52 protein-coding genes and 1 tRNA gene (2 of these 53 running past the window's edge) are annotated in these 57,671 nt (G+C 54.6%); 38 read left to right on the top strand and 15 right to left on the bottom strand.

Going from position 1 to position 57,671, the window contains the following annotated elements:
* The 4 genes from HED22_RS04570 to HED22_RS04555 all read right to left on the bottom strand — a co-directional run.
* A protein-coding gene (locus HED22_RS04570; RefSeq protein ID WP_167719620.1) for an adenylate/guanylate cyclase domain-containing protein crosses the window boundary here: on the bottom strand, positions 1 to 886 show its 5' portion. It extends 785 nt beyond the left edge of the window; only the first 886 of its 1,671 coding nucleotides appear in the window; it begins with the start codon at positions 884 to 886; the stop codon falls past the left edge of the window.
* Positions 887 to 1,098: 212 nt separating this feature from the next.
* Positions 1,099 to 1,824, bottom strand: coding sequence for a gamma-glutamyl-gamma-aminobutyrate hydrolase family protein (locus tag HED22_RS04565; protein WP_167719618.1), 726 nt, complete (start codon positions 1,822 to 1,824; stop codon positions 1,099 to 1,101).
* Positions 1,825 to 2,024: 200 nt separating this feature from the next.
* Entirely contained in the window at positions 2,025 to 2,450 is a 426-nt protein-coding gene (locus HED22_RS04560; RefSeq protein WP_167719617.1) for a DUF6691 family protein, read from the bottom strand.
* Positions 2,450 to 2,884, bottom strand: a complete 435-nt coding sequence (locus tag HED22_RS04555; RefSeq protein WP_167719615.1) for a YeeE/YedE family protein — start codon at positions 2,882 to 2,884, stop codon at positions 2,450 to 2,452. Before HED22_RS04555 ends, HED22_RS04560 begins: the two co-directional genes overlap by 1 nt.
* Positions 2,885 to 3,203: 319 nt before the next feature.
* Here HED22_RS04555 and HED22_RS04550 point away from each other — a divergent pair, with 319 nt between their 5' ends.
* Entirely contained in the window at positions 3,204 to 4,196 is a 993-nt protein-coding gene (locus HED22_RS04550) for a methyltransferase domain-containing protein (RefSeq protein WP_167719613.1), read from the top strand.
* Positions 4,197 to 4,278: 82 nt separating this feature from the next.
* Here the strand turns inward: HED22_RS04550 and HED22_RS04545 are convergent, their stop codons facing one another.
* The 3 genes from HED22_RS04545 to HED22_RS04535 form a co-directional block, all read right to left on the bottom strand.
* Positions 4,279 to 5,196 carry a methyltransferase domain-containing protein gene (locus HED22_RS04545; RefSeq protein ID WP_167719611.1) on the bottom strand — a complete coding sequence of 306 codons (918 nt, stop codon included), beginning with the start codon at positions 5,194 to 5,196 and terminating at the stop codon, positions 4,279 to 4,281.
* A 286-nt stretch (positions 5,197 to 5,482) separates the two neighbouring features.
* A complete protein-coding gene (locus HED22_RS04540) occupies positions 5,483 to 5,701 on the bottom strand; it encodes a hypothetical protein (RefSeq protein WP_167719609.1) in 219 nt (72 codons plus the stop codon).
* Positions 5,702 to 6,312: 611 nt separating this feature from the next.
* Positions 6,313 to 7,101, bottom strand: coding sequence for a class II aldolase/adducin family protein (locus HED22_RS04535; protein ID WP_254869771.1), 789 nt, complete (start codon positions 7,099 to 7,101; stop codon positions 6,313 to 6,315).
* 163 nt (positions 7,102 to 7,264) lie between these two features.
* On the opposite strand from HED22_RS04535, the gene HED22_RS04530 reads away from it, so the two are divergent.
* The 3 genes from HED22_RS04530 to HED22_RS04520 all read left to right on the top strand — a co-directional run bounded on the left by HED22_RS04530 (position 7,265) and on the right by HED22_RS04520 (position 10,212).
* A complete protein-coding gene (locus HED22_RS04530) occupies positions 7,265 to 8,221 on the top strand; it encodes an NAD(P)-dependent oxidoreductase (protein WP_167719607.1) in 957 nt (318 codons plus the stop codon).
* A gap of 126 nt (positions 8,222 to 8,347) precedes the next feature.
* On the top strand, positions 8,348 to 9,046 hold the full coding sequence (locus HED22_RS04525) for a TetR/AcrR family transcriptional regulator (RefSeq protein WP_167719605.1): 699 nt from the start codon (positions 8,348 to 8,350) through the stop codon (positions 9,044 to 9,046).
* Positions 9,043 to 10,212, top strand: coding sequence for a pyridoxal phosphate-dependent aminotransferase (locus HED22_RS04520; RefSeq protein WP_167719602.1), 1,170 nt, complete (start codon positions 9,043 to 9,045; stop codon positions 10,210 to 10,212). Before HED22_RS04525 ends, HED22_RS04520 begins: the two co-directional genes overlap by 4 nt.
* A gap of 24 nt (positions 10,213 to 10,236) precedes the next feature.
* Here the strand turns inward: HED22_RS04520 and HED22_RS04515 are convergent, their stop codons facing one another.
* From HED22_RS04515 to HED22_RS04505, 3 genes are all read right to left on the bottom strand, one after another.
* Positions 10,237 to 10,701, bottom strand: coding sequence for a YtoQ family protein (locus tag HED22_RS04515; RefSeq protein WP_167719600.1), 465 nt, complete (start codon positions 10,699 to 10,701; stop codon positions 10,237 to 10,239).
* A 111-nt stretch (positions 10,702 to 10,812) separates the two neighbouring features.
* Positions 10,813 to 10,888, bottom strand: a tRNA-Ala gene (locus tag HED22_RS04510).
* Positions 10,889 to 10,984: 96 nt separating this feature from the next.
* Complete coding sequence (locus HED22_RS04505) at positions 10,985 to 11,302, bottom strand: FYDLN acid domain-containing protein (RefSeq protein ID WP_167719598.1); 318 nt, start codon at positions 11,300 to 11,302, stop codon at positions 10,985 to 10,987.
* 625 nt (positions 11,303 to 11,927) lie between these two features.
* Here HED22_RS04505 and aroA point away from each other — a divergent pair.
* The 8 genes from aroA (at position 11,928) to HED22_RS04465 (ending at position 20,460) form a co-directional block, all read left to right on the top strand.
* On the top strand, positions 11,928 to 13,271 hold the full coding sequence (gene aroA / locus HED22_RS04500; protein WP_167719596.1) for a 3-phosphoshikimate 1-carboxyvinyltransferase: 1,344 nt from the start codon (positions 11,928 to 11,930) through the stop codon (positions 13,269 to 13,271).
* Positions 13,272 to 13,346: 75 nt separating this feature from the next.
* Positions 13,347 to 13,991, top strand: a complete 645-nt coding sequence (gene cmk, locus HED22_RS04495; RefSeq protein ID WP_167719594.1) for a (d)CMP kinase — start codon at positions 13,347 to 13,349, stop codon at positions 13,989 to 13,991.
* A gap of 232 nt (positions 13,992 to 14,223) precedes the next feature.
* Entirely contained in the window at positions 14,224 to 15,927 is a 1,704-nt protein-coding gene (gene rpsA / locus HED22_RS04490; RefSeq protein ID WP_167719592.1) for a 30S ribosomal protein S1, read from the top strand.
* A 359-nt stretch (positions 15,928 to 16,286) separates the two neighbouring features.
* Positions 16,287 to 17,210 carry a signal peptide peptidase SppA gene (gene sppA, locus HED22_RS04485; protein ID WP_167719590.1) on the top strand — a complete coding sequence of 308 codons (924 nt, stop codon included), beginning with the start codon at positions 16,287 to 16,289 and terminating at the stop codon, positions 17,208 to 17,210.
* 72 nt (positions 17,211 to 17,282) lie between these two features.
* The gene (gene ihfB / locus HED22_RS04480; RefSeq protein ID WP_044830114.1) at positions 17,283 to 17,558 is read left to right on the top strand and encodes an integration host factor subunit beta; all 276 of its coding nucleotides are present in this window, start codon (positions 17,283 to 17,285) and stop codon (positions 17,556 to 17,558) included.
* 229 nt (positions 17,559 to 17,787) lie between these two features.
* Positions 17,788 to 18,087 carry a lipopolysaccharide assembly LapA domain-containing protein gene (locus HED22_RS04475; protein ID WP_167719589.1) on the top strand — a complete coding sequence of 100 codons (300 nt, stop codon included), beginning with the start codon at positions 17,788 to 17,790 and terminating at the stop codon, positions 18,085 to 18,087.
* 216 nt (positions 18,088 to 18,303) lie between these two features.
* The gene (gene pyrF, locus HED22_RS04470) at positions 18,304 to 19,026 is read left to right on the top strand and encodes an orotidine-5'-phosphate decarboxylase (RefSeq protein ID WP_167719587.1); all 723 of its coding nucleotides are present in this window, start codon (positions 18,304 to 18,306) and stop codon (positions 19,024 to 19,026) included.
* A gap of 225 nt (positions 19,027 to 19,251) precedes the next feature.
* Positions 19,252 to 20,460: an MFS transporter gene (locus HED22_RS04465; protein WP_167719585.1), complete on the top strand. Its 1,209-nt coding sequence runs from the start codon at positions 19,252 to 19,254 to the stop codon at positions 20,458 to 20,460.
* Between the two features lie 67 nt (positions 20,461 to 20,527).
* Here the strand turns inward: HED22_RS04465 and HED22_RS04460 are convergent, their stop codons facing one another.
* On the bottom strand, positions 20,528 to 21,331 hold the full coding sequence (locus HED22_RS04460) for a TSUP family transporter (RefSeq protein WP_167719583.1): 804 nt from the start codon (positions 21,329 to 21,331) through the stop codon (positions 20,528 to 20,530).
* Between the two features lie 174 nt (positions 21,332 to 21,505).
* Here HED22_RS04460 and mutM point away from each other — a divergent pair, with 174 nt between their 5' ends.
* The 11 genes from mutM to HED22_RS04405 all read left to right on the top strand — a co-directional run bounded on the left by mutM (position 21,506) and on the right by HED22_RS04405 (position 38,292).
* A complete protein-coding gene (gene mutM / locus HED22_RS04455; RefSeq protein ID WP_167719580.1) occupies positions 21,506 to 22,345 on the top strand; it encodes a bifunctional DNA-formamidopyrimidine glycosylase/DNA-(apurinic or apyrimidinic site) lyase in 840 nt (279 codons plus the stop codon).
* Between the two features lie 183 nt (positions 22,346 to 22,528).
* Positions 22,529 to 23,305: an enoyl-CoA hydratase gene (locus HED22_RS04450; RefSeq protein WP_167719577.1), complete on the top strand. Its 777-nt coding sequence runs from the start codon at positions 22,529 to 22,531 to the stop codon at positions 23,303 to 23,305.
* A 186-nt stretch (positions 23,306 to 23,491) separates the two neighbouring features.
* Positions 23,492 to 23,752: a 30S ribosomal protein S20 gene (rpsT, locus tag HED22_RS04445; protein WP_167719574.1), complete on the top strand. Its 261-nt coding sequence runs from the start codon at positions 23,492 to 23,494 to the stop codon at positions 23,750 to 23,752.
* A 446-nt stretch (positions 23,753 to 24,198) separates the two neighbouring features.
* Positions 24,199 to 25,680 carry a chromosomal replication initiator protein DnaA gene (gene dnaA / locus HED22_RS04440; protein ID WP_368484479.1) on the top strand — a complete coding sequence of 494 codons (1,482 nt, stop codon included), beginning with the start codon at positions 24,199 to 24,201 and terminating at the stop codon, positions 25,678 to 25,680.
* A gap of 331 nt (positions 25,681 to 26,011) precedes the next feature.
* Positions 26,012 to 27,130 carry a DNA polymerase III subunit beta gene (gene dnaN / locus HED22_RS04435; protein ID WP_167719566.1) on the top strand — a complete coding sequence of 373 codons (1,119 nt, stop codon included), beginning with the start codon at positions 26,012 to 26,014 and terminating at the stop codon, positions 27,128 to 27,130.
* 63 nt (positions 27,131 to 27,193) lie between these two features.
* A complete protein-coding gene (gene recF, locus HED22_RS04430; RefSeq protein WP_167720368.1) occupies positions 27,194 to 28,354 on the top strand; it encodes a DNA replication/repair protein RecF in 1,161 nt (386 codons plus the stop codon).
* 19 nt (positions 28,355 to 28,373) lie between these two features.
* Positions 28,374 to 30,830, top strand: coding sequence for a DNA topoisomerase (ATP-hydrolyzing) subunit B (gene gyrB / locus HED22_RS04425; RefSeq protein WP_167719563.1), 2,457 nt, complete (start codon positions 28,374 to 28,376; stop codon positions 30,828 to 30,830).
* 220 nt (positions 30,831 to 31,050) lie between these two features.
* Positions 31,051 to 32,529 carry an ATP-binding protein gene (locus tag HED22_RS04420; protein ID WP_167719560.1) on the top strand — a complete coding sequence of 493 codons (1,479 nt, stop codon included), beginning with the start codon at positions 31,051 to 31,053 and terminating at the stop codon, positions 32,527 to 32,529.
* Positions 32,519 to 35,242: a Z1 domain-containing protein gene (locus tag HED22_RS04415; protein ID WP_167719557.1), complete on the top strand. Its 2,724-nt coding sequence runs from the start codon at positions 32,519 to 32,521 to the stop codon at positions 35,240 to 35,242. The genes HED22_RS04420 and HED22_RS04415 overlap by 11 nt, the downstream gene beginning before the upstream one ends.
* A complete protein-coding gene (locus HED22_RS04410; RefSeq protein WP_167719553.1) occupies positions 35,235 to 36,221 on the top strand; it encodes a PD-(D/E)XK motif protein in 987 nt (328 codons plus the stop codon). The genes HED22_RS04415 and HED22_RS04410 overlap by 8 nt, the downstream gene beginning before the upstream one ends.
* Positions 36,214 to 38,292: an AIPR family protein gene (locus HED22_RS04405; RefSeq protein WP_167719550.1), complete on the top strand. Its 2,079-nt coding sequence runs from the start codon at positions 36,214 to 36,216 to the stop codon at positions 38,290 to 38,292. The genes HED22_RS04410 and HED22_RS04405 overlap by 8 nt, the downstream gene beginning before the upstream one ends.
* Positions 38,293 to 38,337: 45 nt before the next feature.
* Here HED22_RS04405 and HED22_RS04400 read toward each other — a convergent pair whose 3' ends face one another.
* The gene (locus HED22_RS04400) at positions 38,338 to 39,831 is read right to left on the bottom strand and encodes a DNA cytosine methyltransferase (RefSeq protein WP_167719546.1); all 1,494 of its coding nucleotides are present in this window, start codon (positions 39,829 to 39,831) and stop codon (positions 38,338 to 38,340) included.
* A 91-nt stretch (positions 39,832 to 39,922) separates the two neighbouring features.
* On the opposite strand from HED22_RS04400, the gene HED22_RS04395 reads away from it, so the two are divergent.
* The 13 genes from HED22_RS04395 (at position 39,923) to HED22_RS04335 (ending at position 52,493) form a co-directional block, all read left to right on the top strand.
* A complete protein-coding gene (locus tag HED22_RS04395; protein ID WP_167719543.1) occupies positions 39,923 to 40,390 on the top strand; it encodes a very short patch repair endonuclease in 468 nt (155 codons plus the stop codon).
* A 653-nt stretch (positions 40,391 to 41,043) separates the two neighbouring features.
* The gene (gene argE / locus HED22_RS04390; protein WP_167719540.1) at positions 41,044 to 42,198 is read left to right on the top strand and encodes an acetylornithine deacetylase; all 1,155 of its coding nucleotides are present in this window, start codon (positions 41,044 to 41,046) and stop codon (positions 42,196 to 42,198) included.
* Positions 42,199 to 42,257: 59 nt separating this feature from the next.
* Positions 42,258 to 43,505: an NAD(P)/FAD-dependent oxidoreductase gene (locus HED22_RS04385; RefSeq protein ID WP_167719537.1), complete on the top strand. Its 1,248-nt coding sequence runs from the start codon at positions 42,258 to 42,260 to the stop codon at positions 43,503 to 43,505.
* A gap of 51 nt (positions 43,506 to 43,556) precedes the next feature.
* Positions 43,557 to 43,976, top strand: a complete 420-nt coding sequence (locus HED22_RS04380) for a RidA family protein (RefSeq protein WP_167719534.1) — start codon at positions 43,557 to 43,559, stop codon at positions 43,974 to 43,976.
* Positions 43,977 to 44,003: 27 nt separating this feature from the next.
* Positions 44,004 to 44,678: a DUF1028 domain-containing protein gene (locus HED22_RS04375; RefSeq protein WP_167719531.1), complete on the top strand. Its 675-nt coding sequence runs from the start codon at positions 44,004 to 44,006 to the stop codon at positions 44,676 to 44,678.
* 299 nt (positions 44,679 to 44,977) lie between these two features.
* Positions 44,978 to 45,457: an NUDIX domain-containing protein gene (locus tag HED22_RS04370; protein ID WP_167719528.1), complete on the top strand. Its 480-nt coding sequence runs from the start codon at positions 44,978 to 44,980 to the stop codon at positions 45,455 to 45,457.
* On the top strand, positions 45,454 to 47,100 hold the full coding sequence (locus HED22_RS04365) for a PhoU domain-containing protein (RefSeq protein WP_167719524.1): 1,647 nt from the start codon (positions 45,454 to 45,456) through the stop codon (positions 47,098 to 47,100). The genes HED22_RS04370 and HED22_RS04365 overlap by 4 nt, the downstream gene beginning before the upstream one ends.
* Positions 47,093 to 47,980, top strand: coding sequence for a GAK system ATP-grasp enzyme (locus HED22_RS04360; RefSeq protein ID WP_167719521.1), 888 nt, complete (start codon positions 47,093 to 47,095; stop codon positions 47,978 to 47,980). The genes HED22_RS04365 and HED22_RS04360 overlap by 8 nt, the downstream gene beginning before the upstream one ends.
* Positions 47,977 to 49,134 carry an HprK-related kinase B gene (locus HED22_RS04355; RefSeq protein WP_167719518.1) on the top strand — a complete coding sequence of 386 codons (1,158 nt, stop codon included), beginning with the start codon at positions 47,977 to 47,979 and terminating at the stop codon, positions 49,132 to 49,134. The genes HED22_RS04360 and HED22_RS04355 overlap by 4 nt, the downstream gene beginning before the upstream one ends.
* Positions 49,131 to 50,105, top strand: coding sequence for a histidine phosphatase family protein (locus tag HED22_RS04350; protein ID WP_167719515.1), 975 nt, complete (start codon positions 49,131 to 49,133; stop codon positions 50,103 to 50,105). Before HED22_RS04355 ends, HED22_RS04350 begins: the two co-directional genes overlap by 4 nt.
* 2 nt (positions 50,106 to 50,107) lie before the next feature.
* Entirely contained in the window at positions 50,108 to 50,791 is a 684-nt protein-coding gene (locus tag HED22_RS04345) for a histidine phosphatase family protein (protein ID WP_167719512.1), read from the top strand.
* A gap of 11 nt (positions 50,792 to 50,802) precedes the next feature.
* Positions 50,803 to 52,221, top strand: coding sequence for a metallophosphoesterase (locus HED22_RS04340; RefSeq protein WP_167719509.1), 1,419 nt, complete (start codon positions 50,803 to 50,805; stop codon positions 52,219 to 52,221).
* Positions 52,218 to 52,493 carry an amphi-Trp domain-containing protein gene (locus HED22_RS04335; RefSeq protein ID WP_167719507.1) on the top strand — a complete coding sequence of 92 codons (276 nt, stop codon included), beginning with the start codon at positions 52,218 to 52,220 and terminating at the stop codon, positions 52,491 to 52,493. Before HED22_RS04340 ends, HED22_RS04335 begins: the two co-directional genes overlap by 4 nt.
* A 129-nt stretch (positions 52,494 to 52,622) precedes the next feature.
* On the opposite strand, the gene HED22_RS04330 is transcribed toward HED22_RS04335, so the two are convergent.
* From HED22_RS04330 to HED22_RS04320, 3 genes are all read right to left on the bottom strand, one after another.
* Positions 52,623 to 54,002, bottom strand: coding sequence for an aspartate aminotransferase family protein (locus HED22_RS04330; protein ID WP_167719504.1), 1,380 nt, complete (start codon positions 54,000 to 54,002; stop codon positions 52,623 to 52,625).
* A 98-nt stretch (positions 54,003 to 54,100) separates the two neighbouring features.
* Complete coding sequence (locus tag HED22_RS04325; RefSeq protein ID WP_167719501.1) at positions 54,101 to 55,147, bottom strand: histone deacetylase family protein; 1,047 nt, start codon at positions 55,145 to 55,147, stop codon at positions 54,101 to 54,103.
* Positions 55,144 to 55,848 (bottom strand): GntR family transcriptional regulator, encoded by a 705-nt coding sequence (locus tag HED22_RS04320; RefSeq protein ID WP_167719498.1) that lies wholly within the window; start codon positions 55,846 to 55,848, stop codon positions 55,144 to 55,146. Before HED22_RS04320 ends, HED22_RS04325 begins: the two co-directional genes overlap by 4 nt.
* A gap of 199 nt (positions 55,849 to 56,047) precedes the next feature.
* On the opposite strand from HED22_RS04320, the gene HED22_RS04315 reads away from it, so the two are divergent.
* Complete coding sequence (locus HED22_RS04315; protein WP_167719495.1) at positions 56,048 to 56,806, top strand: class II aldolase/adducin family protein; 759 nt, start codon at positions 56,048 to 56,050, stop codon at positions 56,804 to 56,806.
* A 101-nt stretch (positions 56,807 to 56,907) separates the two neighbouring features.
* Positions 56,908 to 57,671 carry the start of an ABC transporter substrate-binding protein gene (locus HED22_RS04310; protein ID WP_167719492.1) on the top strand. It continues 790 nt past the right edge of the window, so only the first 764 of its 1,554 coding nucleotides appear in the window; its start codon is at positions 56,908 to 56,910; its stop codon lies beyond the right edge, outside the window.

Genomic DNA, 57,671 nt, shown 5'->3' with positions numbered 1-57,671 from the left:
GAATGCGACATGTAGTGCAGCGCCCGTGTCCACCACAGACGGATGCCATTGGCACCCCGGCATCACGCAGTGCTTCAAGCGCCGTGGCACCCGGTGGCACGCGGACAAAACGCCCATTCGGCAGGCTTAGCATCGGGCCGCGTTTAACCCGGTCAAAGGTCTGGCGAACCTGACGGACGCCAAAGGGTGCGAGGGCAAGCGCGATGCTGAGAATCGTGAAAGGCAGAAGGGCATTTTCATAAAACGTAATCGCCGCCTGATTGACATTGGCGGCATCAATCACACCAAACACATATTTGCGCCCACCTTCTTCGGCACGGCGGATCACTTCGGCGGCAGCCGCGCCATAACCGGCAAGGGCCAGTGTCGGGATCAGGATCGACAGGGTACCAAGCGCATTGCGCCATTTCGGATAGAACGGTTTGACCCGAAGCCAGAAATGGATGCCGATGCAGCCATGCGCCCAGACGACAATCACGGTGATCGCCTGCAAAATCCCCTGAAACGGGATAAAGACAGCCAGATCAAGCAAAACGCGCTCAAACGGTGAGTCTACGTCAAAGCCAAGATCAATGATCCGGGTGGCGATGATGTGGCGAAACAGCAGGAACGGGATGCACAGACCCAAAATCATCTGCGCCCATTCCGATTTGCGCAGGCGCAACGTACGACGGCTTGTCAGGCGTCCGGTTGCCAGCAAAAAGTGGGTGACAAGAGACACCAGCAACAGGATTTCAAGCGGCGGGAACTGCCAGATTTCGGTGGTGTATTTCCCGACAGTCTGCATCAACTCCGGTGAAACGATGCCTGCGGCATGGTTCAAAAGATGAGTCAGCACATAGGCAAACATGGTCAGGCCGGAATACAGCCGCAAATTCTGGATCATCGTTTCGGGTGCCCAATCTTCATGTGCTCGTTTCTCACAACTTGACCCGCTGGTGCCGACATTCTGCGGTCGATCATGTCATCCGGGTGCGTTCATGGTCCAAAAGGATCATGCAGCACTTTTGGTTGATAAAGTGTTTTGTGTCCTCAGGCACGAAAAAAGCCATCAGGCGGGCTGATGGCTTTGATGTGTTTTCGCGTATGATCCGATGGTCAGGCTGCTGATTTGATCCGCTTCCGGGTCATGAATTTCACAATGGAACGCGCGAAATCAACACTTGTGATCGGCGTTTCAAGCGACTTCATGGCAGCGGAGTGCACGTCATCGGGAATAAGGTCATGACGGGCCTGCAACAGGGCTTCTTCATAGGGCTTCATGAATTCCGGGTGCGGCTGGATCGAGGCGGCATTATCCCCGTATTGCAAACCGGCATACGGGCAGAAATCCGAACTTGCCCAGACGGTGGCATTCTTCGGCGGTTCAACGACCTGATCCTGATGGAAGGCATTGATGCGGATGGTGCTTGGGCTATCGGAAAGCCAGTCGCTGTTGCGGGCATCGACCGAGTATTCATGGGCACCAACGCCCCAGCCTTTGTCAGACTTGACGACCTTGCCGCCAAGGGCTGTTGCCAGAATCTGGTGACCGAAACAGATGCCAAAGACAGGCTGACCAGCCCCAACCGCGTCGCGCAGGAAGTCCTGCAGGCGGATCATCCACGGCGTGTTTTCATACACCCCGTGTTTGGAGCCCATGATCACCCAGCCATCAGCGTCATGGATTGAGGCTGGAAAGACATCTTCAAGAACGGTCCAGGTTTCGAACTCAAGGCTCGGGTCAACATCGCCAAGCAGCTTTTCGAGCATGCCGGGGTAGGAAGCGAAATCTTTGTGAAGTTCTTCCGGGGCGAACCCGGTTTCAAGAATGCCGATCTTCATGCAGAAACCTTTACGGACATCAATGTGGCGCTATTGCTGAGTTATGGGATTCTAACGCCAAAGACAAGCCCGATGCTGCGAGATTTTGCGCAAATTTTCACCGGAAATGCGAAACCGCCCGGCGGGACGCACGGGCGGTTGCAAAACCTGCAGCCATCCGGTCGGGGGAACCGGACCGGCCGCAGATTATAAGTTCGGGTTTATTTGTTCAGGCCAGCCAAACGGGCCCCACCCATGCCAACGATCATCGCGATGACGAAAATGATCGTGTCGGTATGTCCGAAGGCCAGGGCACTCAATGCCGGGCCGGGGCAATACCCGACCAGACCCCAACCGGTGCCAAACAGCACGCCACCAACAATCAGTTTGGTGGTAATTGCACGGTTGGTCGGCAGGCTCATTTCGCCACCACAGACAGCCTCGGTCCGGCTTTTGGCAAACTGGAAAATGGGAATGGCAACCGCAAGGCCGCCACCCATGACAAAGGCAAGGCTCGGATCCCAGCCACCGTCGGCAATCGCCCAGATATCAAGGAAGCCCAGAACCTTCTGCGGATCAATCATGCCCGAGATATAAAGACCAAAGCCAAAGATCGTGCCACAAATCAGGGAAACAACTGTGCGCATCACATGCCCCCCATCAGATGGCGGGTCACCAGGACGGTGACAAAGCCCGCGGCCATAAAGGACAGGGTCGCAACCAGCGAACGCAGCGAAAAGCGCGACAGGCCGCAAATACCATGGCCACTGGTGCAGCCACTGCCGATCGTCGTGCCAAGACCGACCAGCAGACCGGCAACAATGATGACCGGAAGCGAACTTGTCACCAAACTCTGGGCTTCGATCTCTGTTGCATTCATCAGGATGAACGGACCGGCAACCAGACCAATGACAAAGGCAAGACGTTCAAAAACGGCAGAGCCCGCCTTGGTTGGGGTCAGCAAACCACCAAGAATGCCACTGATGCCCGCAATCCGGCCATTCAGCAAAAGATAAAGGCCCGACGCCAGGCCAATAAGCCCACCGCCAATCAGGGCCGTAATCGGAGTGAAGTTTTCCATCATTCAACTCATCAAAATCAAAATTTATATTCATGTATGATAATCAATTGATTTTATCAACGGGTCAGTGGAAATTTGTGCCAAATTTCTTTGCGGGACATCAATCGGCACCCTTGATCGAAACGATTATGATGCACTTACAGTCGCTTAGTTGGGCTCCCACAGACTGATTGCAGCCGCATTCATGTTCGAAGAAAGCTAAATAACTGATTCTATTTATTTTTATCTATCTTGCAAAACATCGAAAATAGGACGATACACCAGTATCTCTGGTTGTAGTTTCGGCCTGTTGCCCAAACCGCCTTTTCGGATTTCACACATGAGCAAAGATCGTCTGTCGGCCAGTCGTCGACTTGATGTCGCCTTGGCAATGGTATCGCTGGGCGACCATGTTGCCGCAATTGATGTTGCACGCGCTGCATTGGCAGCTGATCGAGATTGGGACGAAGCCCATTTTACCTTGGGTGACATCTATCAAGGCGCTGGTGAAACCGAAAACGCCATAGAAGCTTTCCGCCAGTATCTGATGCTTGATCCGACGGATCGAATGGGTGCTGAGGTGCGTCTGACATTGCTTGGGGCGGCTGCGCTTCGGGATCGGTTGCCACCGGATTATGTGCGTGCCCTGTTTGATGATTACGCGCCGCGTTTTGAAATCAGCCTGCGTGATCGCCTGGGTTATCGCGGACCGGAATTGCTGTTTGAGGCAATCCGTCCATATTTACCTGAGATGTTGCAGCCTCTTAAGGTGCTTGACCTTGGCTGTGGCACCGGTCTGGTGGCGGAGCTGTTTGCGGGCCATGTGGATTCCATCGATGGTATCGATCTGTCGCCGCGCATGATCAACCGGGCGCGCGACAAGGGGCTCTATAGCACCCTGGTGGCCGGGGATATCACCGACATGCCGGCAGAGCTCAATGCCAATTACTGCTTGATGATTGCTGCCGATGTTTTCAATTATCTGGGCGACCTTGCCCCGGCTCTGCGGGCCGCCCACGCCCGAATGAAACCCGGCGGGTTGATCGTCTTCAGTCTTGAGCACGGTGAAATCTTCCCGTTTGATCTTGGTCCCGGCCAGCGGTTTCGCCATCATCGGCGTGCCATCGGCGAATGGTTGACCGAATGCGGGTTTGCTGTGCTGTCAGACACAATGGGTGTCCTGCGTCAGGAAAAAGGCAACCCGGTCGAGGGCCGTATCATTGTTGCGCGCGCCAATGATGCGCTTGCCCTGATGGCCGATGATCTGATGACGCCGGGCGTTCCTGATCAGCCCTCGGGAGAGACCGGACAGACCGGACAAACTGTGCATTAAGGTCGCAATCCACAGCAAACCAAACGAAAAACACCCCGTAACCATCGGCTACGGGGTGTTTTTGTCTGATCTGGAACAAACCCTAGACCGGTGTCCCGCGAATGACCGCTACTTCATGATACAGTGGCACATTCGGGTCCTTATCGATCATTTCCTGTGCCTTGGTGGCTGAAAGCGGTTGTTTGCCTTCCGGGTCGCCATAGAACTTGCAAACCAGTTGTTTTTCAAAGGCTGTGCCGCTTAAGGCCTTCTCAAGCATGACGAAAAACGAAATATCCGTGCCTGCATGCTGCAGGACGATTTTAGATGCAATCTTCTCGGGCTTGTAGCCATTGGCTTCAAAGCATTCGCAAATGATCTCGGTCCCGATGCGACAGCCGAAATTCATCACCAGTTCGGCCTGCGGGGCATGTTCGCGAATACGGCGCATCAACGCTTCATTCAGGCCAAGCCCGACGGAATTGTAAGGATACTCGTCAAACAGGCTCCAGGGATAATAATGGGCGATATGGTCTTCGGCCTCGTCGCCAGCCCCTTCGGCAAGTTCGATGGATTGCGCTTCGCGAAAGGCAGTCAGGCGTTCGTCACTGGGTTCGCCCACTTGCGGGATACAGGCAATCACCACATCGGTTTTACCGACTTTTTCGCGTGCCTCGTCGGTGTCGACAAGGCTGACACTGCCATGGACCGGTTCGAAATGTTTGGCATGTTCGGGTGACAGGCTTTTGAGATTGCGCTCTGCCAGGATAACAAGGCGGGGATCAAGGTCACTGCCATAAACCTTGGCCGCACCACAGCTGCGCAAAATGAACGCGACATTGATGCCGGTCCCGACACCGACTTCATAAACGGTTTTTCCCTTCAGGTTGGACCGCGCAAGGCCTTCCTGAAAGGTTTGTGTCCATGGATCATCGGGATCAAAGGCGAAGTCTGGTCGTTCGGGGTCACTGGCGTATTGGCTGGGTGTCTCGCTGCTGTCTTCGGCGGGATCTTCTAACATATTAGTTCCTGTTATCTTGCGCATCAGCCGGTCGCGGGACACAAGCAGGCATGTCAAAAGCACCAAAACACAGGTGACAAGGCAACCAGATCCTTTGGTGTGACAGGCCCGTTTGGCGGGCAGCCGTGATCGACACCCTGTGCCGATGCGCAGTTCTTTATTTTATGACCGTCGCGCCCACTCCAAGGCGCACACCTTAACGCGACGGGATGCCATTATTGCATCATGGACGGGAAGATTGCCGGCAACGGTGTGCCAGCATGGGCAAGGGGCGGCTGAGCGCCCCTCAGTTTACGACAGCAAACTGCTTTGCATCACTTGCCAGCTGAACCTCTTTGGCCAGTGGACCAAGCGAGTCCGCCAGTCGTTCACAATTGCAATCTGATCCGACCAGAACATTAAGTCGGGATGCACCGTCTTCACGGCCGACCAGTGCCTGCATGATCCGCAGAAGGGTCGGGGCCGGGGACAAACCGTTGCAGTCAATTGTGTTCGATACTTGCATGTCGCGTTCTCCTTGTCTGGCGAGTGGAAGCTTCGGCACACCGCCGGGGACGGTAAGAAATGCCGCAGCATGACGTGTCTCCGATGCCCGCACCCAGAGGCGGGCAAACCTGCAGAAACACCTTCGACCATTGCGCGATCCCAGCATCAAACCACCCTGCGGTGGCATCTTTGGCGTGACAGGCAGCTCGGTTTGAACAACGGGCCTGTCGGCTGGGCGGTCTCAAGGGTCAATTTTGGCAATCAACCCGTTCTGGTTTTCAATTTCAATTCGCATCACGACTGTCGCGCATCAGCACAAGTCATTATTTTCAATGCGATAGGTTCAGACGTCACCCTGCGTGAGCTTTGCCAAACCCTGACCAGAACACACCGGAAAATTCTCCGGTTCGACCTTGTTGAATTCAATCGTAGCAGTCGGCGGGAGGGTGTCAAGCAGGTATTTGATTATCTTTTGCGCAATTGGTCGAACAGATTAAATTTTAATCACAATTATGTTTCGTTCCCGTCCAATGAATTGGGCAGGTTGGGTGACGGCGTCAAAAATGTGAAAATCAGCAAGCATTTACCGCGCCTGCGAACAGGCGAAATGTGCTGCTGTGGCGTGAAAGCCTATTCGCGAAATCCGGGATCCAGTCGGTCGGCAAGGCGCATTTGCGCGTCCCATTCCAATGCGACGTCCCCGTCGTCATATGCCATCTGGCTGAACTGGTCTGATACGCGTTTTATCACCGCATCATCAATAGCCCGAAGCGGCCGTCCCATCGCCAATGTGGATTCCTGAATTTCACATGCCCGGTTCAGGTAAAACATGTTGGAAAACATCTGTCCGGCGGTTTCGCCAACGGTCAAAAGACCATGATTGCGCAGGATCAGCGCGATGTTCGTGCCAAGTGCTTCAACGATTCTCTCGCGTTCTTCAAGATCAAGGGCGATGCCCTCATAATCGTGATAGCCGATCTGGCCATAATACTGCAGGGCAATCTGGTTAAGCGGCATCAGACCTTCTTCCAGGCATGAAACTGCAAATCCCGACCGCGTATGGGTATGCATCACCCAGGCGGCATCATGGCGTCCGATATGTACCGCACTGTGAATGGTAAAGCCCGCCGGATTGACGCGATAGGGACTGTCCGCAACCTTGTTGCCATCAACATCAATCTTGACCAGCGATGATGCGGTAATTTCCTCCCACATCAGCCCATAGGGATTGATCAGGAAATGTCCCGGTTCGCCCGGAACGCGTGCCGAAATATGGGTATAGATCGTATCGGTCATCTTGTAGTGCGCGGCCAGCCGGTAACAGGCGGCAAGTTCAATGCGGCACTGCTTTTCAGCATCGCTGATCTTGCTGTCGCTCATGACGCTTGCGGGCGCGTCTTTCTGTGTTGCGATATGCATCCCCGACTCCATTGATCTGATCAAACGACTTTACTCTTTGATATACACTTGTTTAACTGAGGATGAAACCAAAGCGCAAATTTTCTTGTTTTTGCAGCCGTAATTCGGATGTGAAAACGCCGATAAGGAGCGCAGAAAACTTCTGTTCAGGGGACTTTGACTGATGGCGGTGGCAGAACCGATTTACGGTGTTCTTCTCAGCGATACGATGGATCTCAAAAGCTATTATTCGCTTGATTTCGGTGACAAGGCCCCGGATGTCCGCCTGCTGAACCCTGATGAAGTCACCAACCCTGATTTGATCCGTTTCGCGGTGTGCTGGCTGCCAGGACAGGTGGCGTTTTCGCCCTATCGCAATATTGAAATGGCAATGTCGGTTGGCGCCGGGGTGGATGATTTGCTGAAACATCCGGGCTTGAAGAAAGACGTCGCGATTTGCCGCGTCCGTGACCCCAATCAGGCACATCTGATGGCGGGGTATGCGGTGCATGAAGTTGTCCATGTTGAACGCGGTTTTGCCCAGATGCAGCAAAGTCAGGCCAAGGCAGAATGGGCACCCCCGGCGATTCGACCGCCGCGTGATCTGAGGGTTGCCGTGCTTGGTCATGGCTCTATGGGAGCCTGCGTGGTGCATGCACTTGCAGCTTCCGGCTTTAGCGTTTCCGTCGCCTGTCGACGAGATCCAGGTGACCCGGTCAAAGGGGTAAAATATTTCACCGGCGCCGATTCGGTGCTGCAATCCGTGGCTGGTCAGGACATCGTGATCAATGTCCTTCCTCTGACAGCCCAGACCGAGGATGTCTTGAACGCAGAACTGTTTTCAAAGCTGGCCAAGGGTGCCTGGCTGATCCAGATCGGGCGGGGTGAACATCTGGTCGAGGATGACTTTGTTGCAGCCCTTGACAGTGGGCAGCTCAGTGGTGCGACCCTTGATGTCTTTCGCGAAGAACCGCTTCCCGCCGATCATCCCTTCTGGGTCGATCCTCGGCTGCGCATTACCCCGCATATCGCCAGTGATACAACCCCGCGCATTGTCGCCGAACAGGCGCTGCAATCGGCTCGTGAACTGCATGCGGGCAAGCCGCTCAGCCTTGCGATCAGCCGGGGTCAGGGCTACTGACCACGCTGTCCGGCATGTCTGCCATCGATTGTGACCTTGAAACCGAATTAAAATTATTCAATTGTATAACAGTGCGATGATTTGATCAGATCTGCATGCGAGCTGTCTGCTGTTCGGGAACCGGGAATGAGCCGAAAAACATTTCAACGTCTGTCACTTGATGACCGCCGCCGTTCCTTGATGGAGGCGACCTTGACCTGTGTTGCCCGCCACGGTCTGCACGGGGCATCGGTGCGCCGGATAACCGAGGAAGCCGGGGTGACGGTCGGGCTTGTGCGCCACTATTTCGGCAGCAAGGATGAATTGATCCGAAATGCCTATGCCTACCTCGTCGGCCAGTTGACGGCACAGGCCAGTGAAAGTGCGCGCGCGACCGAAGGCAAGTCCGAGGCGCAACTGGCAAGCTTCCTGCGCGCCAACCTGACCAAACCCAACATGGACGAAGAAACCGTCTCGCTTTGGGCGACGTTCATCGGCCGGGTGCGCCATGATCCGGGCTTTGCCGAAATTCACCGTGATGGTTATCGCGAGTTCCTCAATGTTCTCGAATCCCTGATTGAACCGGTCCTGATCGCTCACGGTTGCCCCTATAGCATAGCGATTTGCCGCAATCACGCGATTGCATTGAATGGCCTGATTGATGGTCTTTGGATGGAAGGGGCGATCAATTCCGGCCTTTATGCCCAGGATATCCTGCCCGATCTGATCACCAGCGCGGCTGAGCGCCTGCTGGATCTGCCGGCTGGCACCTTGTCCGCCCCCGACATTCCCCATCACACCTCGAATGCGCCGACACATCCCAAGCAACAAAGTAAGCCGTCATGAGATATGCCAAGATTACCGAACGCCTTGCCGAACTGGGCGGGGCGAAATGGGCCGTTCATAACACCGCACGCGACCGCGAGGCCGAAGGGGCGAAGATCATCGAACTGACAATTGGCGAGCCGGATATTCCCGTCGATCCGGCCCTGATTGATGCTTGCGAGGCCTCCATGCGCCGCGGTCGCACCCATTATTCAAATGGCCGCGGCGAGGTCGGCTTGCTGGACGCGCTGGTGGAAAAATACAAACCCGTCTGGCCCGATGTCACACCGGAAAACATCCTGTGTTTCCCGGGCACGCAAACCGCGCTTTATACCGTCATGACGGCTCTTGTCGATGCGGGCGAAGGGGTGCTGGTCGGTGATCCTTACTATGCAACCTATGCCGGGGTGATCCGCGCATCGGGGGCGGAGCTGCAATCTGTTCCGCTGTCGATTGAGCACGGCTTTATCATGCAGCCGGGTGACCTGCGCGCTGCGATCACCAAGGACAGCCGCGTGTTGTTGCTCAACACGCCGCACAATCCGTCGGGCGCTTTGCTGGATCGTGAAACCTTGGCCCAGCTTGGCAAAATCGCCATCGAACATGATCTGTGGATTGTTTGTGACGAGGTCTATGAGGATCTGGTGTTTGAAGGAACATTTGCCTCCCCGCTTGAGATCGCAGAGCTGCGTGATCGCACCATCGTCACCTCCTCGATCTCGAAAACCTATGCCGCCACCGGGTTCAGGAGCGGTTGGGCCGTAGGGCCAGAGGAACTCTGCACCAAGGTGCTGCCAATTTCCGAAACCATCCTGTTTGGCAATCAGCCCTTCATTGCCGATGCGACCGAGGTGGCACTACGCGGCAATTTCGATACCGCCAAACGCATGTGCAAAAGCTACGCCGCCCGTGTCGATATGATCGAGACGGAGCTCGCCGGGTGCGATGTGCTCAAACCCGGCAAGGTCTCAGGCGGCATGTTTGCCATGATCGATGTCGGGGCGACGGGAATGAATGGCGAAGAATTTGCCTGGGGGCTTTTGGATGATCAAAACGTCGCGGTCATGCCCGGCGCATCCTTTGGCGAAAACGCCAAAAACCTGATCCGCGTGGCACTCACCGTGCCGGATGACGAACTCTGCGAAGCCATCAAACGCATCCGGGCCTTTGCCGAAAAATCGGTCTAAGGCCCGGCTTTGCGCATTTTGGGCTTATGCCTTGGGCATATCACCCCGGATGATATAGGCCAGTGCCGCAACCACCTGTTCGGGTTCGCGCGCCACACCATTGGCCGCACCATCGACTTCCTTAAGCGCATGATCATGCTCAGTCGGATGGAGCGTAATATAAGGAATGCCAAGGGCGGCTGCCTGACCGGCATCAAAGGCCGCGTTCCACTGCTTGTATTTTTCGCCAAAGCGGATGACGGCAAGATCGGACTGTGACAGCAGGGTTTGCGTGCGCATGGCGTTAAGCTGCGCGCCCTTGCGGTCGTGCCAGAACTTGTTTTCTTCCGCGCCAAAAACAGCAACGCCGCAATCATCAGAATCTTCATGCACGGTGATCGGGGCGACCAGCTCGACGGGAAGGCCCGCTTCTTTCACGCCGGTTTCAATGCGCTCGCGCCAATCGCTGTGAATTTCACCCGACAAATAGACGGTCCAAACCTTGCTCATGGTCTTCTCCCTTTTGGATTTGCTGGGCGGCAGTCTTCGGGGAAGGGTGGTATTCTGTCAAGCAAGACCCTGAAACGACAAAACCCGTCGCCAAAGGCAACGGGTTTTGAATGGTGGAGCCGATCAGGATCGAACTGACGACCTCTACAATGCCATTGTAGCGCTCTCCCAACTGAGCTACGGCCCCACTTTGTCCGCGACGCAGTCTGCAAGGCAGGCTCTGCGGCGCGGCGCATATTTAGAAGGTTCGCCAAATATTGGCAAGACCCTTTTTCAAAATTTCTTAGCGATCGTCGTCGTCTGTTTCGACGTGCTCATAGACTTCGTTCAGATCGTCGTCGTCTTCGCCAAGATCAGATGCATCTTCAAGGATATCCTCGTCGATATTGCTATCAACGTCATCATCAAGATCATCGTCAAGGTCGTTGACGTCATCGACGTCTTCGTCTTCTTCCGGTGCCGGTTTGGCAACAGCGGATTTCTTGACCTTGGTCAGTCCGTCGGGTGTTTTGCATTTCGGGCAAACAACCGGGGTCCGGTTCAGGTCGTAATACTTAGTACCACAGGCGAGGCAGTGACGTTTCTTACCGCGTGCTGACATTACGGCAAATCCTCTTAATTACCGTTATCAATTAAGAAAAAGACTGTATGTGGCAAAACGCAGCAAGGCTGCGCACAGCGTCTTGTCTGAAAGGCCCAATTGCCATCTTGTCGGACCCTTGTCAAAAGGAAATTGCACGATTTTCCTTTTGGCAAAGCGCTAGGGTCCGGACCTATTGATTTGATTGGAATGGCAGAGCTTATATTTGTGAAGCCCAAGGAAAAGCCCGCCGAGCGGGTTGGCATCCCGCACAAGGGGTTTGACGCAGGAGTTCGCAAATATAAGCTCTGTCCTTCGGATCGTTCAGATTTGCACGGGCTACTTTGTCGCAAAGCCTTGAAAGATAAAAATCTTCCGGCTGCTTCGCTTCGCGTATCCGCACAAATCTGAGCGACCATTCAAACCAAATCAATAGGTCCGGACCCTAGGATAAATCTGCCGCACATTGATGGAAATTCCCATACCAAATTTCGGGTTCGATACTGGTGCCTGCCAACCGCTTGTGCTAGAGCATTGATCCCCTGATTGAACGGCCCGCGCGCGCCTGAAAACATGGCCGCAGCGCAGCGCTTTTTCAATCAGCCTTTTTGTTGATGATAAAACACTGACTGGCAGGTACGAGCCCATGAGTTCTTCGCACACCAAACGCCCGCTTTCCTCGGCCAAGGCCGGGCCGCTATCGGGCGATATCCGGGTTCCGGGTGACAAATCTATTTCTCATCGTTCCCTGATGTTTGGTGGTCTGGCAGTTGGTACGACCAAGGTTACCGGCCTGCTCGAAGGCGAAGACGTCTTGGCAACGGCGGACGCCATGCGCAAACTTGGCGCAACCGTCATCCGTGATGAAGATGGCACCTGGCATGTTACCGGTGTCGGCGTCGGGGCGCTGCGCGAACCCGATAGCGTGATTGATATGGGCAATGCGGGTACGGGCATTCGTCTGATGGCCGGGATCGTTGCCACCCACCCGATCACGACCTTTTTTACCGGCGACGCGTCGCTTTGCAAACGCCCGATGGGCCGTGTTGCTGATCCGTTGTCGGAATTCGGCGCGCAGTTCATCACCCGTGATCGCGGCCGTCCGCCGATGGCAGTGATTGGCACCGATGAAGCAAAGCCTGTGACCTATACCTTGCCGATGGCTTCCGCCCAGGTGAAGTCGGCGGTGATGCTGGCCGGCTTGAACACGACGGGCACCACCACGGTGATCGAACCCAAACCGTCGCGCGATCATACCGAACGCATGCTGCGTCACTTTGGCGTCGATGTGGATGTGAAGGTCAATGACGATGGTGGCCGTACCGTCAGTCTGACCGGCCCGGTCGACATGAAGGCGGCTGATATTGTCGTTCCGACCGATCCAAGCTCGGCGGCGTTTCCGATGGTTGCAGCCCTGATCAATTCTGAGAGCAACGTCACCATTCGCGATGTGTGCCTGAACCCGCTGCGCACCGGTCTGATCACAACCCTTGTTGAAATGGGCGGCGACATCACGATCACCAACGAGCGCGAAGAGGCTGGCGAAACCATCGGTGATCTGGTGGTGACCGGCAAGAACCGGCTCAAGGGCATTGTTGTTCCGGCTGAACGTGCGCCCTCGATGATTGACGAATATCCGGTTCTCGCAGTGGCCGCAGCCTATGCGGAGGGTGAAACCCGCATGTGCGATCTCGAAGAACTGCGCGTGAAGGAATCGGATCGTCTGGCGGCGGTTGCTGCCGGGCTTGAAGCCAACGGTGTGATTCACCGGATCGAAGGCGATGATTTGATTGTGACCGGGGGCGTGGTGCCGGGCGGTGGCATGGTGGAAACCCATCTTGATCATCGTATTGCGATGTCATTCCTGGTTCTGGGTCTTGGCGCAGAAAAACCGGTTGCGGTTGATGATGCCAACCCGATTGCGACAAGCTTCCCAAACTTCGAAGGTCTGATGAACGACATGGGCGCGAAGTTTGCCCTGCATTCCTGACTTGGCCGACCAATATATTAAGTCACCGATCAGACTTGTATAATCAGCAGATATAATCACGAGGGAGTGACCCATATGATCATCGCCATTGATGGGCCGGCCGCGTCCGGCAAGGGGACCTTGGCACGTCGAGTCGCGGACGCAATGGACTATGCCTATCTTGATACCGGGCTTCTGTATCGTGCGACCGGTGCGAAAGTTCTGGCGGAAAATGGCGATCCGGCTGATGAGGCCGCAGCGGTTCGTGCTGCAGAAAATCTGAGTGCCGCCGATCTCGAAGGTGAAGCACTTCGTAGCGAAGAAGTTGGAACAGCTGCCTCAAAAGTTGCAGCGATTCCAAGGGTTCGCGCCGTGTTGCTTGATTTTCAGCGCACCCTTGCCAGCACCCCGCCAGGCGGTAAGCGCGGGGCTGTTTTGGATGGCCGCGATATCGGAACCGTGGTCTGTCCGGATGCCCCGATCAAGTTTTACTTAACGGCAAGTGTCGAAGAACGTGCAAACCGTCGGTTCAAACAGTTGCAGGAAAAAAATCCCGCTGCTATATACGAGCGCGTTCTTAAAGAGCTTGAAGAACGGGATGCCCGAGACAGTGCTCGCGATGTCGCACCGCTCAAGATGGCAGATGACGCAATCCATATTGATACGGACCGTCTGAATGCCAACGCAGTGTTCGATGCCGTCATGGCACATATCCATACCCATATGGGTGCGGATGACTGATCAAAAGGCGTTTTAACCGTCAGGCGTTGAACGATCCCGAGGTACCGGTCCTTTGGCCTGTCCCTAAGGTGAACGACTTGTGCGTTCACCTTTTCGTGTATGGAAGGTTCGCCTTCACATGCGTTCGGTTTTGAACAGTGAATGACAAATCGCCGCGATTTTGCGGCAAAGACCACCGGATACAACCGGTTGGCCAGAATATAGTGACGATACTCGAAAGGAAGTCTGGTTTATGACCACCGCTGAAGAAGCACAATTCTCAACTGGCGAAGATTTCGCCGCCCTGCTGGCTGAAACCCTTGGTTCTGAAGACGAAGGTTTTGTCGGCCGCGTAATGACCGGTTCGGTCGTTAAAAAAACCGACGATGATGCCATCGTCGATGTCGGCCTGAAATCCGAAGGCCGCGTTCCGCTTAAAGAATTTGGCGCAGGCGAAGTAAACATTGGCGATACCGTCGATGTTTATGTCGACCGCTATGAAAACAAGGATGGTCTGATCGTCCTGTCGCGCGAAAAAGCGCGCCGCGAAGAAGCCTGGGTTGAGCTGGAAAAACAGTTCTCCGATGGCAAACGCGTCGACGGCACCATCTTTGGTCGTGTTAAAGGCGGCTTCACCGTTGACCTGTCGGGCGCTGTTGCGTTCCTGCCGGGTTCCCAGGTGGACATCCGTCCGGTACGTGACGTCACCCCGCTGATGAACAACCCGCAGCCGTTCCAGATCCTGAAAATGGATCGTTCGCGCGGTAACATCGTGGTTTCGCGTCGTGCCGTTCTCGAAGAGACCCGTGCAGAACAGCGTGCTGAACTGATCCAGAACCTTCAGGAAGGTCAGGTTCTTGACGGCGTTGTCAAAAACATCACCGATTACGGCGCATTCGTCGATCTTGGTGGCGTTGATGGCCTGCTGCACGTTACCGACATTGCTTGGAAACGTATCAACCATCCGTCCGAAGCTCTGCAGATCGGCCAGACTGTTAAGGTCCAGGTTATCCGCTTCAACAGCGAAACCCAGCGTATCTCGCTTGGCATGAAGCAGCTTGAAGCTGATCCGTGGGAAGGTGTCGAAGCCAAATACCCGGTCGGTTCGAAATTCGAAGGTCGTGTCACCAACATCACCGATTACGGCGCATTCGTCGAACTCGAAGCTGGTGTCGAAGGCCTGGTCCACGTTTCCGAAATGTCCTGGACCAAGAAAAACATCCACCCGGGCAAAATCGTTTCGACCTCGCAGGAAGTCGAAGTCATGGTGCTCGACGTCGATGCTCAGAAACGTCGTATCTCGCTTGGCCTCAAGCAGTGCACCTCGAACCCTTGGGATGCCTTCCTTGCAGCTCACCCGGTCGAGTCCGAGATCGAAGGCGAAGTCAAGAACATCACCGAATTCGGTCTGTTCATTGGCCTCATGGGCGGTATCGACGGTATGGCTCACCTCTCGGACCTGTCATGGGACCGCGCTGGTGAAGAAGTCATCAAGGAATACAAAAAAGGTGACATCGTCAAAGCCAAGGTTCTTGACGTTGACGTCGAAAAAGAACGCATCTCGCTTGGCATCAAACAGCTTGCTGGCGATCCGTTCAAAGAAGCCGTTACCGGCATCAAACGTGGCGAAGCAGTAACCTGTGAAGTCACCGAAGTGAACGACGGTGGCATCGAGGTTTCCGTTGGCGACACCGAACTCAAAGGCTTCATCCGTAAAGCTGAACTGGCGCGCGAGCGTTCGGAACAGCGTCCGGAACGCTTTGCAGTTGGTGAAAAAGTCGACGCACGTGTTACCGCGATCGATTCCAAAACCCGCAAGGTTTCCCTCTCTGTCAAAGCTCTTGAAGTTGCTGACGAGAAGAAAGCAATGGCGGATTACGGTTCGGCAGACAGCGGCGCATCGCTCGGCGACATCCTCGGCGAAGCTCTGCGCAAGAAACAGGAAGGCGGCGAATAAGCCACCCTCCGACGAAATACGCTCTGCATCTTTGCAGAACGAAAAGACGGGTCGCGCTTTGCGCGGCCCGTTTTCTTTTGCGCCAATGGCGGCTGCTTTGGCCCGAACCAGGACGCAAGATGATATCCATTGTCACGCATGTCTGATGGGGCGCGACGTTGCACCAGATTGTATATCGTCTGCTTTATGGATGTAATTTTCCCCCGACTCTGCCGATATCGGCATTTTTCGCGAAAATTTTGATTTTAAACGCTTTTTGTTCTTGCCTTCCGGGCCGAGAAAAACCATTTGAAGAGACAGGTTTAAGGGGTCACACTCTTCTAAGTATTTGATTGAACGATTATAACTGGAACACCTCCATGGCGCTTGATGCCGATATCCTGCTGGATCGACGTCGACTGAAAAAATCCATCTTCCGCTGGCGCGTGGTGGCTGTGATTGCCGTGCTTGCGGTGATCGTGATCGGCTTGTCTGGCACCGGTGTGAAGGACAGTGTTCTGGGCGGCATTGGCCCGAAGATCGTTGAAGTCACCATCGAAGGTGTGATCACCGAAGACCCGTATCTTCTTGATGCACTCAGTGCCATCGAAGAAGACAGCGACGTTGTGGGTGTGATTGTTCATATCAACAGCCCGGGCGGTACCATGGTCGGTGGCGAAACGCTGTTTGAGGCGCTCGGCCGTATTGGTGAAACCCGGCCGATTGTTGCTGAAATGGGCACGGTTGCGGCGTCCGGCGGCTATATGACCGCAATTGCCGCAGACCATATCATTGCAAGGCGCGGCACGATTACCGGGTCGATCGGCGTGATTTTCCAGTCGATGAATTTCAATGGAACGCTTGAAAAACTTGGTGTTGAACCGCTGACGGTAAAAAGCGGTCCGCTTAAGGCTGCACCGAATCCGTTCGAACCTGTTGATGATGTTGCAAAATCGGCCATGCAGGGCCTGATTTCGGACATGTTTGACGTGTTTGTTGAGATGGTTGCAACCCGCCGCGACATGTCGGTGGACACCGTGACGGCTCTTGCCGATGGTCGCGTCTATACAGGACAGCAGGCTGTTGCCAACGGGTTGATTGACGAAATTGGAGGCCGTCGTGAAGCCTTGCGCTGGCTGCAAGAAGAAGCCGGTGTCACGACGGATGCACAGGTAGTGCCGCTTGAAATTGAATATCCGGAAGACGATTTCATGAGTGCTGTTCTTGAGGGGAACCTCGGAAAAGTACTGTCATCTGAGGGGCTTAAACTTGACGGTTTGCTGACGGTCTGGCAACCTGAGTAAGAGTTACCCAAACAGATAATTGAATCTCCGGTTGAGTGATGCTGTCAGTACCAACAGGATGGGGCCTGAAAAATGACAAAATCTGAATTGATCGCCCGACTTGCGGAGATGAATCCGCATCTCTACCAACGCGACGTTGAACGGATTGTGGCTACGATTTTTGACGAGATCACCGACGCGCTTGCACGTGGCGACCGGGTCGAGTTGCGCGGCTTTGGCGCGTTTTCCGTCAAACAGCGTGATGCCCGCGTTGGACGTAACCCGCGTACCGGGGATGCCGTCCCTGTCGGGGAAAAGAAAGTTCCCTATTTCAAAACCGGCAAACAGCTTCGCGAACGTTTGAACTGATTTCCGCCTGATCCGTTTCCGGCTTTGATCGGGCATGACTCGTATTGCGTCACCCGTACCCGCCCGATCTGGCCACATGCGACACACAAAAACTGTGTGACTGTCGCCATGGCTTTTGTCCGGATCTTGCCCCATACTGATCAGCCTGACGATCAAATGTGACCTATTGCCGGGTCCTGACCCATCCTGTGCGGGAAGGGTTAAGGGCTGCGGCACAAGGAGCTTGAGAATGCGCTTCCTCTACTGGATTATTTCCATCCCGCTTGCCGTTTTGATTGCGGTGTTTGCAGTTTCCAACCGGGCACTGGTAACGATTTCGCTTTGGCCACTACCGTTCGAAGTCGATCTGCCGTTGTTCCTGCCGATCATGGTTGCGCTGCTGATCGGGCTTGGAATCGGTTTTGCCTTTGAATGGTTGTTGCAGGGCAAGCACCGTCGCGCCGCGCGCCGCATGGACAGCGAACTCAAGCGCATCAAAACCGACGACCCAACACCACACACCGATCAAAAGGCCATCGGCCACAGCTAGGTGATTTGAAGGGCTCCGTTTCGGGGCCCTTTTGCTATCTGCGCCGATCAACAGGGATGATGTTGCCGCAAACGGACAATCCATGGCCAAGGCCCGATTTGACATTGGCCTTTGGGATCAAATCGGCTAATCCATGTCCGGTCCGCAGCCGCAGGAATTTCCAGCCATTCTGACAGATGTGGGCCTGACCCTGCTGCCAGCTCAATGGAGGACCGCATGACCCAGACCCTTGCCGCCAAAGACCGTATTTTCTGTGCGATTGATACCACCGATCTCGATCATGCGATCAATCTGGCCTCAAGCCTGTCGGGCATCATCGGCGGGGCCAAACTTGGCAAGGAATTCTTCGCGGCCCACGGGCCACAAGGGGTCAAGGCGGTCGCCAAGGCCGGGATGCCGATCTTTCTCGATGTCAAATATCACGATATTCCCAATACGGTGGCCGGTGCGGTGCGTGCCGTAACACCGCTCGGGCTCAAGATCGTCAATGTGCATGCCGCAGGCGGTCTGGACATGATGAAACGTGCAGGCGACGCCGCGCGCGAAGCTGCCGACAAGGCAGGCGTTGAAGTCCCCTGGGTCATTGCCGTGACCATCCTGACCAGCATGGACCAGGGCGATCTTGATGATGTCGGCCTGCGGGGCCCGATTGAGGACCGCGTGGTCAAACTGGCCGAACTGACCCAAAAGGCCGGTCTGGATGGTGTTGTCTGCTCGGCGCAGGAAATCACCCCGGTTCGTAAGGCCCTCGGACCCGACTTCAAACTGATCACGCCGGGTATTCGCCCAAGCTGGGCGGCAAGTGACGATCAAAAACGCATTGTCACCCCGGCTGATGCGGTCGCCATGGGCAGTGATGTTCTGGTGATTGGCCGTCCGATCACCAAGGCCGATGATCCAGTCGCTGCGGCGCAAAGGATCGTCGCCGAACTTTCCTGATTTTACCTCGATTGACCCTCTGCCGGTTTCTCGTCGCTTGGATTTGTGCCTGTTGCGACAAGCTGTCATGCAAATTTCGCGATGGATTTTCCCGCAATCCTGTCGCAAAATTGAATCGTTTCAATAATTGATGCAAAATGCGTGATCTCGCAGTTGCACAAAACTTGGCCGTGCGGTTTGCGTCACCAGCATCGCCCGCGCCAAAGTTGATCTGGAAATTCTGACATGACAGATACCGTCACCCGCCCCGGATTTTTCGGGAACCTGCCGATTCTTGCGCTTGCGCTTGCATCTTTCGGGATCGGCACCACCGAATTCGTCATCATGGGGCTTCTGCCCGATGTGGCGCTGGATCTTGGCGTCAGCATCCCTGATGCCGGGTTGCTGGTGACGGGTTATGCGCTGGGTGTGACCTTTGGCGCCCCGTTTCTGGCGATTGCCACGGCGCGCATGGACCGCAGGCGGGCTTTGTTGCTGCTGATGTCGATCTTTATTCTGGGCAATTTCCTGTGTGCGATTGCCCCGGATTACTGGCTATTGATGGCGGCCCGCGTGGTCACAGCCTTTTGCCACGGTGCCTTCTTTGGTCTGGGGGCTGTGGTGGCCTCAAACCTTGTCGCGCCGCATAAGCGGGTTCAGGCCATTGCCCTGATGTTTTCCGGATTGACGCTGGCCAATGTGCTGGGTGTGCCGTTTGGCACGGCCCTTGGTCAGGAACTTGGCTGGCGCTCGACTTTCTGGGCGGTGGTGGCAATTGGTGTCTTTGCTGCCACAGCACTTTATATCGCGCTGCCGCGCAAGATCGCCGCATCGACCGGCAGCCTCTGGCTTGAAGCCAAGTCGCTTGGCAAGCCTCAGGTTCTGCTGGCCATGCTGATCTCTGTTCTGTCGGCGGCCAGCCTGTTTAGCGTTTTCACCTATATCACGCCGATGCTCCAGGAAATCACCGGCATTACCCCGCGTCAGGTGACCTATGTCCTCTTGCTGTTTGGGGTCGGTCTGACGCTTGGCAATTATATCGGTGGGCGTCTGGGTGATTGGCGTTTGATGCCAGCAATCATTTTTGCCTTCGTCATGCTGATTGCCATCCTTGCCATCTTTACCGAAACGCTGACCTCGGTCATTCCGGCTGTCGCGACGGTGATGCTGTGGGGTGTGGTTGCCTTTGCGCTGGTGTCTCCGCTTCAGATGCGCGTGGTCAACGAGGCATCCGATGCCCCCAATCTGGCTTCCACCCTTAATCAGGGCGCCTTTAACCTTGGCAATGCGGCGGGTGCCTGGTTTGGCGGGATCGCCATTACCCAGGGCGTGTCCTATCAGCATATCCCCTGGCTTGGCGCGGCGATTGCGGTAGTGGCCCTGCTGTTCACCGTCTGGAGCCATTTGCTTGATCGACGCGATGAAGTCTTTGCCGAAAACGGTGCCAGTGCCTGAGTAAAACAAAACCCGCCAGCCTCTCGGTTGACGGGTTTTTCTTTGCTGGTGCCGGGTTGGTTGCAGATCAGCTTACCCAGTGGCGGATATGCTCCAGGCTTTGGCTGATGGTCGATCCATACTGATCAATGATCAGCTTGATCGAAATCGCAATCGAGGTCACGACAAGCAGCGGCCTTACCAGCCGCGCGCCGACCTTCATCACCATATGCGATCCGATCTGCGCACCGATCAGTGCGCCAACGGCCATCACCCCGCCGACAACCCAGACAACCTCACCGCCGGCGATAAACATCACCAGCGATGCAAAGTTCGAAGTGAAGTTCAAAACCTTGGTGTGGGCGGTCGCCTTGGTCATGTTGAAACCAAGCAAGGCAACAAAGGCGATGGAAAAGAACGATCCGGTCCCCGGGCCAAAGAAACCGTCGTAAAAGCCGATGGCAAAGCCGGCGGTAAAGGCAAAGGTGGTTTTGCCAATCATCTGATGTGCATCAATGTCACCCACCCGCGGCGAAAACAGGAAATAAAGCGCAATCAGGATCAAAAGACCGGGCAGGATAGTCATCAGAATGCCGGGATCGAGCATCTGCACCAGAACCGTCCCCAAGGCCGACCCGGCAAAGGTCAGGACAATCGCCAGGATCATATCGCGCGGATCTACATGCCCCTTGCGAATGAAATTAAGCGACGCGCTGAAACTGCCAAAACTGCCCTGAAGCTTGTTGGTTGCCAATGCCTGTGCCGGGGTCACCCCCGCCCACAAAAGGGCCGGAATGGTAATCAATCCGCCGCCGCCTGCGATGGCATCGACAAAACCGGCCAATGTGGCAACGGCAAACAGAATCACTAAAAGATCAAAACCAAATTCCATCGGCGGGCTTTCAATTGGGCCGCAACCGCGTGTTCTGGGGCGATGCGGTCTGTCAAAACAGCGCACATCATATGTCTTTCAATCCACGCGTCCAGTCGGAACGATTTCACTCGTTGAATTGCCCGCAGGCGATAGTCTAAAAGTCAGACACCATTCCTTGTATGAGTTCCAGATATGCCCGAATTGCCAGAGGTCGAAACAGTCACCCGTGGTCTGATACCTGTCATGGAAGGACGGGTCGTCGACCATGTTGTGCAGCGCCGTGCCAATCTGCGCTTTCCCTTCCCGGAAGGATTTGTTGATCGCATGGCCGGGCGCCGGATCAACCAACTGACCCGACGGGCGAAATACATCCTCGGCTATCTTGATGACGGGCAGGTGCTGCTTGTTCATCTGGGCATGTCCGGGCGCATGACCATCCATAATGATCCAGCGGTCGCCGCACCCGAACCGGGCAAGCATGACCATGTTGATTTCGTCATGGCTGACGGGGCCGTGGTGCGGTTTAACGATCCCAGGCGCTTTGGCGTCATCACCCTGATTGACGGGGCAGAGGTTGCTACCCACAAGATGCTGGCGGGCATCGGCCCGGAACCGCTCGGCAACGCGTTTAACGCCGAAATTCTCGCCGCAGGAATTGCCAAACGCGCAAGCCCGATCAAAACCGTTTTGCTTGATCAGAAACTGGTCGCCGGTCTTGGCAATATATATGTCTGCGAAGCCCTGTTTCGATCCGGCATCGCGCCTGATCGTCTGGCAAGGGATCTCAAGCCCGGCGAGATTGACCGTCTCTATCGTGAAATCCGCCTTGTGCTGGAAGATGCAATTGCCGCAGGCGGCTCAAGCCTGAAGGACTATCGCCAAAGCGATGGCGAGCTTGGCTATTTCCAGCACAATTTCCGTGTCTATGGCCGCGAAGGGGAAACCTGTATCGCTGATGGCTGTGATGCGACCATTGAACGCATCGTCCAAGCCGGTCGGTCGACTTTCTTCTGCCCAACTTGCCAGAAATAACCCAAACGCAATGCCCGATTGCGACTTCTGAAACTTGTGGGCATTGATGACAGGTTCGGTTGCGGGCCGGGATTAAAATCGGTAAAACAGTATCAAATTATGGTTTCAGCCGAATCGGCCCGACAACGCCACAGAAATCCGCCGGGTTCCCGCGGGCCGAACAGCGAATAAAGGATCACTCGCATGTCTTATGAAAACATCATCGCCGAGAAAAAGGGCAATGTTGGCCTGATCACGCTTAATCGCCCCAAGGCGCTGAATGCGCTGTGTGAAGCACTGATCAATGATATCGGTGCCGCACTTGATGATTTCGAATCCGATGAAAACATCCGTGCCATCGTGATTACCGGCTCGGAAAAGGCCTTTGCCGCCGGGGCCGACATCAAGGAAATGGCCGATTACGACTACATGGACGTTTATAAAAACGACTTTATCACCAAGGGTTGGACCCGTGTGGCGTCGTGCCGCAAGCCAACCATTGCAGCGGTCGCCGGATTCGCGTTGGGCGGTGGCTGCGAGATGGCGATGATGTGCGATATCATGATTGCTGCCGATACTGCCAAGTTCGGTCAGCCGGAAATCACCATCGGCACCATCCCCGGTGCGGGCGGGACTCAGCGTCTGACCCGTGCCGTCGGCAAGTCCAAGGCAATGGAAATGTGCCTGACCGGGCGCATGATGGATGCCGAAGAAGCTGAACGCGCTGGTCTGGTGGCGCGAATCGTCCCGGCCGACTCGCTTCTCGACGAAGCCCAGAAACTGGCGGAAAAGATCGCCTCCTTCTCGGGGCCGGTGTCGATGAAGGTCAAGGAATCGGTTAACAAGGCCTATGAGATGACGCTGACCGAGGGTCTGATGTTCGAGCGCCGCGAATTCCATTCGACCTTCGCGCTCGAAGATCGCGCCGAAGGCATGAAAGCGTTTGGCGAGAAGCGCAAACCCGATTTCAAGCACCGCTGATTGCGGGGCAATCGGGCGAACATGACCCCTGATTCCGTGCGTGCATATCTGTGTTGCAGGTCAAAAGACTCCTGACCCGCAGAAAATGAGGCGTTATGGCGGTATCGGGGGTTGACGAGGGTTTCGGACAGAGCTATAAGCCGCGCTCCGAATTACGTAACATTTGTTTGAAGAGACAGGTTCGCAATGGCTCACCATAAATCGGCCAAGAAGCGCATTCGCCGCAACGCCGCCCGTGCAGAAGTTAACGGTGCACGTATCGGCCGCATTCGTACTTTCGTTAAGAAAGTCGAAGCTGCGCTGAACACTGGCGACAAAGATGCTGCTCTGGCTGCGATGAAAATCGCCGAGCCGGAACTGGCGCGTGGCGCACAGCTTGGCGTTCTCCACAAGAACACCGCTGCTCGCAAGGTTTCGCGTCTGACCGCACGCATCAAAGCACTTTAATTTATCCCTTACGGGATGGCGAGTCGAAGGCCGCACCTCTGGTGCGGCCTTTTCGCTGCCCGGATTTCGCAGAATCACCTTTTGTTCCTTGGTTGCGCGGGTGCAAGAAACCGCAGAAAACAAGGGCCGTTTTGGTTGCGAAATCCTTTTAACGTTCTGTTAAAGATCGCCTTGCCTGATGTGGGTCACATCAGTACAGTGTTTCGACTTCGCTGGCTGCGCAAAGCGGTCGGCAACGAAGAACCAAAAAAACAAAAGGCGCGAGTACACTTCCCTGATGATGTGGAAGGCCAGCGTGTTGGTCACGGTCGTGATCAACGCGAAGCGGTACTGTTTTGTCTTTTGCAGTTTTGTGGTGATGAAATAGGGAAATTCGGGGAAAGGTTCTTACAGTGCAGCACGCCGTGAGGGACACACAATCGGCACTGGGGCAATCCAACGGGGGGATTGCGGGTGACGAGCACGCAGCACTTGACGATCATGCAGTTGCAACCTGGCAGTTGGTACGTGAAAAGCTGCGCGCTGAATTCGGCGCAACAGCCTATCGCTACTGGCTAGAACCGGTTGCCTTGATCGCTGTTGAAGCCGGTGTGGCGCGTTTGGGGGCGCCGACCCGTGCCATGCGTGACTGGGTTACCCAGCATTATCTCGATCGTATCCAGAAATTCTGGCACGCCGAAGATTCCGATGTGCACTTCGTTGAAATCAACATCGTTTCTGGCATGCAGGCCAATGGCTCTGCATCAGGCACGTCGAAATCTGCAAGCGCGTCTTCCTCGGCGACCGCACCGCGTGCCAAAGCCGGCCGCAAGTCCGAGTCTGCCGAAAATGCAAGCGTCGCAGACGCACCGCGTCAGTCCAATGGATCGGGCCGCACCGCGATTGCCAGCATGTCTGATGATGGCATTTCCGCCGCCCTTGATCCGCGCTACACATTCGATAATTTCGTTTTGGGCAAACCGAACGAATTCGCCTATGCCGCCGCACGCCGTCTGGCAGAGGCCGAATCGGTGCCGTTCAACCCGCTGTTCCTCTATGGCGGTGTCGGTCTTGGTAAAACCCACCTGATGCATGCGATTGCCTGGCATATCCGCCGCACCCAGCCGCACCGCACGGTGATCTACCTGTCGGCCGAGAAATTCATGTATCGCTTCATTCGTGCGCTGCGTGACAAGAACACGGTCGATTTCAAGGACCAGTTCCGCTCGGTCGATGTGCTGATGGTCGATGATGTTCAGTTCATCTCGGGCAAGGATTCGACTCAGGAAGAATTCTTCCACACCTTCAATGCGCTGGTTGATCAGGGCCGTCAGATCATTGTCTCGGCCGACAAGTCACCGTCTGACCTTGAAGACATCGAAGAACGCCTGCGCTCACGTCTGGGTTCGGGCCTTGTTGCCGATATCCATGCCACGACCTATGAGCTGCGTCTGGGCATCTTGGAGGCCAAGGCTGAACGTCAGGGCGTCGAACTGCCCCAGCGTGTGATGGAATTCCTTGCGCACAAGATCACGGCCAACGTCCGTGAACTTGAAGGCGCGCTTAACCGCGTGATTGCCCATGCCCAACTCGTGGGCCGTGAAATCGGTCTGGAGATGGTTCAGGACATCCTCCACGACGTCTTGCGTGCGTCTGAGCGCCGCGTGTCGATTGAGGAAATCCAGAAACGCGTGGCAGAGCATTTCAACATCAAGGTCTCTGACATGCATTCGGCCCGCCGTGCGCGTGCTGTGGCCCGTCCGCGTCAGGTGGCGATGTATCTGTCCAAACAGCTCACCACCCACTCGCTGCCGGAAATCGGCCGCAAGTTTGGCGGGCGTGACCACACCACGGTCATGCATGCCGTGCGCAAGATCGAAGAACTGCACGGGACGGATCCGTCGCTGTGTGAAGATATCGATCTTCTGCGTCGTATGCTCGAAAGCTGATCGGGCTTCTGATTGGCCCGCAAACGGGTGCGCATTTTGATGAAATCCGCCGTATTTTCCGGCGGATTTTGCTTTTGAATCTGGCCGGATTTCTCCCCGTATTTGATCAGCAAAACTGCGAGTCGCACGGTTTGCGCCGCTTTGCGCGTTTGGGGCGTAAATTCGTCCGCCGACTCCTTTTATTTGCTTGGGTTTAGGCCGTAAAAATCCTTCGATTTCCCAGTATGCATGTTATAATGCCCTTTCCGCACCCGAAAGGGTGTGGGTCAGGTAGGAAAACCGATTAAAAATCAATTTGTTAAACAAATACTGACAGACGGATAGGACGGGCATGAAGCTGACCATCGAACGCGCGGCGCTGTTGAAATCGCTGACCCATGTTCAAAGCGTTGTTGAACGACGTAACACCATTCCGATTCTGTCCAATATTTTGCTTCGGGCAGAGAATGATCGTCTGTCGCTGACCGCGACCGATATGGACCTCGAAGTCATCGAAACCACGACGGCCGAGGTGTCCGAGCCGGGCGCGACCACAACGCCTGCTCATACCCTGTATGAAATCGTTCGCAAGCTGCCGGAAGGCTCCCAGGTGCAGATCGCCCTTGAACCGGGTGCTGGTCGGCTGACGCTCTCTGCGGGTCGTTCGAAGTTCAATCTCGCCGTTCTGCCGGTTGATGATTTCCCGGTCATGTCCGGTGGCGACCTTCCGGTCAGCTTCGGTCTGGCTGCGGCTGAGCTGCGCGGTCTGATTGACCGTGCCGAGTTCGCCATCTCGACCGAGGAAACCCGCTATTACCTCAACGGGATCTATTTCCACGCCACCGACGCCGAAGGCACCAAAATCCTGCGCGCGGTTGCCACCGACGGTCACCGTCTGGCCCGTGTCGAGGCCCCGCTTCCCGATGGCGCTGAAAATATGCCGGGCGTCATCGTCCCGCGTAAAACCATTGGCGAGTTGCGCAAGCTGATTGATGAAACCGGCGAAGCGGTTGATATCGCGCTGTCGGATACCAAAATCCGTTTCGGCTTTGGCGATGCGGTTCTGACCTCCAAGCTGATCGATGGCACCTTCCCCGATTACGAGCGTGTCATTCCGTCGGGCAACGACAAGACGCTTGATATCGAATGCAAATCCTTTGCCGATGCCGTTGACCGTGTTTCGGCCATCTCGATTGAAAAATCGCGCGCGGTGAAGGTTGTTCTGTCGGGCACGACCCTGACCCTGTCGGCATCCAGCCCGGAACACGGCACCGCGTCGGAAGAACTTGAAATCAACTACGATGCCGAGGATATCGAAATCGGCTTTAACTCGCGCTATCTGCTCGACATCGCCAAGCAGGTCAAGGGCGATACGCTCAACCTGCTGATGTCGGACGGATCATCGCCGACCATCCTGCGTGACACCGACGACCTTTCGGCATTGTACGTTCTGATGCCGATGCGTGTGTGACGGTAACGCGATCAAGCTGTGGCTGCTCTTGCCAATAACCTCATGCCAAAAGACGGGGCGTCGATGACAAACCGTCTTGCCGTTTCCCGGATCCAGCTCAGCGAGTTTCGCTGTTACGAAGGCCTGCGTCTGTCGCTCGACAGTACGCCGGTCGTGCTGACCGGGCCGAACGGGGCGGGCAAGACCAATCTGCTCGAAGCTGTTTCTTTGCTGGCACCCGGTGGTGGATTGCGCCGCGCCAAATTGGGCGAGATGGCGCGCAGCACGCCGCCATCTGACACCGGGGCACCCCGGGCGTGGGCAGTGGCCGCAGATGTCGATACGCCTGACGGGGCGTTTCAACTGGGAACCGGCCTTGACCCGGCGGCCTTGGAACAGGGGCGCGAACGCCGCGCAGTTCGAATTGATGGGCAGGCCCAGCGTGGCCAGGCGGCCTTGGGCCGGGTCTGTGCCGCGGTTTGGCTGACACCGCAGATGGATCGGTTGTTTCTCGATGGTCCGTCAGCCCGCAGGCGCTTTCTCGATCGGCTGGTCTATGGCCTTGATCCCGATCACAGCAGCCGCGTTGCCGCCTACGAGCATTCTTTGCGCTCACGCGCCAAGCTGCTCAAGGAAGGCAAGGCCGATGATACGTGGCTGGCCTCGATTGAAGATTCGATGGTTCGCCACGGCATTGCGGTGGCCGTCGCACGGGCCGAGTTGCTTGAACGCCTGCGTCGCGCCGGGACCATGGCCATCGGGCCGTTTCCAGCCGCCCGTCTGGCGCTGACCGGGGATCTTGAAGACTGGCTTGAAAACCTGCCAGCGGTCGAGGTCGAAGATAAAATGCGGGCCGCATTGCGCGACGGACGGTCACGTGATGCGACCTATGGCGGGGCGGTGGTCGGCCCGCAACGCAGTGATTTGCTGGTTTGGCATGATGCAAAGGGCCAGTCGGCAGATCAATGCTCCACCGGGGAGCAAAAGGCGTTGTTGCTGTCGATCATTATGGCCAATACCCGCCTGCAAACGAAGGCGCGCGGGGCTGGCCCGCTGCTGTTACTTGACGAAGTGGTTGCGCATCTCGATGCAGAACGCCGCACCCACTTATTTGATGAAATCGTGGCGCTTGGCGTCCAGGCCTGGATGACAGGCACGGACCGGGCGCTGTTTGAAGGTTTGGACGGTCGTGCGCAATTCTTCCGCGTGGAAGATGCCACACTGACCCTAGAAACCACTCCGTGAATGCCGAGGTTGTGACCCTATGACCAACGAAACAGAAACGCCGAACACTGGTGAAACGTCGCCGGAGTATGGTGCAGAATCGATCAAGGTGCTTAAAGGCCTTGAAGCGGTGCGCAAACGCCCGGGCATGTATATCGGCGATACCGATGACGGAACCGGTTTGCACCACATGATCTACGAAGTCGTCGATAACGCGATCGACGAAGCGCTGGCCGGTCATTGCGATACCGTCTGGGTGCAGCTCAATGGCGATGGTTCTGCCACCATCCGCGATAACGGCCGTGGCATTCCGACCGACATGCACAAGGAAGAAGGCGTCTCCGCGGCCGAGGTCATCATGACCCAGCTCCATGCCGGCGGTAAGTTCGACCAGAACTCCTATAAGGTTTCCGGTGGTCTGCACGGCGTGGGTGTGTCGGTTGTGAACGCGCTTTCGACCCTGCTTAAACTGCGCATCTGGCGTAACGGCAAAGAACACTACATGGAGTTCTCCGGTGGTGATGCCATCAAGCCGCTCGAAGTTGTTGGCGACGCCCCGCTTACCGAAGACGGCACGCCGCTTTCGGGCACCGAGGTCACCTTCTATCCGGATGGCGAGATTTTCACCCAGCTGGAATTTGATCTTCCTACCCTCGAACATCGCCTGCGCGAACTGGCCTTCCTGAACTCGGGCGTGATCCTGACCCTGCGCGATGAACGCAGCGGCGAGCCGGTCGAGACCAAGCTGCATTACGAGGGCGGTATTCGTGCCTTTGTCGAATATCTCGACCGTAACAAGGTCCGCCAGATCGAAGAAGCGATCAGCATCGAAGGCGAAAAGGACGGTATCACCGTCGAAGTCGCCCTTCAGTGGAATGACAGCTATCACGAAACCACGCTCTGCTTTACCAACAACATTCCGCAGCGCGATGGCGGCACGCACATGGCCGGTTTCCGTGCGGCCCTGACCCGTCAGATCAACGCCTATGCCCAGGAAAGCGGCATCGCCAAAAAGGAAAAGGTTGCTCTTTCCGGCGATGATGCCCGCGAAGGCCTGTCTTGCGTGATCTCGGTCAAGGTTCCGGATCCGAAATTCTCCTCCCAGACCAAGGACAAGCTGGTTTCGTCTGAAGTCCGTCCGGTGGTGGAAAACATCCTTAATGACAAGCTCGCCCAGTGGCTTGAAGAACATCCGCAGGATGCGCGCAAGATCGTCACCAAGGTGGTCGAAGCTGCCTCTGCCCGCGAAGCCGCGCGTAAGGCCCGCGAACTGACCCGTCGTAAAGGTGCGCTGGATATCTCGTCGCTGCCCGGCAAACTCGCCGACTGTCAGGAACGCGATGCGTCCAAAGCCGAACTCTTCATCGTGGAGGGTGATTCCGCAGGTGGATCGGCCAAACAAGGCCGTGAACGTGGCTTCCAGGCCATCCTGCCGCTGCGTGGTAAGATCCTTAATGTTGAACGCGCGCGCTTTGACAAGATGCTTTCAAGTCAGGAAATCGGCACGCTGATTACCGCCATGGGCACGGGTATTGGCCGCGATGACTTTGACATCGAAAAGGCCCGCTACCACAAAATCATCATCATGACCGATGCTGACGTCGATGGTGCGCATATCCGAACCCTGCTTTTGACCTTCTTCTATCGTCAGATGCCGGAACTGGTTGAACGCGGCTATCTCTATATTGCCCAGCCGCCGCTTTATCGCGCCAAGCGTGGTAACTCGGTCCAGTATCTCAAGGACGACCGCGAGATGGAGCAATACCTGACCGCACAGGGCACAGAGGACGCTGTTCTCACCCTCGGCGATGGTCAGCAACTCGCCGGGCCGGATCTGGTGCGCATTGTCGAGCTCGCACGTAAGGCCAAAGGCTTCCTCGAACCGCTTTCGATCAAGCTTCCGATCTCGGTGCTTGAACAGGCAACCCTTGCCGGGGCGCTTAACCCGGCGCTGCTTGATGATGATGGCAAACGTCTTGAAGCCGCCCAAACGCTGGCCAAACACCTTGATACCCTCGAAGAGGACTATGATCGTGGCTGGCACGGTGAAGCGCCGATGGATGAAATCGTCCTCTGGCGCATGCTGCGCGGTGTCGAACAGCGCCACATCATTGATGGCAATATCCTGCGCTCGGCCGAGGCGCGCGCGATTGCCGGCATCCTTGGTGAGTTGCGTGAACTGTTCGAAAAGGGCGCGCAATTCGTTGCCAAGGACAAGACCTGGAAAATCAACGGCCCGGTCGATCTGGTCAATGCGGTGATGGAATATGGCCGTCGCGGCATTTCGGTCCAGCGCTACAAAGGTCTGGGTGAAATGAACCCGGATCAGCTTTGGGAAACCACGCTTGATCCGAACGTGCGCTCGCTGCTTCAGGTTAAGGTCAACCACGCCGACGAAGCCGAGGAAGTCTTCTCCACCCTCATGGGTGACGTCGTCGAACCGCGCCGGGACTTCATCCAGTCCAATGCGCTCAAGGTCGCAAACCTCGACGTTTGATCGTTCGCATGTGACGCAACGATAGCAGTGGTTGCCCACTTTCCAAAGCCCGCGCTTGTCGCGGGCTTTTGTGTTTTGTGCCAATTAAATCGAACAATTAATGCCTATTCATGAGCGATGGTCGATTGAAGAAAAATTTTTGACAATAACCATTTACGTTAGAAAAAAAAGATGATCACTATATTAGAGGGAGATGTTCTGGGTAGGGTGTCGACGCTTGGTGAAGTACACAAATAATCCACCGGATGCGGCTGCGCTTATGACTTCAGCGCGAAGCTTTGGAAACTACGACTTGCCAAGTGCAATTGCTGACTTGCTGGATAATAGCATCAAGGCCAAGGCGCGCTCTATCGAGATACTCTGTGTCCGTAGCGATGGCGAACCGGAGGTCCGAATTCTAGACGATGGCCATGGTATGAGCGAAGCGGAGCTTTGTGATGCCATGCGACCTGCAAGTGCAAATCCCGATGAAGAGCGCGCTGACGATGACTTGGGGCGCTTTGGTTGGGGTATGAAGTCCGCGTCATTTTCCCAATGCAGGTATTTGACTGTTCTGACGAGAAAGGAAGGGCTTCTTTCTGGTGCAAGCTGGGATCTCGATGATCTTGCAGATTGGAAAATGGCGATACTAGAGCCCTGTGAAATTGAAAAAATCGCGAATAGCAAGCTTCTTGAACGTGATGGGACTGAAGTTATATGGACCAAGTGCGACAGACTTTCCGAGTTCGGAAGGGTTAGCAGCAAGGGTTTCAACGAGATAGTTGCACACGCCAAGTCGGAGTTAGCACTTACTTTTCACCGCTATATTGCAGGGGAGTTCGGGCTCAGAAAGCTAAAGATTTCGTTCAATGGTGGGCTGCTCTCTCCTGTCGATCCGTTCTTGCGCGATCATTTGGCTACACAGGAAGGTCCGGTCGAGCATCTCGCATTGGAAGGTAAGGCGTTCAATGTTCAGGCCTTCATCCTTCCGCACTTCTCGAAAATTTCGTCACATGATCATGAGAGGTTAGGCGGCGAGGAAGGTTTCGTAAGAAACCAAGGTTTCTACATCTATCGGCAGCATCGTTTGATAATGCATGGCACTTGGTTCCGGTTGGTGCGTCATGGTGAATTATCTCAGTTGGTCCGGATAGCCGTGAACATCCCCAACAGCCTTGACGCAATCTGGAAGATAACGGTGGATAAGTCTGAAGCCCAGCTACCATCTGGTTTGCGTTCACGGCTGAAAGAAATAGTAAAGGGCCTCAAAGGCCAGTCTGGGAAAGTGTTTCAATCGCGCGGAGGTCGGATTAAGCCGACCGACGGTAAAACTCCCGTATGGGCAAAGTATGTCCGTAACGGTGAAGTTCGATATTACCTTAATCGCGTGCATCCCCTTATTGTGCAGTTACTTGAGCATGAGAATGCTGAAGTCGCCCAATCTTTCACCGCTGCATTGGGGGTTATTGAGGACTGCTTTCCGGCAATCAGCATTGGCGAAGACTTTGCCGTGCGTCCTGAGATGATGAACCAGAGCGCTCTGGATCGAGACGCTTTTGTCGAACGCCTTGAAACAGCTTTGCCATCTCTATTGGCGCGCTCAGAGGGATCATTCCAGAAGCTGTGGGAATTGCTGCAGGTGACAGAGCCTTGGGCGGGCCAAGCATCTGTTGTCGAAGAGCATTTGAAGTCGAAAGGATGGTGGAAGAATGTACGATAAAGAGCTTGCGTATTTCCGTATTCATATAGAAGCGGAATTTTCGGATATTTTCGCCACCGGTGCCGGCTTGCCAGAAGGTAAAATCGAAGAAATCGTTCGTGAAGGTCCGTTCACGCATCTTGGTCCTGATGAGTTGGCCTCGATCGCCCGGGAGCTTAAAGCGAATTTTCGGGTGACACAACAGCGTGGCGCAGTGATTTCAAAGGGGCATAGACCATGGCTCTCAGGAAAAAAGTCAGAACTCAACCTTTATTATTGGAACCGTCTCAGAAAGTACTATCGGACAACCGGAAAGTTGCCCTCAAAGGTCGTCGCGACGCTAGATTCTGAAACCGATGAGATTTTGGATCTCTGTGGTGACCCACTAGACCCGTCGTATCAGGCGGTCCGTGGCATGGTTATGGGCAACGTGCAGATGGGAAAAACAACGAATTATTCAGCCCTGATCTGCAAGGCGGCAGATGCTGGATATCGTGTAATTATCCTTCTTGCTGGTATTACTAATTCTCTGCGCACGCAAACACAGGAGCGTCTTGACGAGACATTTATCGGTAGAGTGTCTCTTAGAAATGAGGCTGCTCAACAATCACTGCCCATTCAGAAGTATGCTGCCGAGCGACGAGTGCCTTCTTTCGCTACGACAAGGGATTCCGATTTCAAAGATAGTAATGAAGGAATTTACTTTGATTTGACTAGTCATGCAGAGCCGATAATTTTCGTGACTAAGAAGAATAATGCAGTACTCGTCAGCCTCAATAAATGGCTGGGAAGGCAAGAGGATACCGGAGGGTTCGATCTGCCGTTACTTCTTATTGATGACGAAGCTGATAATGCATCAATCAATACAGCTAATGAGCCAAAAAACACCACGGCGATCAATGGACATATAAGGAAGATTTTGGCTCGTTTCCCTAGATCTGCTTATGTTGGGTATACGGCTACTCCGTTTGCAAACATTTTTATTGATCCGGAAACCTCCGAGAAAATGGAGAACGACGACCTGTTTCCGGGAAATTTCATAAAGGCACTCGAGCCGCCATCAAACTACATAGGTTCCCACCGTGTATTTAGGGATAGCGGCGACTTGCGTTCCGAGATGGTTAGGACCGTTGACGATTATGATCCGCTTTTGAAGTTGAATCACAAGAGTGGAGATACGATTACTGATCTTCCAGAGAGCTTAAAGCATGCCATCCGAGTGTTTTGTTTGACGCGCGCAATACAAGTTTTTCGGAGAAAGGGTGAATCCAGCTGCTCAATGATGATAAACGTCAGCCGTTTCAACGCAATACAAGAGCAGATTCTTGGGCACGTCCATGAATATTTGTCCGAGCTAAAGGATGCTGTTTCTATATACGGAGCACTTGAACCCAAAAAAATTCGCGACACTACTATAGCCCAGCTGCAGGAGAGCTTTAACAAGGAGTATTCGAACTCGGGCTATTCGTGGACGAACATACTAGGGTGCCTTAACGAGGGGATTCAAAGTATTAGAGTTCGTACCATCAACATGAGAGGTGGGACCCTCGATTATTCGTTTAACAAGGAGCATGGGCTGCATGTGATTGCAATAGGCGGTCTTGCCTTGTCCCGCGGGTTAACGTTGGAAGGACTGACAGTTTCGTATCTTCTTAGAAATGTTGCAGCAAGTGACACGTTGATGCAAATGGCCCGCTGGTTCGGCTATCGCCCTGACTACGAACATATCTGCCGACTTTATCTTCCGAAGAGTTCCTTAGAACATTACAAGTATGTTGATGAGGCGACGGAGGAGCTTCGGAGAGAGGTGGTTCGGATGACGGCCTCAAACCGCACCCCGGCAGATTTTGGCCTCAAGGTGCGCCAAAGTGACTTAGCAATCCGTGTGACCGCAGCTAACAAGATGCGAACTGCCCAGGAGTTGACGATTGCCCAAGACTACTCGGCTCGTCATGTCGAAGGTCACTCGTTGCCCAATGATAGTGAGAAAGCAGCCCAGAATCTTTCAATAGTTTCAGAGTTTCTTGAATTACTGAGCCCAACTAAGCAGCTAAAAATGCCTGAAAAAGGAGAGATCGCTCATATCTCTTGGGAGGCAAACGGAAAAGATGTTTTAGATCTCATAGCGAATTTTGAATTTGGACCTCACATCGATCTAGCCAAGATTTCGAACTCTTCCCTGTTGCAAGATTATATCAAGGATCGGATATCAGACGAGATGTCCGACTGGGACGTCGTGCTTCCAATGTTGAGAATTGGAGACGAAGAGGTCTTTGTCGGCGAGACAGTTCGTTACAGGAGAAGAAAGCAAGGCACCGTATCGGACGGCTGCTACAGAATTTACGGTGCCAGAAGCCGCGTTGCTGATCCAGGAGATGCATGGATTGGACTGGATGCGGATCAAATAAAAGAAGCTGAAAGAAGGGTGGGCGCTGACGAGTACAAAAGAGAACGTGCAGCATGCAGTGTTCGCCAGAAGCCAATGCTCATTGTACATTATTTCGCGCCTTCGTTGGCGAAGCGAGATAGCGATGAAGATAAAAAGCATTCAGATGACAAACTTCGTGTTGGCGACCGTGCCGTTACACTTTCATTTTGCATGCCAGAGACCAGTAAGCCGGCTAAGGAACATACATACCAAGTAAATGCGGTCTATCTTGCGCAACTGAAGGAGCAAATCCAGACCGAAGAAGATGATGACGCAGAGGCTATTGCAGGTGTGCAGGATGTTTGAGCGTTGGAAAGCCCTTGGACCTGCACCAGAACCAGGGACATTGAACGTAAGCCTAGCGGATAGTAGCCATTCTCTTGAATATAGCATTGCTCGAGATAGCCGAGGTAAATACCTCTTTCTTCTCGATACGGATCTGCAAAATGGTGCCAAACCTGTGTTGCCGAGGGTGGTTGGCATGTCCATCGAACTCGAAACTTGGTCCAACCATCGGACACGTCTTGTTGTTACCCTTCATGATGATAATGACGCTCAAAATTTCTCCCTTATGTGCAGAGGAGTTATGCTCGCTACCCAATCAATGTTGAGTTCTAACTCTCGTGAGGCTCTTACTCGAACTCTGCAAGAGTTGCACCGTTGGCAAGAAATGCTAAAGCAGCGTTACGATAAACGCCTTTCGCGAAGTGAAAGAATTGGACTGGTTGGTGAGCTTCTTTTTCTTAGAGACGAACTCGTTCCGAGGATGGGACTTGGAGCCGCACTTCTCGCTTGGACAGGGCATGAGGGGCACGAGCAGGACTTTGTAATTTCCTCAGCGATTTTTGAGGTAAAAACTCAAGTAGTAACTGCAGATCGCATGATTTCGATTTCATCTGAGGATCAGTTGGATCCTGTGCAGGGTCAAATATTTCTTTGCAATCAAGGTATTTCCCCAGTGCCAAGCAGTGCATCCAATGCCTGCACTCTCAATTCTATTGCGAAGGAACTGATTAAGCTTGGGGAAGCTGCTGGAGGCGCAGCGTCTGATCTTCTTGCTATCGGGCTGCTGGAAGCAGGGTATGAACCACATGAAGAATACGATGACGAAGTCTGGATGCTGGTGGACAGGGCCCTCTATAAAATCAGGGATAATTTTCCGCGGATAGAACGGGCGGAACTTAGGCACGGAGTGGAACAGGTACGTTACAGGATTCGAGTATCTGACTGTCAGCCTTACCTTGTAGATCTGCGCTCGACTTTGGAGGAGTTGATAGGTGGATGATCTCGAGACGGCATTTCAGGATCTACGCGAAGATGTAATGCTTGAGGCAGAAGCAAGTGGATTGTTTCAGGAAGAAGCGTTTTTTGCAATATACGCCGAAGCCGCGAGCGAGAACGGCGACACAATAGATCTTGAGTACGCACATTGCAGAAAAGAAGGAGGTTCTCGACCTTATCGTGTCGATGGCCATGCGTTTGATGCGGACCGTGGTACACTTTATTTGGCAGTCTGCGACTACCGGGAGGGAAAGGATCTACAGTCACTCCAGGCGTCACGGATCGATTCTGCATTGAAGCAGGCTACCAATTTTTTTGAGAATGCTCTCTCACCTGATTTTATCAATGCGCTAGAAGATAGTAGCTCTGCGTTTTCAGCTGCCTATCCGATATATTCGAACCAGCACACCATCCGACGTTTACGTGTGATTTTACTGTCGAATGCTCGCCTCGTTGCCAGGAAGCCTCCACAGCTGATGGGTAGTGTTGCGGGGATTCCTGTCGTCTATACGGTGCTTGACGTTGCTAGGTATGCTGACATTCAGAAATCAAGGGCAGCACCTGAAGCTATCGAGGTCAATCTAGAGGAAATATCTGGTAGTCCAATTCCTTGTCTAAGAGCTTCTAGCTCATCGGCTGATTATGAATCCTATCTGTTGGCAATTCCGGGTGAACTGCTGGCCGAAGTTTATGGGCTCTATGGGGCGCGTTTGCTTGAACAGAATGTAAGAACCTATCTCCAGGCGAGAACGAAGGTGAACAAGGGAATTCTTGCGACGATCCGTAAAGAACCTGAGATGTTTTTCGCCTACAATAACGGTTTGACAGCGACGGCATCCGAGGTGGAGCTCGAGGAACTGGGTGACGGTCAGCTCGCCATATCGGCTATTCGTGACCTTCAGATCGTGAACGGAGGACAGACAACAGCTTCTATCCTTTATGCAAAGGATGTGGGAAAGGCAGCACTAGACCAAGTTCATGTTCAAATGAAGTTGTCGGTTGTACCCGAAAGTGCCGTCGAAAAAGTAGTTCCGCTTATTTCACGTTATGCGAATACGCAAAATCGTATTTCGGAAGCAGATTTCTTCTCAAATCATCCATTTCATTTGCAGATGGAACGCTATTCGCGGGTTCTTGCAGCTCCGCCTCAGGATGGGGCGCTCTCGGGAGAGAAATGGTTCTATGAGCGTGCGCGTGGCCAGTACAGAGATGGTATGGCTTACGCCAGCCAGTCGGAAAGACGAAAGTATCAGGTTGAGTTTCCCAAGGCTAAAGTCATGGTCAAAACGGATCTCGCAAAATACTTAGTCACCTTCCATTGCCGTCCTGACATTGTCTCGAAGGGGGCGCAGAAGTGCTTTATGCACTTCGCCGACGAAACGGCGAAGTCATGGAAGGCCCATCAGGCCGATTACAACGAAACTTGGTTCAAAAATGCGTGCTCTATGGCGCTGTTGTTCAGGTGGACTGACAAGATGATCGCGCAATCGGATTGGTATCAGCTTGATCGTGGCTTCAAGTCTCAGACTGTGGCTTATACGATGGCTTGGCTTGCTCATCATGTGCGTAGCATCGGGCAGGCGTCGCTCAACTGGGATGTCATCTGGTCGTCGCAGGACGTACCAGATGAGCTTCAAGAGTTCATCACTGCGCTTGCGCCTCAGGTGGCTCGTAAGATTAGAAGCACTCCCACAAACGTGCGAAATGTAGGCGAATACTGCAAAATGCAGGCTTGCTGGGAGGCCGTTTCAAAGACTGACTTCGATGTGACAGCCCTCCCTGAACATGTTTTGGTCAGTCTTGATGAAGAAAAAGATCTGAAAAAAGACGGGCGTGACACGAAAAAAATAGATAATGAGATTGATCTTGATGTCTTACTGCTTTCGATTGTCGCTAAAGCAGAGATCGTTCGCAAAAATGCAAAAGAAAAGCATCTTCTTACCGACAAATCGGATAGTGCCTTGGTGAAATTGGCCGTTGGAAATATCTCGCTTTCCAGACCTGAAAGGAATGCGATGAAACTTCTTATCGACCGATTGGCTGAAGAAGGCACCCCGGTTGAGGCGATTGGTTAGAGATCGCTTTCGCCCCATCTGACCAAGCCAACATTTAGGCCTTCTTTATCCCAAGATTTTGTAAACCGCTTTAGCTATTTGCCACGCCAAGTAAGGTGGCACTGCGTTGCCCACTTGATGATATTGTTTGGTTCGAGGCCCACAGAATAAATAGTTGTCAGGGAATGTTTGCAAGCGGGCGGCCTCCCTCACGGTGAGTGAGCGGCACTGGCTGGGATCGGGATGGATAAAATAATGACCATCCTTGGATATGTGACTTGTGACAGTGGTCGACGGGCGTCCAGTCACTTGGGTTCGGAACCGATCTGAAAAATGTCCAGAATCCCGGTTTTTATGAGCTGGCAGCAAAAACTCTGGGAACTCGTCCAGTTTCGGAGAGCGTGAGTGCACGCTGGAGAAAGCAGACGAGTAAAGGTAGCGGCCAATATCGTCCGGGATATGTCCTCTGGTCTCATGATGCAGCGTTGCCCCAAGCCGTTCATCATCGAACCACCTGAGGAGATGTTTTGGCATATCGCCAACAATCGCCTTCTCGCGACTTGACCTTGCTTCAGGCAAGTTGGTGGGAGAAGAAATTCTTTGAGCGATATCCCTCACTTTTGCTGGAATGTTTCCTGTTCTGGCAATGCGCACAGCCTGTTCAACTACTGTTGTTTTCCAAGCTTCTTTCGTGTCGCCGCGGCTAAGCCCGCTTCGGAGACGTGAAAGGCCATCAATTACGCTGCCGACGTTTACCTGCTTTTGGGGTTTGCCGAGAAGCGGGCCATCAAGCTTCAGGCGTTGTGCCAGATCCGCCCGAACTCCGAGAATGATTACTCGATGGCGGGCTTGGGGAACTCCGAAGTCTTCTGACCGTATCAGAAAGTCTTTGGCCGAAGCTCGGGAGCCGTCGGGTGGGGCGGAAGCTGAGAGCGGTAACAAACGGTAACCGTCCCCCGCCGTCTCGAGATCATCTAGGACTTTGCTGAAAATTCGACCGCCATTAATTTGGCTCGAGAGCATCCCCTTAACATTCTCCATCACAAAGGCCGCAGGGCGAAGCCGGTCCAAGATGCGCACATACTCGCGATATAGAAAATGCCGATTATCATCCTCGGGAACGTAACCTGCCTTGCCCCTGTTTCTCGATCTTCCAACCAAGGAATATGCTTGGCATGGAGGTCCTCCGATCAAGATAGTATCGCCATGATGGCGTTCGCGTACTTGATCAAGCTCGGTCGCCAGTTCCTCGAATACGCCATCGCTTCCCAAAACACGTTGACGTACCTCCTCGGCAGCAACTTTCCAATTTTTGGGATAGAGTTCAGCCCAGTCTGGAAGCTTAAGACCACTATTGATAGCGTCGTAATATTCTTGGGGAAATCGGTCAAAGGACCGCAGGAACGCTCTCAGTCGTAACGTTTGAATTGCATGGTCATCCATCTCGATTGAGAGATGGGTCTTCATTGGAGTTTCCTTGTCGCGTCCTGCCCTTGAAAATCCTTCGCCCAACCCCCCTGGCCCGGCGAACAAATCAATGATGGCGAAATCTTTGGACATCGTTTCTCCCCATAATGTCGAGCCTTTTACCAGGTTTCACCAAATGTAACCAGGTGGAAAATAAATTTGATTGCGCTAAGTTCGTTACATCATGGATATAGTTGACTCCAAAACACGCTCCAGAATGATGTCTGGCATCAGGAGCAGAAACACGAAGCCAGAGGTTCTGCTGAGAAAAGCACTGCATGCTATGGGCTATCGCTACAGGCTCAATGTACGTCTGTTGCCGGGTTCACCGGACATAGTTCTGCCAAAGTGGCGAGTAGTGATTTTTGTGCATGGTTGCTTTTGGCATCGTCATCCGGACTGCAAAAAAGCGACGACACCTGCAACAAACACTGATTTCTGGACTAAGAAATTTGCGGCCAATACCAAGAGAGATAAAATATCGATAGAGGAATTGCATAACTTGGGTTGGCGCACTGCAATTGTATGGGAGTGTGCTATTGGGTCAAAGATTGATGTTGAGCTGATCGATGACTTAGCTGGCTTCATAAGCCAAGCTGCTAATGAGCATGTCGAATTTGGTTCTCCTCAGAAAGGCCGTAATCAACGCTAGCCTCGATGAGTATCTTGGAGCGTGATATCCGGTTCGATACATGACAAGATTGCACTACAAGTAAAGTTCGACACATAATCTTCAAAATTTGTAGCCCTTTTCTCAAACTGGATGTTCTGCAAGTATTTGATTTTATGGATTTTCTAAGGAAAAAGAGAATTCCAATATTATGTTTCAAAACTTTTCAGCATAAATCTGGAATCCGTGACGCGTAAAATTAGAACGGGCAGAGAAAGTTCAGCTGAATGCTGTGAACTTGCTCTGTTCGTAATTGATCGTCGAGTTATCTCCGCGATTTGTACAGCGACTTCACAGCCAAGCCGGTCCGTGCAGGCATTTCTTGCTGGTTTTCAAAACTCTTCCTTCTGATGCTGTGTCGCATCCTTTTGAGCAACACACGCTCTGTAAAATCGGTATTAAAATCAAAGTTTTATAGCGATTCTTAAAAGAGACGACCATGTAACTATTTGGGATGAAAAGATATTGCATGAGAGGAAAAAATTGTGATCTAATGCGCCACCAGTTCAAATTTTATGGCCCATCAAACGGGAAATCCGGCCCATAAAATCTGAGCCGGTTTGCCGTCGCGCCTCTGGTCCGATTGTTTGCTCCCAATGTCTTGAAGTGCCTCTAGGAAGGAACAAAGAAACCAGATGGTAAACGCGTTCAACTTCCTGGAGAAACTGGTCTCTTTCCCGTCTGTCAGTCGCAGCGGCAATCGTATGCTGATCGACTGGGTGTTCGATCTGCTCAAAGAACATGGGATCGACGCAACACTCTATCCAAACCCGTCCGGCGACCGGGCCAGTCTTTTTGCCTCAATCGGTGGGGGTGGGCCCGGAGGACTCGTTCTGTCCGGGCATACGGATGTGGTGCCGGTCGATGGGCAGGACTGGACGTCGGACCCGTTTGTCCTGCGGGAAACAAACGATTTGTTATTCGGGCGCGGCACGGCTGATATGAAGGGGTTTGTTGCCTGCGCGCTTGAAGCCTTTATCAACGCAAAGGATCAGCTTTCCGCACCCGTTCATCTGGCATTGTCCTATGACGAGGAAATTGGTTGTGTCGGTGTGCGCCCGATGCTTGATGATCTCAAAAAGCGCGGCTTGCGACCGGACTGGGTGCTGGTCGGCGAACCGACCTCGATGAAAATGGCAACAGGCCACAAAGGCAAGGTTGCCGGGCAGGCGACATGCTGCGGTTTCCCAACCCATTCGGCCCTTGCGCCGCAGGGCCTGAACGCCATTCATATGGCCGCCGATTTTCTGGGTGACATCCGCGATCTGCAATCCGAACTGGAAAAAGAAGGCCACCGCGATCCGGCCTATGACATTCCCTATTCAACGCTCCATGCTGGACTGATCCGGGGTGGAACGGCGCTTAATATCGTGCCGCAAAACTGTGTGCTGGATTTTGAAATCCGCAACGTCGCGTCTGACAATCCTGACCAAATTCTCGGTCGTTTGATCGATGCTGCCCGCAGGCAGGAAACAAACCTGCGTGACAAATTTCCTCAGGCGGCAATCACCATCGACATTTTGAACGATTACCCGGGGCTTGAAACGTCATCGGATGCGCCGGAATTGGCAAAGCTTAAGGCACTGGCTGCTGGTGTCGGTGGGACTGATGGCGCCGATCCGATGAAAGTTGCTTTTGGCACCGAAGGCGGACTGTTTTGCGACACTTTCGATGTCCCGGTTGCCGTCTGCGGCCCCGGAAGCATGGATCAGGGCCACAAGCCAGACGAATTCATTGCCCGCGCGCAAATGGAAGCATGTCGCAGCATGCTGGCCCGATTGCTTGGTTAACACGGGAAACAGAACGCGGGCATCGACTATTGAACTCTTAATGACAAGGCATCTTTGGAATGGCGATTGAAAAAGTAGACGTAGTTGTCGTTGGCGCGGGGCAGGCCGGTGTCGCCATGAGCGAACATCTCAGTGCCAACGGCCTGTCACATATTGTGCTTGAACGCGGACGGATCGCGGAACGCTGGCGTTCGGAAAGATGGGATTCCCTGGTTGCCAACGGTCCGGCATGGCATGACCGTTTCCCGGGATTGACTTTCCCCGGTGATCCGAACGCATTCGTTCCCAAGGAAAAGGTTGCCGATTATTTTGTTGAATATGTCAAACAGATAAAGGCGCCAATCCGTTGCGGTGTCGAAGTCACGTCGGTAACGCGGCTGGATGGCAAATTCGGCTTCCGCGTCGAAACCACTGATGGCGTCTACGAGGCAGGCTTTGTCGTCGCTGCAACCGGCGCTTTCCAGACCCCGATTACGCCAGATCTTATTCCTGCCCAAACCGGTATTCATCAAATTCATTCGTCGGCTTACCGCAACCCTGATCAACTCCCCGACGGGGCGGTGCTTGTTGTTGGAGCCGGTTCTTCCGGGACGCAGATTGCCGAAGAACTCATGAATGCCGGGCGCAAGGTATATCTATCGGTCGGTCCGCATGACCGTCCCCCGCGCAGCTACCGTGGCCGCGATTTTGTCTGGTGGCTTGGCGTGCTCAATAAATGGGATGCAGAGGCCACACCAGAAGCTGATCACGTTACGATTGCCGTCAGTGGTGCGAATGGTGGCCATACGGTCGACTTCCGGTCTTTGGCCGACCAGGGGATGACCCTTTTGGGCCGGACCGAGGCCTATGTTGACGGGAAACTGAAAATCGCACCCGATCTGGCAAAGAACATCGCGGCCGGGGATGCCAATTATCTTGCCCTGCTGAAGGAAGCCGATGCCTTCGTTGCCCAGAACGGACTTGATCTGCCAGAAGAACCCGAGGCGCATTTGATCGGTGCAGACCCCGAATGCATTTCCCATCCGTTGCTTGAACTTGATATGCAGGATGCCGGGATTTCGACGGTCATCTGGGCAACCGGCTTTGGGCGGGATTACAGTTGGTTGAATTTCGACACGTTTGACGAAAACGGTGCGCCGCTTCACACGCGCGGCATTTCTAGGGAACCGGGTATCTACTTCCTGGGATTGCCTTGGCAAACGCGGCGTGGATCATCCTTCATCTGGGGGGTGTGGTATGACGCAAAATATCTGGCCGATCACATGTCCAAGCAGCAAACATACATGACATTTTCCCCGACACACTAAGTACTGCCACCAACACTTGCCGGGATGATACCGGCACAAGGAGACAGCCCCATGGCGCATACCCGTATTCGCAAATTCAATACCAAAGACACCTATCCGGAACAAAACATCGACAATGACCTCTGTCAGGTTGTCGCCGCCAAAGGCACCATGATCTTTGTGCGTGGACAGATTGGTCAGGATCTCGACAGTTCCGAAAGTGTCGCCATTGGTGACGCGGCAGGTCAGGCAGAAAAGGCGATGGCAAACATCAAAATGCTGGTTGAAGAAGCCGGCGGCCAGCTGGACCATATCACCAAGATTACAATCTATCTGATTGATCCAAGATATCGTGAAGACGTCTATCGCGTGGTTGGAAAATGGCTCAAGGGTGTTTTCCCGGTTTCTACCGGCATTGTGGTGTCGGCTTTGGCGCGCCCGGAATGGCTTGTCGAGATTGATGCAATTGCTGTCATTCCCGACAGCGAATAACTTTTTTACCGAACCAAAGAGTTTGCAATGACCTTTTCCATTTCTGCGCGCTGTTCTGAAACCGGTACCATGGGTATCGCGATTTCTTCGTCATCCCCGGCGGTTGCTGCCCGCTGCGCCCATGCGCGGGCCGGTGTCGGTGTGGTGGCGTCTCAAAATATCACCGACCCGTCCCTTGGTCCGAAAGGACTGGATTTGATGCAAAATGAACTGGGCGCAGAAGACGCACTTGCCAAATTGCTTGGCGATTATGCGACCGCGCCCTGGCGTCAGATTGTCCTGCTGGATCGTACGGGAAAATCGGCTGTTTTTTCGGGGTCTGAAACCCTTGGCATCAATGCCGTGACCCAGGGCAGGGATTGTGCCGCGGCGGGTAATCTTCTGGCCAACGATACGGTGCCTGCTGCGATGGTTGCGGCTTTTGAGTTTGCGCAGGGTGATTTGGGTGATCGCCTGCTTGCGGCGATGAAGGCCGGGCAGGAAAGCGGCGGCGAAGCCGGCCCGGTGCATTCTGCGGGGCTTTATCTCGTGCGCGATGTCAGTTGGCCGATTGCCGACCTTCGCGTTGATTGGACCGAAGGGGACCCGATCGCTGAACTGGCCTCAATCTGGCAGCTCTACAAGCCCCAGCTGCAGGATTACGTCACCCGCGCCATCGATCCGACAGCCGCACCAAGCTACGGCGTGCCCGGTGACCAGTAATACAGACTGATCCGGAATTTTCCCGCAAGGACTGGCTGGAAATATAAGCCGCATCACAGGTCGTAAGCTCATATTTATAAGCATTAGGCTTATTGTGAATTAACGCCAGAATCAAAAAGCCGGAGATGAGGTTACCCCCATCTCCGGCTTTTTGTTTTGCCGCGTAGTAAGCTGGCCGCTGCGGGACCTCGGTTCGGGCTTCCTGTGTTATAATTATATGACAGCCGGTTCCGTCCTTTTTTGGGCGGCGTTGGGATGATATTTCTCATGTCTGGCCTATTGCGTGGAGAATCTCGGCAATGACGGAAAACTTGGCGCCGACAATCCGGAACTGCGCGCGCGCGGTGATCGTCCGCGATGGTGCGATTTTGCTGCTGCACAAACACAACCCGTCTTACGGGACGCGTTATGCGTTACCTGGTGGCGCACAGGAGGAAAACGAAACATTGCAGGCCGCCCTCATCCGCGAATGCGAAGAAGAGCTTGGCACGGCGATTTCTGTTGGTGATCTGGTGCATGTGGCGGATTTTTTCAAACCACGCAGCGCCTATCCGAAGTTAAAAAAGCATGCAGTAGAGTTTCTGTTTTCATGTTCTGTGCCCGATGGCTATGTCCCCGCCAACGGCCCTGCACCGGACAAGAACCAAAAGGATGTCGTGTGGCTGCCATTGGCCAAATTGCCAAATGCGCCGCTTTTCCCGAATGATCTGCGGGCGGTACTGATGGCAGCCGCGCCAGAACATCAAGAACATCCTGTCTATCTTGGGCAGATCACATGACCACAGCCTTATCCGCTCCGGCACGCGACAATTTCCGCTTTTTGTGGATCGAAACCAGCGCACAGGTCGCTGAATTACGTGATGCGTTGGAACAAGGGTCGCTTGAGCTGGCACGAAAGGTACTTGATCGCAGCGGGTATGCCGACAATCTGAAAATGCGGGTCCGCGATGGTTGTATCGCAGCCACCATGCAAACGCCGAAATCAAGCCCGGATGCCTTGATGCTGCGCGCGGTGGAATCCATCGCCATTGATCTTGAACGCCTGACCCGCCTGTGCCGCGATTGCGTCCGGCAATATGAAAAACTTGAAGACGTTCCGCGCCGAAAGCGCCGTCGGCATGCCGCCCTTCTGGCGCATGTAGAACATGGTCTTGAGTTGATAGAACAGGCAATAGACGAAGCCGATACCTCAACCGCTGTTAAGGCTATCAAGGTCAAAAGCAAGATCGATGAAGACTACAAACAGCTTATTCGCGCCTGCAACGCGGATCTGAAAAAGCGCAAGGACCCGGCAGTCGTGATCGTGTCGATCTTCATGGCGCAGCGCATCGAAGAGATGGGCACCATCGTTCAGGATATGGGCGATGCAATCATTTCGGCCAATATGGGCCAGCAATTGACAGCGGATCGTTATCGCTCGCTCTCAGCAACCATCAAGCACCTGCGCGGCAACCGCAAGGCCGGTGACATCACCATCGAACCGCTTGCCCAGACCCGGTCGGGCAGTGCCATTTCCGGGGTGGCGGAGCTTGGGGCTGATGATGACAGCTATATCGCGGTGTTCAAGGACGGCAAACGTCGCAAGCTCAAGGAAGAACGTCAGAAGGTCGACCGGTGGAATGCGATCTATCCGGGTCTGGCGCCAAAGATCCTGTCCTTCTACAAGAAGCAGGATCAGGCCGCCCTTCTGATTGAACATCTTCCGGGCCTGACATTTGAACAGATCCTGCTGCAAGAAGATCCGGCATTGCTCGACGAGGCTTTCAAGGCGTTGAAAAAGACGTTGCGCGCGGTATGGCGTAAAACCCACGTCAAAAAACCGGTGCCGGCACTCTATATGACCCAACTGGCAAAGCGCATGGACGCGGTCTACGATATCCACAAGGCGTTCAAAGACGATGGCTGCATGATCGGCGGGCATTCTGTCCTGTCGTTTGCGGATCTGATCAAGGCCTGTGCGGCACGTGAGGCCAAGCTTAAAAAGCCCTATACCGTTCATATCCACGGCGACTTCAACTTTGATAACATCATCTATGACGCCGACACGCGTGCGATCCGCTTTATCGATCTGCACCGTTCCACGGATATGGATTTCCTGCAGGACGTATCGGTGTTCATGGTCTCGGGCTATCGCCTGCAGGCGCTCGATGCGGAACGTCGCAAACGCGTGCATCAGATCACGGCGGATTTTTATGGCTTTGCCCGTCGTTTCGCGCAAAAGGCAGGTGATGATACCTTTGAGTTGCGCCTGGCCCTTGGGTTGGCGCGTTCCTTTGCCACCTCGACACGCTTCATCCTCGATCCGTCGCTATCGCGTAACATGATGGCGCGTGCGCGCTATCTGATGGAACGTGTCGTTTCCTCCGACCCGCAAAAAGCCCAAGACTTTACCGCCCCGATCAAGGACCTGTTCATTGACTGATAAGAAAATCGCCGTTGTCGGCATTCCCGGAAAATGGTCGACCGAGGCATTGGCCGACGCACTCGAACAAAGAACCGGTTTCCGGCTTGTGATCGATATGGCCGATGTGACGGCTGATCTTGCCACCGGAAAGGTGACGGCAACGGGTATTGATCTGTGCAAACTTGATGGTGTGGTGGTCAAGAAAATCACCGAAACCTATAGCCCGCACGCGCTTGATCGCCTTGAATTGCTGCGTCTTGTCGAGGCCGCCGGGGTGCGGGTCTTTAGTCCGGCTGTAAATATCCTGCGCCTGATCAACCGCCTGTCCTGCACGGTCACCTTGCGCAATGGCGGCATTCCGATGCCTGACACCGAAGCCACCGAAAATATTGATATCGCCGTTGATGCCGTCAAAACCTTTGGCTCTGCTGTCTTCAAGCCGCTTTATTCGACCAAGGCGCGCGGCATGACAATCATTGATGCCGATCAGTCGGACGCAGACATCATCAAGGCGGTCACCGCGTTTAAGGCGGAAAACCCGATGATGTATATCCAACGCAAACTGAACCTGCCGGGGCAGGATCTTGGCCTTGTGTTTCTTGGCGGTGAATATCACGGCGCCTATGCACGCGTTGCCAAGGATGATGCCTGGAATACGACGATCAATAGCGGCGGGAAATACGCCCCGTTTGAATGTGATCCGGATGTCGTTGAAATGGCGCGCCGTGCGCAGGACCTGTTTGACATGGACTTCACCACCGTCGATGTCGCGATGACCGATCAAGGCCCCATCGTGTTCGAGGTCTCCGCCTTCGGCGGTTTCCGTGGTGCCAAGGAAGGCATTGGCATTGATGCCGCTGGCCTTTATGCCGATTACGTTCTGGATGCGCTGTCATGAGCAAAACCACCACTTCTATGATCGCCAAAGATGTCGCCGCACAGTTGGCCCGTGGCATGACACTGCAGCCGGACGGGCTTTTGCAGGCATTGCCCGATATGACGATTAAGGTCTGCTCGAACTCGGCCCCGCTTCTGGAAAAACTGCGCGCTTATTTCAAACATATCGTGGTTTCGGGCGCGGTCCCGACCCCCACTCCGACCCCCACTGCGACCATCGAAATTCATGCGTTCGAATGCCCGCCGCCCGATCTCGACGTTGTCTATATCGATTGGCCGCGCGAAGCCGGAAAAAGCGGGCGCAAGGATGCCTATGTCGATTTGGCCGATGGGCGCATCGTCAAAAAGGTCCGCACCGGCATGGTTTTTCTGCAAAGCCGTGATCATGTCATCGCCGCCGGGCCGTGTCTGGAAAACGACAATCAGGTGATCAATTTCATCAATGCCCAATACATGAACTGGCTGCAACAAGACGGATGGGCGATCTGCCATGCAGCCGGTCTGGTGCGCAACGGTCGGGCCCTTGGTCTGGCGGGATTTTCCGGTGGCGGAAAATCGACCCTGATGCTTCATATGCTTGATGAAACCGGTACGGCTTTTCTGTCAAACGATCGTCTTTTTGTCCGTCACTGTGACGGCGATGTTTGGGCGGCAGGCATTCCGAAATTGCCACGCATCAATCCCGGTACGGCGCTTAATAATCCGCGTTTGGACACCATCGTCTCGCCTGCCCGCCGTGCCGAACTGGCGGCATTGCCAACGGCTGAGCTTTGGGACATCGAAGAAAAATACGATGTTGATATCGAAAAGATCTATGGCCCCGAACGCATCACCGCCCGCGCGCCCTTATGTGGCTTTCTGATTTTGAACTGGTCGCACGATGCTGATACACCGCCGCAAATCACCCAGGTCGATCTTGCTGCACGGCGCGATCTTCTTGCGGCTGTGATGAAATCACCCGGCCCGTTTTACCAACGGGCAGATGGCAGCATGTTTGAAAGTGATCAGGCCCTTGATGAGGACGCCTATCTCGCTGTTTTTGATCGTGTGCCAATCTTCGAGGTGACCGGTCGCGTTAATTTTGACGAGATTGCCCGACAGTGTTCTGCGCAGATTTTTGACAAAGGCCAGCTTAATAAAGGCGTGCAGGCATGACCCGTGAATTGCTGCTCCTGCGCCACGGCAAGGCAAAAGACCCACCTGGAATGGCGGATCGGGATCGCCCGCTCAAGACCAAGGGTAAACGCCAGGCGCAGCGCATTGGGGCATGGCTTCAAGAACATGCCCTGTTGCCCGATGTGACGGTGTCGTCACCGGCTGAAAGGGCCTTTGTTACGGCGGAAAAAATGCTCAAGGCCGGGGGCACGCAAGCCCACGATATCATCGAGGATGACCGGGTTTATAACGCCTCCTGTGAAGCCCTGCTGGGTGTGCTGGCCAAATTCGCGGGCGCGCCAAACCGGATCATGATTGTCGGACATAATCCGGGCTTGGAAGATCTTGTGCGCTATCTTGCCCCGTCACCCTTTTCGATAACGGATGATAGTGGGGTTATGAAAACCGGAGCACTTGTTCATCTGGAAATGCCAAATGATTGGCGGAATTTATCCGGTGATTGTGCAAAAGTAGCAAACTACATCCGACCAAAAACCTTGCCAGAGGCCTTCCCCTTCGAAGCCGCCAATGGTCGGGAATGGCGCGACCGTCCGGCCTATTATTACACCCAGTCGGCCGTCATACCCTACCGGTTCAAGGACGGGGTGCTTGAAATCCTTGTGATCACGTCAAGCAAGAAAAACCACTGGGTCGTGCCCAAGGGCATTCATGAACCGGGTTTAAGCGCGCAGGACTCCGCCGCCCAAGAGGCCGAGGAAGAGGCCGGTGTGCGCGGGCGCGTACATGAAACAGCCATTGGCACCTATACCTATGAAAAGTGGGGCGCGACATGCAACGTTGCGGTCTATCCGATGGCGGTCACCGAGGAACTTTCTGATACAGTCTGGGAAGAAAGCCATCGGCATCGCCGCTGGGTTGCACCCGAAGTTGCTGCCCAACACATCAAGGAAGATGCGCTTAAGGCGATCATTCTTGATTTTGCTGCCGCCCATGGCAAGGAGGCCCGATAATCATGGCCCGACATTTTGCTGCCCTTGTCCGCCACGGCGATTACCATCAACGGGAAAACGTACCGAGTGCGCATCAGCCCTTTGCCCTGACCGCGTGTGGCGAACAACAAGCCCATGATGCCGCCAAAACACTAGCCAAACTAGCGACCGATCTTGGCGCGGAAATTGATCCCGTGATCGACAGTTCACAGATGCTGCGTGCATGGGCAACCGCCGACATCATCGCGACCACGCTCACGGGTGATTTCTCGGTCATCTGTCATGATGCACTGGCTGAACGCAGTGTCGGCGCGCTGGCGAATCTCAGCATTTCGGAAATCAATCAGATCGTCGACGCCGATCCAAGGTTTGATCCGCTTCCCGAAGGCTGGAAATCCGACAGCCACTTTCGCCTGCCATTTCAGGGTGCCGAATCCCTGATGCAATCGGGTGAACGGGTGGCGGCCCATCTGACCAAACATATGAAAGAATTTCCAACGCGCGACACCCTCAAGGTCTTTGTCGGTCACGGCGCATCGTTCCGCCACGCCGCCCATCATTTGGGCGTGTTGCGGTTTGATGAGATCGCCGCCCTTAGCATGTATCATGCCCGCCCGGTCGTGCTCGAACATCATGCCGATTGCACGTGGTATCATGTGGCAGGCGATTGGAAGGTCCGCGCCAAAGCGGAACCGGTATTGGATTAGGCCCTAAGCCAATGACAGAAGCAATCAAACATCAGAACGCCGAGATCGACGTGCCTCTTCCCCATTACAAAGGGCCGTGGCCGTCCTGGCTTTATCCTGAACTGCCGCGCGAAGCGCGCGACTGGACCTATGGCGGGGACAAGTCCTTTGGCGAGGAAAATGGCGATCGCAAACTGCTGTTAAGCGAGCTTGATCGCCTGACAAAGCGCAAGCTCTGGACTTGGCCAAAACGTCCGATCCTGTTCTTTTCCGATCTGCATGCGGACCGAAAGGCGTTTGTGGCGTCGCTCGTCGCATCGGGTGGGGTGCGCCGTACCGGACCGGGGGTGATGAATTTCCGCCTGACCAACCTCGGCAAACAGGCGACCTTCATCATTGGCGGTGACTGCTTTGACAAGGGGCCGCATAACCTCAAACTCCTGCGTGCGGTGCGTCGCCTGATCGAGCTGGATGCACGGGTGCGCATTCTGGCGGGCAACCATGATGTTCGAAATCTGTTGGGTATGCAGGCGGTTAATGGTGACGCTGATGAAAAGGTCGATCATCGCAATGATCATTTCTTCCTGCGTCTGGGCCCCAAGGTTGTGCCGCTACTTGTCGAAATTCGCGACAGCTACCTGACCGGGCGCAAGGCGCTTGCCGATATCCCGGAAGAGGACGAATGTCGTCGGCGTCTTTTCCCTCACCCGGACTGGTTTGACGCATTTCCCAAAATTGCCGCCGATCATCTGCCCAAAAAGCAGATCGATGTCGAACTCAAGCGGATCAAAAAGAAAATGGTCAGCTTTGAACCCGCCTGTGCAGAAGCCGGGCTTTCGATGCGCCAGGTTTATGCGGCAGTCCTGAAATGGCGCGAACTGTTCTTGCAGCCGGACGGCGAGTTTCACTGGTTCTTCAAACGCATGCGCCTTGGCTATCACGTCGGGTCTTTCATGTTTGTCCATGCCGGCTTTGATGACGCCATGGCAGATCTTTTGCACGCCGATGGCGTCAAGGCCCTTAATCGGCAGTTCCGCGACGCCCTGTTTGGCGAACCGTTTGATCTTTATTACGGATCAATCGCCAATACCGTGCGGACAAAACATCGCACGATCGACAATCACCTGAGCCCCGAAGGCGCGCAAAAAATCCATGACAGCGGCATTCACGCAATCATTCACGGCCATCGCAATCTGCTTGATGGCCAACGCATCATGTTGCGTCGTGGGCTGATCAATTTTGAATGTGACTCCACCATTGACCAGCATTCCCGCCACAAGGAAGGCCTCAAAGGATCCGGCGCGGCTGTGACGATTGTCCATCCCGAAGGTCATATTCTGGGCATCAGCACCGACTTCCCCTATGCCAAGGCGTTCGAGCCGAAACGCACCCTGACCGCATTAAGTTCGGCCCTCCTGTCCGATGATAAAAGCGCAAAGGCGAACCGATGAAACAGATCAAAAAACAGTTCAGCCATGATTCCTTGCAAGACGCCGATTCGATCAAGGCGATCCTCAAGGCCATCACGACCGGGGTGGGCAAAGGCAAAGTCGTGCTCAGCGATGATCAGGATGACATCATTCTGGAGCCCGAAGGTCTTTTGAACCTGAAAGTCTCAGCCTCACAGGACGAAGACCGCAGCAGTCTGACGCTCCGCATCAGCTGGCATGCCGACCGAAATGTTTCGAAGAAACGCAAACTGGTCGTTGGCGACGGCAAATAACGACGACACTCTGCCATCATCAAAATTTGCTGCCTGAAACAAAAAAGCCGGAGATGAGGTTAACCCCATCTCCGGCTTTCTGTTTGGGCGACGCGACCTTGTGGTCGCGGCCCGGGTGCAATTCTCAGATCAAAGCATGCCTTCGGACTTGGCCCACTCAAGTGCGCGATCCAGTGCACGGCCAAGGCGGGCGTGGATTTCGCGCACATCGTCCTCGGTGATGATCAGCGGCGGGCAAAGCGCCACGGTGTCATAGACATTGCGGCAAATAAGCCCTTCTTCGGCGGCCATGGCGACGACCTTGGCGGCAACCGCACCGGGTTTGCCAAACGGCTGTTTGGTTTTCTTGTCAGCCATTTCCAGACCGGCAATCAGGCCAACACCACGCACTTCACCAACAAGCGCATGATCGGCAAAGGCGCGCAAACCGTCCTGGAACATCGGCTCCAGACGTTTGGCATTGCCCATCAGGTCGCGTTCTTCGATGATATTAAGGTTCTCAAGCCCAACCGCACAGGACACCGGATGCCCGGTTGCGGTAAAGCCATGGCCGAAATTGCCAAGCTTGGCGGTGTTATCGGCAATCGCGTTGTAAACCTTGTCATTTACCACGATGGCGGCAAGCGGCATGTAGGACGAGGTCAGCTGTTTGGACGTCACAAGGATATCTGGCGTAAAGCCATATTTCTCGCAGCCAAAGCGTTCCCCGGTCCGACCGAAACCGTTAATCACCTCGTCAGACACCAGCAGGATGTCATACTTGCGGCAAATCTCCGCCACACCCGGCCAGTAGCCTTCCGGCGGGGTCATCACACCACCGGCACCCATCACCGGTTCACCGATGAAGCCTGCGATGGTTTCCGGACCTTCGGCGATGATGGTGTCTTCAAGTTCTTTCAAAAGACGCGCGGTGAATTCGGTCTCAGATTCGCCTTCTTCGCCATAGCGCCAGTAATGCGGGCAGGTCAGATGCGTCACCGGAATGGCGGGCAGGTCAAAGTCCTTCTGGTTGCCCGCAAGGCCGGTCAGCGACCCCGATGCAATCGTGATCCCGTGATAGGCCTTGGTGCGCGACAGGAACTTCTTCTTTTCCGGGCGACCCAGACCGTTATTAAGGAACCAGGCCATCTTGACCACGGTGTCATTGGCTTCTGAGCCGGAATTGGTAAAGAACACACGGTTCAGGCCCTCTGGCGTCATTTCGGCCAGTTTTTCCGCCAGTCGGATCGACGGCTCGTGTGCCTTGTGCGCAAAGCTGTGGTAATAGGGCAGGCGTTTGAGCTGCGCATAGGCGGCATCGGCCAGACGTGTTTCCGAAAACCCGACGGCAACCGACCAAAGACCGGCAAGACCTTCGATATATTCCTTGCCTTCGCTGTCGGTAACACGGGCGCCATTGCCCCCGGTCATGATCATCGGGCCCTTTTCCTCGTGCAGGCGCATATTGGTATAGGGATGCATCGAGTGGGCGATATCCGACATGTGGAGCGAATTTGGGCGGTGGTTCATGTGAAACTCCCGTTCTGAGGGTGATGCCCGGTCAAGGGGCGGTCATTATGGTGCACCATAGGTGTTTGGGAAAACCTGCTATCGGTGGCAATAGCAGGTCAGGTCGTCTCAAGGGCGGGTATCTTCGCACCCAAAAAGCCCGAAAGGAAAGATGATAATGACGTCGGAAGGGCGGGCGACAAATACCCCCCTTCCTGAACAATCACGGTCGGATAGCCCGCAGCGGCGATTTTTTCGCCCGCGCGCCGCAGCCCGTCCCACGAAACCTTCATCCCCATAAGCGGATCTTCTTCGTGCGTGTCCAGCCCAAGGCTAAGCACGATGGCCCCGGGGTCAAAGGCGGCAATACGCGCAAGCGCACTGTCAATCGCGGCAAGCCATGGCCCGTCGGTGGTGGTGCGAGGGAGGGGGAGGTTGAGGTTATAGCCCTCACCATCCCCTTGGCCGGTCTCATCGGCAAAGCCGGTAAAGAACGGGTAGTAGTTCGTGGGGTCGGCATGGATCGAAACCGTCAGCACATCGCGTCGGTCATAGAAAATATCCTGCGTGCCGTTGCCATGATGGACATCGATATCAAGTACGGCGACGCGGGCATGTTTTCCGCGCAGGCGCGCAGCTGCGATGGCGGAATTATTCAAAAGGCAATGACCAGCTGCAACCTCGGCGCTGGTGTGGTGGCCTGCGGGCCGACACAGCGCATAGGCGTGGGGCGCGCCGCCAAGGACTGCATCCGTCGCAGCAACCGCGCAATCGGCCGCACGCCGTGCGGCCTGCCAGCTATGCTTGCCAATCGGGGCCGATGTATCGCCCATATGCCAGCCGGCACGGGCCAGAATCGTCTCCGGATAGGACGAAGTCGCTGCCCGGGGAAAGACATTGGGCACCACTTCCGGCCCGGCATCGGGCTGCTTTTGCCATTCTTCCCACGCGGTTTCGAGGAAACCCAGAAACCGTGGTGTATGCACGGCTTCCAGGGCTTCAACCGGTGCGGCGGGCGGTTCACTGACTGTCAGCGACAATTCCTTGAGCCCCGCAAGCAAAAGCCGGGCGCGTTCGGCCTGTTCGGCATTGCGTTTCACCTTGCCATAGGTCAGGCGAAAGACCGGGTCATGGGTTTCGGTCTCGGGGGCGTAGAAGCATTTCATGACGAAGCCTTGCCTTCTTCAAGTAAGCGGAATTGGGTGGTGACGATGCGTTGTGCTTCTGCGATGTGATAACGGATTGCCTCAACCGCCTGCTTGGCATTTCCTGCCTGCAGCGCCTCAAGAATCGGCTCATGGGTTTCGGCGATCCGGCTGGGATCATCGTAAAGCTGACCAATCAGCATGATGCTGAATTCGGTCTCGATGGCGATCTGTTCAAACACATTGAGGAATTTCGGGTTGCCGCTGCCGGTGCAAAGCAGCCGGTGAAACTGCATGTCGGCCTCGACCTGGGTAAACATGTCGACACCGTCATGGGCGACCCGATGAAGTTCGGCCACTTGCGCAATCAGTGCCTGTTCGGTCTCTTCACTCCAGTTTTCGACCAGGCGTTCGACCACGGCGATTTCAATCGCCAACCGTAATCCGTACAGGTCATCAAGCGCCTTTGCCGAAACCTGACGGACGAAAAATCCCCGGTTTGGCTCGGATGTCACCAGTCCGGAGCTTTCAAGCAGGCGGGCCGCTTCGCGCACAGGGGCCCGGCTTACGCCCAGTTCCCGTGCGACGACCGACTCCGACAAACGGGCACCCGGTGCGAGCTTTCCCGTGATGATCGCTTTGCTCAGAATCTTCGCGACCCGTTGTACGAGCCCCTCGCGATCAAGCTGCTGAAAGCCGGAAGACGGCTGTGTTTCTGTCATATGTAAGCCTGAAAAAGGTGTGTCTGAATTCTATGTAATGTGCCCGCGAACGATGCCAACGAAATATGTGTGGCTTCGGTCAGTCTAGGCAACGAATTGTAGATTGTCGACAATTTACTTGACTGAGAAGGGATCATCCCGCAGCCTTGAACCAATCAAAAAAGTTAACACGAAAGGGGCGGCGTTAATGCATGACGGCATGAGCGCTCAGAAAATATCTGAGATACGACGTGACCTCGCGGCGGCCTATCGGCTGATCGCGCTTGAGGGCATGGATGACAGCATTTACACCCATATTTCGGCACGGCTTCCATCCGGACCGGGCGGCGAACAGCGTTTCCTGCTCAATCCCTATGGTCTGCGCTTTGACGAGGTCACAGCAGCCAATCTGGTCACTGTCGATGAAACCGGCGCCGTGATCGACGACCCGCATGGTGCGGGTGTCAATGCGGCGGGTTTCACCATTCATTCCGCCGTTCACATGGCGCGCCATGATGCGGTCTGCGTGCTGCACACCCACACCGTTGCCGGCGTGGCCGTTTCATCGAACAAGGAAGGCCTTTTGCCGCTTAATCAATGGTCGGCGCAATTCTATGACCGGATCGCCTTTCACGATTACGAGGGCATTGCCCTTAATCTTGAAGAACGTGCGCGCATCGTCGCCGACCTTGGCGATAAATCGGTCATGCTTCTGCGCAACCACGGCACGTTGCTGTTGGGACGTTCGGTCGCGGAGGCCGTCAAACTGGCCCTTAATCTCGAGCGCTCCTGCAAGGCACAGGTGGCAGCCCTTGGCATGGGGCTGACACCGGTTGTACTGTCCCATGATGTCGCCGAACATACGGCCAGCCAGTACCAATCGATGTACGACTCCATGGAACAGATGGGCAAAACAGACCCGGAATGGGCGGCCCAACTGCGCAGGCTTGAGACCTGCGCGCCAGGTTACCACGGGTAATCAATGTCGGCGGCCGCGATTGTGGCCGTCGGCCAAATGCCACGTTCGTAAAACCAAAAAAAACAAAAAATCTGAAATCCAGACAACAATCAGGGATTGCTATGAAATACCTAAAACTGAAAGCGACTACGTTCCTAATCGCTGCCACCTTGGCGTCGCCTTTGGCGGCACAAGAAGCTGGCGGCCGTCTTGATATCGTTGTTCAGCCCGAACCGCCGGGACTGATGCTGGGCCTTGTTCAGAACGGCCCGACCCAGCTTGTCGCGGGTGATATCTATGAAAGCCTTTTGCGCTATGACGGCGATCTGACCCCGATGCCGGGTTTGGCCAAAAGCTGGGAAATCTCCGACGACGGCCTGACCTATACCTTCAAACTCAACGAAGGTGTCACCTGGCATGATGGCGAGCCGTTCTCTGCCGATGACGTGGTCTTCTCTGCCGATGTTTTCCTGCGTGAAACCCATGCCCGCCTGCGTGCGTCGCTGGCCTATGTCGAAAGCATCACGGCACCCGACCCGCTGACGGTTGTGTTCAAACTCAAAGAACCGTTTGGTCCGTTTATCAACGCCTTTGAAAACGGCACCATGCCGATCGTGCCCAAGCACATCTACGAGGGCACCGACTTTGCCAATAACCCGGCAAACGCCACCCCGATTGGCACCGGGCCGTTCAAGTTCGACGAATGGGTCAAAGGCAGCCACATCCACCTCGTGAAAAACGAGGACTACTATGTCGATGGCCTGCCTTATCTCGACGAGGTCTTCTACCGCGTGATCCCGGATGCTGCGGCGCGTGCTGTTGCGTTTGAAACCGGTGAAGTCGATGTCCTGCCCGGCGGTTCCGTCGAAAACTGGGATATCCCGCG

It is taken from the genome of Thalassospira sp. HF15 (assembly GCF_011806525.1).
Lineage (GTDB): Bacteria > Pseudomonadota > Alphaproteobacteria > Rhodospirillales > Thalassospiraceae > Thalassospira.
This window is presented reverse-complemented; position numbering and strand designations above follow the sequence as displayed.

Coding starts and splice junctions, on each gene's coding strand:
- HED22_RS04565 (WP_167719618.1), bottom strand. CDS start 1,824: ATGAAGATCGGCATTCTTGAAACCGGGTTCGCCCCGGAAGAACTTCAC.
- HED22_RS04560 (WP_167719617.1), bottom strand. CDS start 2,450: ATGCGCACAGTTGTTTCCCTGATTTGTGGCACGATCTTTGGCTTTGGT.
- HED22_RS04555 (WP_167719615.1), bottom strand. CDS start 2,884: ATGGAAAACTTCACTCCGATTACGGCCCTGATTGGCGGTGGGCTTATT.
- HED22_RS04550 (WP_167719613.1), top strand. CDS start 3,204: ATGAGCAAAGATCGTCTGTCGGCCAGTCGTCGACTTGATGTCGCCTTG.
- HED22_RS04545 (WP_167719611.1), bottom strand. CDS start 5,196: ATGTTAGAAGATCCCGCCGAAGACAGCAGCGAGACACCCAGCCAATAC.
- HED22_RS04540 (WP_167719609.1), bottom strand. CDS start 5,701: ATGCAAGTATCGAACACAATTGACTGCAACGGTTTGTCCCCGGCCCCG.
- HED22_RS04535 (WP_254869771.1), bottom strand. CDS start 7,101: ATGCATATCGCAACACAGAAAGACGCGCCCGCAAGCGTCATGAGCGAC.
- HED22_RS04530 (WP_167719607.1), top strand. CDS start 7,265: ATGGCGGTGGCAGAACCGATTTACGGTGTTCTTCTCAGCGATACGATG.
- HED22_RS04525 (WP_167719605.1), top strand. CDS start 8,348: ATGAGCCGAAAAACATTTCAACGTCTGTCACTTGATGACCGCCGCCGT.
- HED22_RS04520 (WP_167719602.1), top strand. CDS start 9,043: ATGAGATATGCCAAGATTACCGAACGCCTTGCCGAACTGGGCGGGGCG.
- HED22_RS04515 (WP_167719600.1), bottom strand. CDS start 10,701: ATGAGCAAGGTTTGGACCGTCTATTTGTCGGGTGAAATTCACAGCGAT.
- HED22_RS04505 (WP_167719598.1), bottom strand. CDS start 11,302: ATGTCAGCACGCGGTAAGAAACGTCACTGCCTCGCCTGTGGTACTAAG.
- aroA (WP_167719596.1), top strand. CDS start 11,928: ATGAGTTCTTCGCACACCAAACGCCCGCTTTCCTCGGCCAAGGCCGGG.
- cmk (WP_167719594.1), top strand. CDS start 13,347: ATGATCATCGCCATTGATGGGCCGGCCGCGTCCGGCAAGGGGACCTTG.
- rpsA (WP_167719592.1), top strand. CDS start 14,224: ATGACCACCGCTGAAGAAGCACAATTCTCAACTGGCGAAGATTTCGCC.
- sppA (WP_167719590.1), top strand. CDS start 16,287: ATGGCGCTTGATGCCGATATCCTGCTGGATCGACGTCGACTGAAAAAA.
- ihfB (WP_044830114.1), top strand. CDS start 17,283: ATGACAAAATCTGAATTGATCGCCCGACTTGCGGAGATGAATCCGCAT.
- HED22_RS04475 (WP_167719589.1), top strand. CDS start 17,788: ATGCGCTTCCTCTACTGGATTATTTCCATCCCGCTTGCCGTTTTGATT.
- pyrF (WP_167719587.1), top strand. CDS start 18,304: ATGACCCAGACCCTTGCCGCCAAAGACCGTATTTTCTGTGCGATTGAT.
- HED22_RS04465 (WP_167719585.1), top strand. CDS start 19,252: ATGACAGATACCGTCACCCGCCCCGGATTTTTCGGGAACCTGCCGATT.
- HED22_RS04460 (WP_167719583.1), bottom strand. CDS start 21,331: ATGGAATTTGGTTTTGATCTTTTAGTGATTCTGTTTGCCGTTGCCACA.
- mutM (WP_167719580.1), top strand. CDS start 21,506: ATGCCCGAATTGCCAGAGGTCGAAACAGTCACCCGTGGTCTGATACCT.
- HED22_RS04450 (WP_167719577.1), top strand. CDS start 22,529: ATGTCTTATGAAAACATCATCGCCGAGAAAAAGGGCAATGTTGGCCTG.
- rpsT (WP_167719574.1), top strand. CDS start 23,492: ATGGCTCACCATAAATCGGCCAAGAAGCGCATTCGCCGCAACGCCGCC.
- dnaN (WP_167719566.1), top strand. CDS start 26,012: ATGAAGCTGACCATCGAACGCGCGGCGCTGTTGAAATCGCTGACCCAT.
- recF (WP_167720368.1), top strand. CDS start 27,194: ATGACAAACCGTCTTGCCGTTTCCCGGATCCAGCTCAGCGAGTTTCGC.
- gyrB (WP_167719563.1), top strand. CDS start 28,374: ATGACCAACGAAACAGAAACGCCGAACACTGGTGAAACGTCGCCGGAG.
- HED22_RS04415 (WP_167719557.1), top strand. CDS start 32,519: ATGTACGATAAAGAGCTTGCGTATTTCCGTATTCATATAGAAGCGGAA.
- HED22_RS04410 (WP_167719553.1), top strand. CDS start 35,235: ATGTTTGAGCGTTGGAAAGCCCTTGGACCTGCACCAGAACCAGGGACA.
- HED22_RS04400 (WP_167719546.1), bottom strand. CDS start 39,831: ATGTCCAAAGATTTCGCCATCATTGATTTGTTCGCCGGGCCAGGGGGG.
- HED22_RS04395 (WP_167719543.1), top strand. CDS start 39,923: ATGGATATAGTTGACTCCAAAACACGCTCCAGAATGATGTCTGGCATC.
- argE (WP_167719540.1), top strand. CDS start 41,044: ATGGTAAACGCGTTCAACTTCCTGGAGAAACTGGTCTCTTTCCCGTCT.
- HED22_RS04385 (WP_167719537.1), top strand. CDS start 42,258: ATGGCGATTGAAAAAGTAGACGTAGTTGTCGTTGGCGCGGGGCAGGCC.
- HED22_RS04380 (WP_167719534.1), top strand. CDS start 43,557: ATGGCGCATACCCGTATTCGCAAATTCAATACCAAAGACACCTATCCG.
- HED22_RS04375 (WP_167719531.1), top strand. CDS start 44,004: ATGACCTTTTCCATTTCTGCGCGCTGTTCTGAAACCGGTACCATGGGT.
- HED22_RS04370 (WP_167719528.1), top strand. CDS start 44,978: ATGACGGAAAACTTGGCGCCGACAATCCGGAACTGCGCGCGCGCGGTG.
- HED22_RS04365 (WP_167719524.1), top strand. CDS start 45,454: ATGACCACAGCCTTATCCGCTCCGGCACGCGACAATTTCCGCTTTTTG.
- HED22_RS04355 (WP_167719518.1), top strand. CDS start 47,977: ATGAGCAAAACCACCACTTCTATGATCGCCAAAGATGTCGCCGCACAG.
- HED22_RS04350 (WP_167719515.1), top strand. CDS start 49,131: ATGACCCGTGAATTGCTGCTCCTGCGCCACGGCAAGGCAAAAGACCCA.
- HED22_RS04345 (WP_167719512.1), top strand. CDS start 50,108: ATGGCCCGACATTTTGCTGCCCTTGTCCGCCACGGCGATTACCATCAA.
- HED22_RS04340 (WP_167719509.1), top strand. CDS start 50,803: ATGACAGAAGCAATCAAACATCAGAACGCCGAGATCGACGTGCCTCTT.
- HED22_RS04335 (WP_167719507.1), top strand. CDS start 52,218: ATGAAACAGATCAAAAAACAGTTCAGCCATGATTCCTTGCAAGACGCC.
- HED22_RS04330 (WP_167719504.1), bottom strand. CDS start 54,002: ATGAACCACCGCCCAAATTCGCTCCACATGTCGGATATCGCCCACTCG.
- HED22_RS04325 (WP_167719501.1), bottom strand. CDS start 55,147: ATGAAATGCTTCTACGCCCCCGAGACCGAAACCCATGACCCGGTCTTT.
- HED22_RS04320 (WP_167719498.1), bottom strand. CDS start 55,848: ATGACAGAAACACAGCCGTCTTCCGGCTTTCAGCAGCTTGATCGCGAG.
- HED22_RS04315 (WP_167719495.1), top strand. CDS start 56,048: ATGAGCGCTCAGAAAATATCTGAGATACGACGTGACCTCGCGGCGGCC.